The following is a 44,611-nucleotide window of genomic DNA, read 5'->3' as shown; positions in this document are numbered from 1 at the left end:
CCCTCACCGCGGAACCCCCCCCCCCCCCTACCCCTCAACCCTCCCCCCCCCCCCCCCCCCGCGCCGTTGCAGTCTCGCGGGGATGAGTGGGGATGCTGCGGGACGGTCGGCGTCGTGCTGCTGATCACCGGCGCCGTCGCGCTGCTCCGTCGCGTGCAGCGCCGCGGCGCGGCATCCTGATCGGGCCCTCGTTCGTTCGCCTCATTCTGACCCAGCCCTCACGGCTCGTTCGCCACTCTGCCGCTGCGCGTCCGGCCGTTCCGTTGCCTCACTCTGCTGCTACGCCCCCAGAACCACAGCAGACTGAGCCAAGTGAACCCCGCGCACGCACGCTCATTCGCCTCACTCCGCGCCCAGACTGCCAGGACGCCGACAGAGTGAGGCAATCGAGTTCCGGGGCCGCCCCCTGGAGCGCACGCAATTCAGCCCAGCTCTCGGTTGCCTCATTCTGCGGCCGATCGCCCGCCACAGCAGCAGAGTGAGGCAAGTGAACGTCCGCCCTCCGCGTTCACTTGCCGCAGATGGCCTTCGATGCGCTGGCTGGGGGCAGACTGAGGCGCACGAACCTCCCGGGGCGGCTCACAGGCCGACGCACCACAATGGTCCTCGTGCGCGTCATCCTCAACATCATCTGGCTGATCTTCGCGGGCTTCTGGCTCGCGGTCGGCTACGTCGTCGCCGGCATCCTGCTCTGCATCCCGATCATCACGATCCCGTGGGCGATCGCGTCGTTCCGCACCGCCAACTACGTCTTCTGGCCGTTCGGCCGCACGGTCGTGCCCAAGCCGACCGCGGGCGTCGGATCGTTCCTCGGCAACGTCCTCTGGGTGATCCTCGCGGGATGGTGGCTCGCCCTCGGACACATCCTCTCGGGCATCGCGCTGTGCATCACGATCATCGGCATCCCGATGGCGATCGCCGACTTCAAGATGGTGCCGATCTCACTCATGCCGCTCGGCAAGGAGATCGTCTCGACCCGCAACGGCGCGTTCGACCGCACCGTCTGACCGTCGTCCGGTCGGATCCGCCCGAGTCAGCGACGGACGGATGCCGCGGGCTGGCGGGACAGCGCCAGCACGAGTCCGACGGCGCACAGCGCTGCTCCGAGGCCCGCCGCGAGCCAGGCCGCTGCCCCGGGCACCTCGACATACGACGCGACACCCAGGCCCGGCGGCAGGAATCCCAGCTCGCTGTGCCACAGCGCGAGCGCCCGATCCAGCCCCACGACGGCGAGCGCGACGGCCGGCACGACCAGCCCACTGCCCGCTGAGGCGAGCACGATCCCGATCGCGCGACGCGCGCCGAACTGCACCGACGTCGCCCACACGCCCGCGACGAACACCCACAGCAGCAGCCCCAGGGCAAGCACGATGTAAGGGAACCGCAAGAGGGCAGACTCCCACAGCGTCGACCAGTAGCCACCGGGGCCGACGACCGACACCACGGCGAGCGAGAGCACGCAGCGCAGCACGACGACACCGCCGACGGCGGCCATGAGGGGGTACGGCGAGCGACCGGGACCGACGAGCAGCCGCGCGACGGCGGCGAAGACGACCCACGCGCCGATGTCGACGGCGAGATAGCTCCAGGACAGGAACGACGTCTGCACCGCCCGCGTCGCGACCAGGAGCCCGACCGGCACGACCACGAGCAGGACCCGGTCGAGAGTCAGCATCCCGAGCGTCGACTCGCGGGCACGCCACGGTCTCGTCGAGGCGAGCCAGGTCGCGCGCGCGGCCGCGGCGCCGGGGCGCCGGACGAGGCGCGTCTGCGCGGCGAGCATGCCGATCAACAGCCAGGCGAGAGCGAGCACGAGCAGCACGCGAGCCGCCCACGCCATCGCGACGTCACGGTCGGCGCGCGCGGCATCCGGCGCGAGGTCCAGGGCGGACGGGGTGAACTCGGCCGCCGATGCCGGGCTCGCGCCCAGCGCGGCTCCGGCGATCGTCCCGACGGCCACGAGCGTCAGGGCAGTGGCGACAGCGGGGATGTCCCTCCGCCTCGCCGTCACCATTCCCCGAGCCTAGTGCGGTGCGAGACCCCGTTTTCACCGGTCTCGGCGCGCCGTAGGCAGGAAGCCGGGTCACCGTGCAACGCATGTCGCATCGGCGGGTCGGTGCACGCAACATCGGTTCCTGCCTGCCGCGCGGCATCCACCGCGGAGGCGGTCTGGATCAGCTCGAACGCCGCATGGCTCGGATGCCGACCCACAGCCCCACCGCGGCGAGCACGATCGCCGCGACCCACCCCCACACGACCGTGAGCGACGCCAGATCGCCCGCGAACAGCGCCCGCTCGGCCTGCACGACCCAGTTGACCGGGTTGACCGTCGCGACGACGCGCATCCACGCCGGACCCTCATCGAGCGGAAGCAGCATGCCCGACAGGATCAGCAGCGGAAAGATCAGGGTCTGCTGCACGCCCCAGAACAGCCACTCGCGGTCCTTCGTCTTCAGGGCGAGCGCGTACGACAGCGACCCGAGCCCCACGCCGAACACGGCGAGCAGCGCGAGCCCGATGACGAGGCCGGGCACATCGATGCGGAACCCGAAGGGCCACGCGATGAGCACGATGATCAGCGCCTGCACGACGATCGGTGCGATCTCCTTGAGGGCGCGCCCCACGAGCAGGGACGAACGCGACAGTGGAGCGACGAGCGTGCGCTCGTGCGAGCCCGTCATCATCTCGTACTGCAGGTTCGACCCGACCGCCCCCGTGCCGAACAGCACGATCATGACGACGACACCGGGCACGAACCACTGCAGCGTCTCGCCGACGGGCTGACCCGACGAGCCGATGAGCAGTGGGGCGAACAGTCCGAGGAAGACGAGCGGCTGCACGAGGCTGAAGATGAGCGTGAACGGGTCGCGCAGGACCGGCTTCAGCTCGCGCGTGAGGACGTTCCACGTGTCGCGGGCGGCGTTCGCCCGCACGGCGGTGTCGGTCGTGGTCATCTCTGGGCTCCTGTCTTCTCGGTCTGTTCGTCGTCGGTGACGGGCTCGCCCTCGCCCGATTCGCGCAGTGTGCGTCCCGTGAGCGCGAGGAAGACGTCGTCGAGGGTCGGCGGCACTCCCGTCGCGCGCTCGACGCGCACTCCCGACGCGTCGAGCGCGCGCACGGCCGCGGGCAGGAGCGCATCCCCGTCGGGTGCTGTCACGGTGATGGATGCCGCGGGCCCGTGTCGCACCTCGCGGTCGGTCAGCCCCTGCACGACGGCGACCGCCCGCGCAGCATCCGTCTCCGTCGCGAACCCGAGGGTCAGCACGTCGCCGGCGAGGTTCGCCTTGAGGTGGTGCGCCGTGTCGTCGGCGATGACCCGTCCTTTGTCCATCACCATGACGCGTTCGGCGTAGCGGTCGGCCTCTTCGAGGTAGTGCGTCGTGAGGAACACGGTCGTGCCGTGCTGGGCGCGCAGATCGAGGATGTGCTGCCACAGGTTCGCCCGGCTCTGCGGGTCGAGGCCCGTCGACGGCTCGTCGAGGAAGATCAGCGGCGGCGCGTGCACGAGTCCGAGGGCGATGTCGAGGCGGCGCTTCTGGCCGCCCGACAGCTGCTGCACGGAGCGCATCGCGAACGGAGCGAGGTCGAGGGACTGGATGAGATCGTCGGCGCGCGCGCGGGATGCCGCCGCCGACATTCCGTAGAACGCGCCCTGGCTGAGCAGCTCATCGCGCACGCGCTGCGCGAAGCTGCCGCTCGTCAGCTGCCCGACGTAGCCGATGCGGGCCCGCACGTCGGCGGGGCGGCGCAGGATGTCGAAACCGACGACGCGTGCCGTGCCCGAGGTCGGTGGGATGAGGGTCGTCAGCATGCGCAGGCTCGTCGACTTGCCCGCGCCGTTGGGGCCGAGGAAGGCGACGAGCTCGCCCCGCGCGACCCGGAAGGTGAGGTCGGTGACCGCCTCGACGGTCTGCTTCTTGACGGTGAAGCGCTTGGTGAGACCCTGCGCTTCGATGATCGGTTCGTTCGTCATGCCGCGACGGTACTTCGCTACCCGGCCAGCTTCTGTCCGCAATGTCCGGCATTCTTGGAGCATGTCCGATACGACGACGCGCGCGCTCTCGCTCCTCAACATGTTGCAGACGCATCGGCACTGGCCGGGGTCCGAGCTCGCCTCCCGGCTCGGGGTGACCGAGCGCACCGTGCGCCGGGATGTCGAGCGACTGCGTGACCTCGGGTACCGCATCGAGTCGTCGCCCGGTGCATCCGGGGGGTATCGACTCGAGGCCGGCAGCGCGGTGCCGCCGCTCCTGCTCACCGACGAAGAGGCCGTCGCCATGGCGATCGGGCTGCGGGTCGCGGCATCCCAGCGTCTCGTCTCGGGGCCCGAGACGACGCTGACGGCGCTCGCGAAGCTCGAGCAGGTGCTGCCCGCTCCGCTTCGTCGACGGGTCAACGCGCTCGCCGAGACCGTGCAGCCGGCGGGCATCAACGCCGGCGCGGCGGTCTCGAGCGAGGTGCTCGGGGAGCTGGCGCTCGCGTGTCGCGACCACGAACGGGTGCGCTTCACGTACACCGCGGCGTCGGGAGAGGTGACGAGCCGGCGGGTCGATCCGCACGCGCTGGCGCCCGCCGACCGGCACTGGTACCTGCTGTGCTGGGACCTCGAGCGGGATGATTGGCGCACGTTCCGCGTCGACCGGCTCGAGTCCGTCGAGCACACTCGTGTGCTGTTCGAGCCCAAGCCCCTCACCCCCGACGAGATCGAGGAGTTCATCCTCGTCGCCCGGTCCTGGGCCCGGCAGCCCGTCGAAGCCGACGCCGTCATGGAGCTTCCACTCGACGAGATGCGCGACTACTTCGGGCAGTGGGGGCAGGGCGCCGAGGCCGAAGACGAGTCGCACACGCGGTGGCCCGTCGGCGGGGCGGACTTCCGCGAGACGATGTACGGCCTGAGCTGGATCCCCGCGGGCGTCGAGTACGCGACCGATCTCGCCGAACCGGCTCGCGGCGAACTCCGCGAAACGATCGAGCGGATGCTGCGCGCCCTGACTTCGCCGCCGCCGGCCCGTCGCGACCGGGGCTGACCACCGGCGCCCCGGGGTGTCGTCATGTGGCGACGCACGGCGACACGTATCGACACATTCCGTCGGCGGGCCGGACGGGATCGGTACCGTGGGGCATCGCGGCGATCCGGGTGGTCCCGGACACCGGCTCATACCCGGTCGTGCTGCGGGTTCGACTCCCGCCGTCGCGTCCACTTTGCAGGCCACTGACCGCGAGACTGCATCGGCAGGCCGAGACAGCGGGTGGACCCCGCAGTCTCGGCGGTCCGTTGCGGTCTCGCGGTCGTAGGCGGATGCGGCGGGGGCGGGCGAGTGAGCGCGCTGCGTTCGTTCCTCCCCAGGCCGTCAGGGAAGGGGCTTCCCACCGATCGGGAACGGGGGCTCATCTGGGAGTTTCAATGTCGGTGACCCTCGTCAGAATGGACGGCATGAGCACCCCCGCCATTCTCATGCGGCATCCGCCTTGCCGAGGTTCGCAGCAGAAACGGAGCCCCGAGCGTCGCGAACGCAGCCGCCACGATCGCCGTTCCCGCGAGGGCCCAGCCGGGGGTGGCCGCGTCCGTGATAACACCGTAGATGAGGGCGCCGATGGCAGCGCCGAAGTTGATCGCGGTGTTGATCCAGCTGCTGGCCTCGGTTTTCACTCGCGCGTCGGCCAGGTCGTCTGCGGCGAGGTAGCCGACGATGAGGATGGGGGCGAGGCAGAGCCCCGCTAGCGCGAATCCGATCAGGCCGGCCGCAACGCCGCCGACTACGCCCGTGGCGCTCGCGAAGGCGATGAGCGCCCCGACGAGGATGAGCAGCTGGGTGGCGAGCGAGCCGGGGAGGCGGCGGCTGCCGAACAGAAGCCCGCCGAGTGCGCTCGACCCGGCGAACACCGCCAGAAGAACGCCGGCGAGCGCGGGTGCGGCGGCTTCGACTGCCAGAGCCGGGGCTGCAAGTTCTATCGCGCCAAGGATCAGGCCGGGTGCGGTCATCACGAATATGACGGGGACGAACCCGCGCGTGCGCAGCGGAGTGATGGCGGCCGGCGCGGTGCGATCGGTGTGCCGCGATCCTCGCTGGGCGCGGGACAGCCCGCTGAGTACGAACAGGCCGCTCCCTACCGAGACGCACGCCGCGGACAAGATGAGCGCTGCGAGTGGACCGGACACCGCAACGAGAGCGGCGGCGACGAGCGGACCGACGGCGAAGGTCACTTCCTCGGCCACGGCGTCAAGACTGAACCCGCGCGTTCGAAGCGGCCCGGCGGGAAGCGCTGTCGACCACACGACGCGCATCGTCGCACCGAAGGGTGGCGAGGACGCTCCCGCGATGACGCACACGATCAGAAGCACCGCGAGCGGGGCAGTGGGCAGAAGTGCCAGCGCGATCAGAGACACGGCATGGACGCCGCCGAGCACTGACAGGATGCGCCGTTGCCCGAAGCGATCGATGAGTCGGGATCTCCAGGGAGTGGCGATGACGTTCGCCAGCCCGAGGGCGGCGGTGATGACGCCGGCGATCGCGAAGGATCCGGTCGCTTCCTCCAGCAGGAAGATGAGGGCCAGGCCGGACGTGGCGAGAGAGAGCCGTCCGATGATGCTCGGAATGAAGGCGGGGCGGATGCCCGGGCTTCTCAGGACGACGCGGTAGGACGGTCGGCGGGTAGACACAGGGATATCTCCGTTGTTCAGCGATCTACGCGCGCGCTGCGCGGATCTTCGTTCGAGGGCCGGCGCGCCGAGGCGCACGAAGCCCCGCCCTGGTCGGTCAGGAGCTGCGAGGGGCGGGGCGCAGGACCGTCAGTGGAACGAAATGATGAAGCTGAACATCACGGCCGAGACTACTCGATGCAGAGCCCCGCGATCTCTCGACGCCCCGCGCCGCCGGTGGCGAGGGTCGCGCGCTGTGTCCACACAGAGACCCGCCCCGGGGCGGACATCGTCGCGAGCGACCGTCGCGTCGACTTCCCCGGCCATTGACCGCGAGACTGCATCGGCGGGTCGAGACAGCGGGTGGGCCCCGCAGTCTCGGCGGCCTGTTGCGGTCTCGCGGTCGTAGGTGGATGCTGCGGGGGCGGCGGATGCGGCGGGGGTGGGCGGATGCTGCGGCCACGGGCACGGGGATCGCTTCCTCCACAGGGGGTCTCCGGACGGGTTGTGCACGGATTGTAATCGGGGTTTCATCTGGGGGTTTGGATGTCGGTGGCCCTGGTCAGAATGGAGGGTATGAGCACCCTTCCTGTCACTCTCGCCCGGTTGGGTGACGCCCTGGCCGGGGTGGTGCAGACCGTGTTCGACGAGGGCGTGTTGCGGGTCGCGAGTGATGACGAGGTGCTGGCGGTGCTCGCGGCGGCGGGGCGGTTGTTGCGGGGTGTGGAGGCGGTGCTGGTCGAGACGGTCGGGCAGGTGCGGGAACGCTCCGATGCGGTCCCGCATGCGGACCGATTGACCACCCGGTTGGGGTGCCGGTCGGAGGGTGAGCTGGTGCAGCGGGCGACACGGGTGTCTCAGCGCACCGCGGCCGATATCGTCTCCGCAGCGCGGGCGATCGAGCAGCGCACCGCACCGAGTACGGGGGAGCTGCTCCCGGCGGAGCTGCCGGGCATGCGGGAGGTGCTCGTAGCGGGTGAGGCCGGTGTCGACGGGGTCGTCGCGGTGGCCGGACCGTTGCGGGGATGTATCGCGGGGCGGCAGGCGCTCCTGGCCGCGGATGCGGAGTTGGCCGCGGCCGCTCGCGGTGAGGGGGCGGATGCCGCCCCGCCGGCGTGCGCGGAAGATCTTCGCACGTATGCCACGGTGTGGGCGGTGTTCCTGGATCAAGACGGTACCGAACCCGGCCAGGCGCGGGCGATGCGCAAACGCGGGCTGACCCTCGGGGTCAGCCGTGACGGGCTCGTCCCGGTGCGGGGGAACCTGCTCCCCGAGGTGGCCGCGCAGTTGCAGCGCGGGTTCGATGCCCTGCTGAACCCGAAAGTGAACGGGGTGCCGGTCACCGGGCCACGGTTCGACGGCCACGACGAGGATGATCGTGACGAACCGTTGCCGGGCACCGCCGATGACCGCACCCGCACGCAGAAGCAGCACGACGCGTTGGCGATCATGCTGACCGCCGCCGCCGAATCCGCCGCCCTTCCCACCCTGGGTGGTGCCGCCCCCACGCTCGTGGTGTCCGTGCGGGAAAAGGACCTCGCCACCGGGCAGGGTGCCGCGTTCCTCAGCGGCCTGAACGACCCGGTATCCCTGTCCGTCGCCCGGCACATCGCGTGTTCCGGGGCGGTGCAGCGGGTCGTGCTCGGCGACAACGACCGGATCGTGTCGATCCACACCCAGGAACGCGTGTTCAACCGCCGCCAACGCCGCGCGATCGGGCTCCGCGACGGGGGCTGCATCATCCCCGGATGCCACGTCCCCTTCGAATGGTGCGAACTGCACCATGTCGTCGAGCACGCCCAGGGCGGACCCACACACACCAGCAACGGGGTGCCCCTGTGCTGGTGGCACCACCGCACCCTCGACACCAGCGGATGGCACATCCGGATGAGACGCGGCGTCCCCGAAATCCGCGGACCCGCCTGGTGGGACCCCCACCTGAAATGGCGACCCGTCACATCCTCACCCACAACACTCCTCGACCGACTCACCTCGGACGTCTGAACCGCGTCGCAACGACGCGACGATCGGTGACGATCGGTGACGACCGCGACGATCCGGGAGGACCGGCGACGACCGATTCCTCTTCGACTGAACGCCAGCGCTCCACCGAACGCGAGTGCGCGACCGACTCACCCCGGACGCCTGAGCACGTCGCAACGTCGCAACGACCGGCGCCGGATATGACGTCGCCGTCGGCGAGCGTGAATGCCGCGTCGAGGCCTGTGCCGACGGCGCGCACCGCTCAGCAGCATCCGACCGCACGTGCGCAGGCTCGACGACCCGTCCCGCCTCACACGCCGACCCCGTCGAGGAACGTCACGAGCTCGATGAGACCGAGGTAGGCGATCGTGCCGTGTGTGGCGATCGAGATCGTGCGGTACGTGACGTCCATGCCGAGCGATTCGGCATGCGCGACGTAGCCTTCCGTGTCGGCGGGTCGCACCAGCTCGTCCTCGAGCCCCTGAACCACGAGCAGCGGCGCCGAGAACGCGGATGCTCCGACCGAGTTCTCCTCGAGCAGCGTCGCCCACGGTTCGACGGTGGTGGGATCGGCCGAGACGAAGTTGCCGACGACGGGACCGGCGATCTCGTGCAACTCGGAGATGTGACTGAGCAAGCACAGGTCGTTCATCTGCGGCTGGATCGCCAGGGCCTCCGGCGTGAGGATGTCGCCGAGTTCCGCTCCGCGGTCGGCGTAGATCTCGGCGAACGCCGAGAACGCGTACGACCCGATGGTGACGCCGGACACATCGTCGAGGTGCGTCTTCATGAGCGCCGTGAGGTCTGCGGCGGGCGCGGCAGCGGCGACGGCACGCACGGTGAGCTCCGGCGCATAGTCCGCGGCGAGTTCGGCGGCGAACAGCACGGCTTGCCCGCCCTGAGAGTGACCCCACAGCACGACGTCCGGTCCGGCCTGGGCGGCGGGGATCGCCTGCGCGGCTCGCACTGCATCCAGGACGTTATGCCCCTCGGTCACGCCGATGAGGTACGAGTCGGGACCGTCCGCGCCCATCCCCGTGTAGTCGGTCGCGACCACGGTGTATCCGCGATCCAGCAGAACCCGCATCCCCTCGATGCCGATGTACGGGTCCACCCCGAGCGAGGGAGCGCAGGACCGCGCAGACCCCGTCGTCGGATGCCCCCACGACACGACCGTCCGCCCACCGGCCGGCGCGGGACCCAGCGGCGTGACGACGACCCCCGTCGCGACGACGGGGTCGCCGTTCAGATCGGTCGAGCGGTACATCACGCGCCACGCCCGCGCATCCAGGGGCACCCCCAACAGCGGCTCGCTTCTCACGAGCGAGCCCGGGTCTCCGTCGAGCGCGTCGACCGGCTGGTGGTAGAACGCCTCGAGACCGTCTTGCTCGATCAGGTCGCCGATCAGGCGCACCTCGATCAGCGCGACGACACCGCCCATCATGGTGAGCAGAGCCGCGAAGAGGGCAGCGACCCACCGATGCCGTGGCGATGTGCGTCCGGTCGTCCCCCGCACTCTTTCCACGAGTCCCGGTCCTTTCCTGAGAACGACGGCTGGGGTTCGGTCGACGAAAGACCTGACCTGAGTCTGGACGTCATGACGCCTGTCCGGTAGGCCCCGTCAGCGGGAGTCGTTCCGGACCGTACGACCACCCGCATCCTCAGGGAAGAACGGCGCACAACGCCCGAACCTCAGGAATTCCCAAAGACTCTCGGATCCGCTTGTCCCCCTTGTGGCGGACACGTTAGCTTCTTCTCAGACGAGGAAGAAGGCACTGGGGGATCTTGGCGGATCTGCCTTTCGCCTCGTCTCATGGGGAGTCCTGGGGACTGGGGGTCACTGAACTTCCCGCCTTACGGCGGACGTCCCGGACGAGTCAGTTGGCGCTGATCGTCCGGGACGACCTGTACCGGCCCGGAGCCGTCGCGCTCCCGCTGGGGACGGGCATCGGTGCTGGGGGCACCGTGCGACGTAACCATCGCGGGCCGGTACGGGTCACGTTAGGCAGTCATCCTCCCCTGATCCAGGGGTCGACACGTCGCTCTCTGGCGTGTAGAGGGTGATCAGGCGGTCTTTCGCCGCCGCACCAGGACGATCGCGACGACCACTCCGGCGATCACGACGAGCGCCGCGATGCCCACGAGGATCCAGGGGAACCCGGAGGCATCCACCTCGGTGTCCGTCGACGTGGGCGAAGCGCTGGGTGTGCTCGACGGCGTCGTGAGGGCCTCGTCGACGGTCACGGTGGTCATCGCGAGCACCGTCTCACCGTCCGCCACCGTGATCGTGAAGATCCCGGGCTCCGTCGCGGTGAACTCGGCAACCGCACCGCCGTCGGCCACGGGCACCGGAACGATGGTGGCGGTCGTCGACTCGTGCGAGAGCATTCCGCCCGGCGTCCCGTCGAGACCGAAGGTCGCCTCGGCGAGATCGCCCAAGCCCTCGGCGGTCACGGTCGCGCTGTCTCCGACACCGATCGACTCGGGCGTCGCGGTGAGCGTGGCAGCGCCCGGACCGGACTCGATCGGCGCCGACACGACGACAGCGGTCGCAGCCAGAGTCGTGCCGCCTTCGACGACCATGATCTCGAACGTCCCCGGCTCGGTCGCGCTGAACTCGACCTGCGCGGTCCCGCCACTGGCGGCGACCTCGAGTGTCGCACCGGATGAACCGCCCGACGACAGCAGACCGCCCGGTGTCGCATCGAGCTCGAAGACCACCGAGTCGATGCCGCCGAGGTCGGTCGCGGTGATCGTCGAGGTCTGCCCGACCGTGATCGTCTCGGGGCTCGCCTCCACGTCGACGAGGATCGTCGCCGCGGCGCTGACGGGAGTGAACGCCGCAAGAACCGCGACCGCCGCGATCGTCAGGATCGATGTGACTCTTCTGAACATGGACGACTCCCCGGTGAACTGCGCGATGGCCGTCCTCCAGTCTGCCCGGGTTCCCGCTTCCTGCCCAGTCGAGCCGAGCACTGTCGCAACAGCTCGTGACTGTCAAGCCTCGTGCGCGGCCTGGCCCGCTGGTGTTCGCTGTCCCGAAGGACGCCGAACGAGGGGAGCCCCGATGGCCGCGACGTTCGGCATCGAAGAGGAGTACGTGCTGCTCGACCCGATCACTCTTCGTCCGGTGCCGCTCGGCCTCGACGCGATCCGCGATCTGGGTGCCGCGACCGACGGCGGCCTCGTCGACAAGGAGTTCTTCCCGTCGCAGGTCGAGTTCTCCACCCCGATCTGCCGCACGTCCGCGGATGCCCTCGACGCCGTCTGCGGCTTTCGGCGCCGCCTCGCCGGCTGGGCCACGGATGCCGGAGTCCTGGCGGCCGCGTCGGGCACGCCCTTCGACCTCGCCGCTGACGCCGCGCTCACTCCCGACGACCGCTACGCGCGCATCGGCGCCGACATCGGCGCGCTCGTCCAGGACCACCAGATCAACGGACTGCACGTGCACATCGGGATCGCGGACCGCGAGGATCGCGTGCGTGCGTCCAACGCCCTGCGGCCCTGGATCCCCGTCCTGCTCGCTCTCTCTGCCAACTCTCCGTTCTGGCGCGGTCGCGACACGGGCTTCGCCAGCTGGCGCGCCGTGCACAGCCGGCGCTGGACGACCTACGGCGTTCCGCCGCGCTTCCGCGACGCCGCGCACCACGACGAGACCGTCTCGGCTCTGCGGGGGATCGGCGCCACGAGCGACTCCGCCACGATCAACTGGAACGTGCGGCTGCCGACCGCCTATCCCACGCTCGAAGTGCGTGTGTGCGACGCGCAACTCGACGCGTGGTCGAGCATCGGTCTCGCCGTGCTCATCCGCGCCCTCACCGACGTCGCGACGAAGGAGCGCGTCGACGACGCCGAGCACACGCTGACCGACGCGGCTCTCTGGCACGCGTCCCGGCACGGCACGGAGGCGACACTGGTCGACCCGTCGAGCGGACGCCTCGCACCAGCGCCACAGGTCCTGCGAGGGCTCTATCGCCGCATCATCCCGCATATCCACGACCCGATCGACCGTGCGAGCGTCGCGGACCTGATCATCCAGGCCACGGCAGGCAGAACGGGCGCGGACGCGCAGCGGCGCGCGTTCGCCGCCGGCCCGGTGGCACTCGCCGAGCTCTATCGATCGCGGCTGGTCGAGCTCCCGGCATCCGCGCCACTCGTCGCGCGGACGGCGACGGCGGAGAGCTCGTTCGCCGGACTGCTGCGCAGAGGATCGGGGTTCCGCAGATTCTCACCTCAGCTGCTGGCCGGAAGCGTCGACGATCGAGATGCGCGTTCCGACACGGCGCAGATCGATCGGCTGGAGGCCATTCCGCTCGGGGAATTCGACATCGATGACGAGACGGGGCAGCGCGATTTCGTGTGGACGACGGGATCCTGGCGCGTGCTCGACGAGCAGATCGACCCTCACGAGCGTCGACGTCAGTGGGAGCTCGCCCTGCGGCGGACGCGCGAGGACGGGCGCATCACCGCACAGCTCTTCTACCTGTTGCAGTTGGGACGCCTCGCCGAGGCCGACGATCTCGTGTTCGATCAGCACCGCCGCTTCCTCGTGTTCACGAACGCCGAGACGCAGGATGCGCTGCTGGCCGCGTCGCGCGATCTCGACGGCCACCCGAGCCTGCTGCTGCTCGCCGGTGAGCTGCGGATCCGCACGATCGGGGCCAACCCGCAGACGATCCGGGATGCCGCGACCTGCCTCGACGCGTTCGTCCCTCCCCACGACATGGACGCGTTTCCCCGGTTCCGGCTCGACTGCCGGCGGGCCATGGCGGCCGCCTACGCCGGGCGACGTTCGGTCGCCATCCAGCATCTTGAGCGCGTGGCCGGGATGCTGGATGCCACGGAGGATTCGCGTGTCCGTCGGCGCGCCGACCAGGACCCCGGCGTGGCACAGCGCGTCGCAGCGGATCTCTTCCTCGCGTTCTGGGCCGCCGTGCAGACGGACCGCCACGACCTCGCGTTCGGCTTCATCGGCGTCATGCGGGAATACGGCGATCCCGCCGACACGGTGACGCAGATCGACCGGTTGACCGCGATGACCGAAGAAGACTTCGCCGGAACCCGTTCGTGCGACCCCGGCGGTGCCCGTCCTGACGGGCTCGAGTTCAGTCATGCCGCGCCGCTCGTGCTCATCGAGGAGGGCGACGATCGTGACGCGATAGAGCGGGTGCGACCGCTGGCCGCGCGGGTACGGCCTGCGCCCACGCGCTCCGCCGCGGATGCGCTCCTGCTTCTCTCCCGCGCACTGGTCACCCCCGGTCAGGTGGATCACTCATTCGTCGTGGCCACGGTGTCGCTGAGCACATCCTTCTGGGATGACGCCAGACCCAGCACGTTCATCGCGTTCGCGGCGACCGTCGCGCATCTCGGTGCGGGCCGCGCTGACGAGGCTCGCGCCCTCGTCGCCGGTGCACCGCATCCCGATTGGTTCACCCTGACCGCGGAAGCCCTCATCGAGCTGTACTGCGCCGCGCCGGAGACCGCGCTGGCGCTGCTCGAGGCCGCCACCGCCACGACGGCATTCCCGCGGCTCATCGTCACGGGGGGCGTCCTGAGCGCCGCCGCCCTCGCATGCCGGGGACTGCACGAGGCGGCCGCGGCACGGCTCGACACGCTGTGGAGTGTCCACCCCGCGCCGCGACTGTTCCGATTCGCTCTGCGCTTCCTTCCAACGGAGGTGTTCGCCGTCGTGGCGCAGGCCGCCGACGGGAAGGTCTCCGACGGCGTGGCCGCCGTGCTGGATGCCGCATCCCATGACCGGCGCCCGACGCTCGACGATGCGGTGCCGGCCTTGACGCCGGTCGAGCGGGAGATTCTCGTGCTGCTGCGGCGCGGGCTCGGCAACGCCGAGATCGCCGAGACGCGTGGGGTGTCGCACAACACGATTCGCACGCAGCTGCGCCTGCTCTATCGCAAGCTCCGGGCCGCGAACCGCTCGGAGGCGATCGCGAATGCGCAGCGCGCCCATCTCTTCGACCCGGAGCCCGCCTGACGGCCCGCTCGCCCGACCCGTCAGACCGATCGGCCCAGGACGAGGCCCACGAACGCGGCCGTGCCGGTGATCGCGAGCATCCCGACGGCGTTGAGGACAGCGCCGCGCGCGGCCCGCCGCTGCAGCAGGACGACCGTGTCGAGCATCGCCGTACTGAACGTCGTGTAGCCGCCGAGTACCCCGGCACCGAGGACGAACAGCCACGGTGCGGCGAGCACCGACGAGTCCGCGAGCCCGGTTGCCAGGCCGAGCAGCAGGGATCCGCTCGTATTGACGACGAGGATCCCCCACGGGAACCGTCCGCTCGCTCGACGCATGACGAGGCCGTCGACGACGAACCGCAGCGCCGCGCCGAGCCCGCCGCCGACCGCCACGAGCAGGAACAGTCCAGGGGTCATGCTGCAGCATCCTTCGGCGGCCGACGCGTCGGGACCAGGCGCCCCGCGAGCGCGAGACCCGCGGCGGCACAAGCCAGACCCGCAGCGACGCTGCCGAGCGCGTACGCGAGCGCCACGGACGGCTGCGTCTCCAACAGCACCACGGTGTCGGTCGCGAGCGCGCTGTACGTCGTGAAGCCGCCGATCGCACCCGTGCCCGCGAACAGGCGCACATCGCGCCGCGCGGCGGTCTCCCCTGCTCCCAGCGCCGCCACGAGGAAGCCGAGGGCGAAGGAGCCGACCAGGTTCACCAGGAGGACACCCCACGGGACGCCGCCGCCCGGAAGCGCGAGGACGATGGCCTCGCGTGCGGCCGTGCCGATGACGCCACCGGCGAAGACGAGCAGGATCAGCCGCAGCCGCGCGTTCCCGCGCCCGTGGTCAGTCACGGGGCCGTACGGTCGATGCGTTGTCGCGGAAGAACCCGACGCCGAGATCGGGATGGTCCACGAAGACGCCGTCGACACCGGCATCCCGGATCACTTTCCACTCACCCATCCAGTCGCCGAACGCGGACCGGACACGACCGGAACGGAACTGGCCGATGAGAAAGGCGTTCTCAGGGCGGCATGTCCACGTGTAGACGCGCAGGCCGCGCTCGTGCGCATCCGAGACGACGCGAGAGGGACCGGTCAGGCGTCCGAGCTTGTCGGGCACGAGGATCATGCGCTTGTCCACGCTGATGCCGTCGACGACGCCGACGAGCCCGTCGAGTCCGTCCGGAGCGGCGGTCTGCCGATAGGTCGGTGCGGCGCGGCCGTGCGCTGCGACGAGATCGGCGGGCCGGCCCGACGCCTCGAGAAGATAGATGTAGGTCGCGGGGATGCCGCGCTCGCGCAGTCCCACGAGCACGGTCGACTCGAACGACTCGATCGTGAGCGGCAGGTCGCCGCTCGCCCAGCCCGCTTCGGCGAGCTCGCTCGCGACGAGGGCCGCGACATCCCACCCGAGCGAGGCGAAGTAGGTCGCATGCTTGATCTCGAGCACCACGCCGATCTCGCGGCCCTGCTCGAGCGACCCGGCACTCACGAGGTCGAGGACGTCACGCAGCCGCAGCACGGGCTGCCCGCCGTCGAACGTCGCACTCGAGGGACGCAGGTCGGGCAGCCGCTCGCGGCACCGCAGCGTCGTGAGCTCCCCCCACGTGAAGTCCTCGGTGAACCATCCCGTGAGCTCGACGCCGTCGATCGTCTTCGACGTGCGGCGATCGGCGAACTCCGGCCGATCGGCGACGTCCGTCGTCGTCGAGATCTCGTTCTCGTGCCGCACGACCAGCACGCCGTCGCGCGACACGACGACGTCGGGTTCGACGGCGTCGACGCCCATCGCGAGAGCGAGGTCGTATGAAGAGCGCGAATGCTCGGGGCGGTATCCCGGCGCACCGCGATGGCCGATGACGAGCGGAAGACGGCGCGGCACGGCTCCAGGCTACTCGCCGCCTCTTGGCCGTCTCACAGGGTGGATCGATCGAAGCGCAGCATCCGTCCGATATCGTGGATCGACAGCACGATGTTGCAACCCATGACTTTGGAGTGTGAGAGCAATGGCCCTCAACAACCCCGCCTTCAACAATCCGGCCTTCCAGGATGAGCGGGCGGTGCGCACGTATCCCGGCGGTCGCCAGGCCGCGAACCTCTCTTCGGCCCAGCAGGCCGGCGTGAACGCCGCGACCCAGGCTCAGCTCGAGGGCATGTACGCCGCCCCCGCCGCGGGAGCCCTCGAAACCGACCGCATGTCGTATGAGGACACCATCTGGAAGACGGTCGGCCTCTTCGGCGTGCTGCTCGTCACCGCCGTGGTCGGCTGGGTCTGGACGATGGCGCCGGTGACGGCGACCAACCCGGCACCCTCGATCGCTCCGTGGCTCATCGGCGCGCTGGGCGGCTTCGTGCTCGCGATGGTCGTCATCTTCACGTCGCGCAAGAAGATCCGCCCGCCCCTCATCGTCGCCTACGCGGCCTTCCAGGGCCTGTTCGTCGGTGGGATCTCCGCATACTTCGAGATGATGTTCGAAGGCATCGTCCTGCAGGCGACCCTCGGCACCCTGTCGGTCGTCGGCGTCACGCTGGCCCTCTTCGCGAGCGGCAAGGTCCGCGCCTCCAAGCGGGCGACGAAGATCTTCATGATCGCGATGCTGGGCTACCTCGTCTTCTCGCTGCTCAACCTCGGCCTCATGGTCTTCAACGCCCCGATCGCCGGCGGAGCCTTCGGCCTGCGCAGCATGGAAGGGCCGTTCGGCATTCCGTGGGGTGTCATCATCGGCGTGTTCGTCGTGATCATGGCGGCGTACTCGCTCGTGCTCGACTTCGACTCGATCCAGCGCGGCGTGCGCAACGGCGCCCCCCGCAAGTTCGGCTGGCTCGGCGCCTTCGGCATCATGGTCACGGTCGTCTGGCTGTACGTCGAGATCCTGCGCATCATCGCGATCGTGCGCGGCAGCAACTAGACGCGGATCCATACCCGCTTCTCTGTACGGAGGGGTCGCCCATCGGGCGGCCCCTCCGTTCGTTCTCCAGCCGCCCGCGCACCTCGTTTCGAGCCCGCCCCCCTTATAGTGACGGCATGAGTGCGCCGCGGCATCCGTTCGGTCGGATGCGCGCGGCATTCGGCGTGCTGCTGTGCGCCCTCCTGGCGTCCCCCGCCGCACTCGTGCCCGATGTCGCGGTCGCGGCCCCGCAGACCGCGGCGACGTACGAAGCCGCGCCCTGCCCCGTGAACGTTCCGGCCGCACATCGCGACCGGGTGCGCTGCGGCTATCTGACCGTGCCCGAGCGCCGCAGCGCCGACGCTGATCCGGAACGGATGCTGCGCCTCGCGGTCGCGATCGTGCCGACGCCGCACGCATCGGCCGAGACGCCGCTCATCGTCTCCGGCGCGGCGCTGTCGTCGCTGTCGGACTTCGTCGACGTGCAGTGGGCCATGGGCGATGTCATCCTCGTCGAGCAGCGGGGCCAGGTGCACGCCGAGCCGACGCTCGACTGCCCCGAACTCGATCTCGAGCACTTCGTCGAGGACGGCGCGCTTCTTGCGGATGGCCCCGCCGACGAGCGACGCCTGCGCCAGCTCCAGCGGTGTCGCGATCGGCTCGTCGAGGACGGCGTCGACCTCTCCGCATATACGACCGCGGCGAGCGCCGCAGACCTCGCCGATCTGCGCACCGCTCTCGGCTACGACACGTGGGATCTCCACGGCGTCGGCGAGGGAACCCGGCTCGCCCTCACGGTGATGCGCGATCACCCCGACGGGCTGCGTGCCGTCGTGCTGGACGGCGCTCGCCCGCTCCAGGCGAATCGACTCGAAGCGCAGCCGGCGGGTGTCATCGCCGCCGTCGACGCGCTGATGACGCTGTGCGCGGCCGAGGCTGCGTGTCACGCCCGCTATCCCGACCTCGACGAGAGCCTGCGTTCGGTGCTCGAACGCGCCGCCGATACGCCGCTGCGTGTCACCGTCGACGATCCGCGGGCGGGCTCGCCGCTGCGCGTCGAACTGAGCGACGTCGACCTTCTCGCGACTCTGCTGGCCGCGCTCGCGGGCCCCGGCGCCGTGCGCACCGTGCCCTTCGTGATCGACCAGCTGCACCGGGGTTCCGACGCCGCGATCGTGCCGCTCGTCGAGCGAGGCCTCGTCCGCTTCGGAGCGGAGAGCGAGGGCCTCGCGCTCACGGTGGACTGCGCCGAGGAATGGGCGTTCCACGACGTCGGGAGGATCGCCGAGGCGCGCGCCGTCGACCCGCTGCTCGATCACCTCGCCGACGAGGCGCAGCGTGCGCGCGAGTGCGAGATGTGGGGTGTGCCCGCCGCCGGCGAGCGCGAGAACGCCGCCGTCACGAGCGGCATCCCGACCCTGCTGCTCGCGGGCGGGCTCGATCCTGAGGCGCCGGCCGCCGCGGCCGAGGCGACGGCGGCGGCACTCGCTGCCGCCCACGTCGTCGTCCTGCCGCAGCGTGGTGCGGGAGCGCTCACCGTCGCCTCCGACCGGTGCGCGGCGGCCGCCACGTCGCTGTTCCTGCAGGACCCCGCCGCGCTGCCCGACCCGACGTGCCTGCAGCGCCCCCTCGACATCGGGTTCCTCACGACAGCCGACATCCACCCCGCTCCCGCGGCGTACCGGCTGTCGAGCGACCTGCGGGATGCCCCGGCCCGACTCGCCCTCGGGATGCTGCTGCTCGTCGCGCTGCTCGCGGTCGTCGGCTACGGCGTCGCCTACGGACTCATCTGGCTCGCACGCCGGCGCGGGCGCGCGCCCGAAGGCGCCGTGCTCGCCGCGACCGTCTCCGCCGCCGCGAACGCCGCCTATGCCATCGCACTGCTCGTCCTGTTCACCCGCGTGGAGCCGCTCTCGCTCGACCTCGGCGTGCCCGCGGCGGCGTGGCCCCTCGTGATCCTGCCGTTCGTGGGCCTCGCGGCGGCCGTCGTGCTCATCGTCGTGCTCGTACGCGCCTGGCGTGCGGGCGAGGGGGCGACCGGCCATCGCCTCGCCCTGTCGTTCGCGGCCCTCGCCTCACTCGGGTTCACGGTGTGGCTCGTGGTCCGCGGCCTGCTCGTGTTCTGAGCATCGGCCGCGCTCGCACCCCCTGGCCGGAGGCGCCGGGCCTCGCTAACGTGACGAAGATGACGCCCGCAGCATCCGCCGCAGAGATCATCGAGGTCGCCGGACACGACGTGCGCATCTCGAGCCCGGACAAGATCGTCTTCCCTGACGTCGGCCTCACGAAACTCGACCTCGTCCGCTATTACCTGTCGGTCGCCGAGGGTGCGCTGCGCGGAGCCGGCGAGCGGCCCATGGTGCTCAAGCGGTTCCCGAAGGGCATCGAGCAGGAGCCCTTCTTCCAGAAGCGCGTCCCCGAGAACCGCCCCGGCTTCATCGACACCGCCGTGCTGCACTACGCCTCGGGGAGGTCGGCCGAAGAGGCTGTGATCCGCGATGCGGCGGGCCTCGCGTGGGTCGTCAATCTCGGCTGCATGGACCTCAATCCGCACCCTGTGCGGTCGGAAGACCTCGACCACCCCGACGAGCTGCGCATCGATCTCGACCCGCCGTCGTCGTACTCCGGCGAGGAGACCATGCCCGGCGTGGGATGGTCGCAGATCGTCGACACCGCGTTCGTCGCCCGAGGCGTCCTCGCCGACGTCGGTCTCACCGGCTGGCCCAAGACGAGCGGGTCGCGCGGCATGCACATCCTCGTGCGCATCGCGCCGGAGTGGGACTACGCGCACGTGCGTCTCGCCGCCGAGAGCCTCGCCCGCGAAGTCGAGCACCGCGCGCCGGGGCTCGCGACCGCGCGGTGGTGGAAGGAGGAGCGCGGCGAGAGCGTCTTCGTCGACTACAACCAGAACGCGAAGGACCGCACCGTCGCGTCGGCGTACTCGGTTCGCCCCCTGCCCGATGCGCGGGTGTCGACGCCGCTCGGGTGGGACGAAGTGCGCGACCGCCGCCCCGGCGAGTTCACGGTCCGAACGGTTCCCGAGCGCGTCGCGGAGCACGGCGACCCGCACGCCGGCATCGACGACGCCGTCGGATCCCTCGACGGGCTGCTGCGACTGGCCGAAGAGCTCGGCCCGGCCGAGAAGCCGCCGCGGCGCGGCGATGGCAGCGGCCGACGTCGCTCGACCATGCCGCTCATCGAGGTGGCCCGCACGAGGACGAAGCCCGACGCGCTGGACGCCCTCGACGAGTGGAAGCGGCGGCACCCCGGCGTCGCGGCCGCGCTGCACCCCGCGGATGTGCTCGTCGACGGCATGCGCGGTTCGAGCTCGCTGTGGTACCGCGTGCGGATCAATCTGCAGCACGTGCCCGAGGACGATCGCCCCGGCCAGGAGCAGCTCATCGCCGACTACGACCCGTGGGCGGGCCGGTCTCGCTGACCCGCTGTCGACAACTCCGGAGAAGCCGACATGCTACGCAACGAAACCGAGCATGGCGGCCCGGGGTCGACGCCTCCGGGGTTCCCCCAGAGGGCAGATCTCCGGATTACTCGACGCCTCCGCGACGAGAAGGCACGGAGAGCACATCGCGAACGGCCTGCGCAAGGGCTGTCATCGCGTGCTCGGGATCGACGGCGCGGGCGGACTGCGCGCCCTCGACAGCGAGGCGATGGTGAAGCTCGGGGTCGGCGAGGACCCGCACGATCGCGTCGGCGAGCGCGTCGATGTCGCCGTCGGGAACGAGCAGGCCCCCACCTCGCCCGAGCAGCTCGCGCGGACCGTACGGCGCATCGTACGAGACGACCGGGCATCCGTCGGCGAGCGCTTCGACGATCGAGAGGCCCTGGCCCTCGTATGCCGATGTCGACAGGTACGCCGATGCGGCGCGCAGCGCACGCCCCGGGTCGTCGGTGGGCCCGCGCAGCACGACGTGCGCGACGAGCCCGAGCTCGTCGATGAGCGCCTGCAGCCGCTCGCGCTCCGGGCCGTCGCCGTAAACGTCGAGATGGCCGTCCGGCACGCGCTCGACGACGCGGGCGAATGCCCGCACGGCGTGGTCGACGCGCTTTCCGGCGGCCAGCCGGTTGAGCATGATGACCCGGCCGGGCACGCGCTCGCTGCCCGGGCGAACAGATGCCGCGGCCGGCACGCCGTGCGGGACGACGACGTGGACCCCCGAACCACCGAAGCGCTCGGCCACGTCCGCACGCTGCGCGTGCGTCGGCCACAGCACGGCGTCGAACCGCTCGGCGAGGGTGAACCACCGTTGCCACAGGGCGTTGACCGGAGCGTCCGGCGTGTACGGAGGCTCGAGGTGCACGGTGTGGATCGTGTGCAGCAGGCGCACGTCCGGGTCATCCCACCCTGCGAGCAGCTCGCCGAGCTGCCGCGACTCGCAGATGACGACGACCGCGCGCGCGGGGCTGGCGGCGCGCAGGTTCGCGACCACGTGCGCGAGCCACGCGCGGTACAGGGCCCCGAAGCCGTCCAGCACGCCGACCTCGCCACCACTCGCGTCGTGCACGACGACCGGCGCCGTGCTGATGTGCCAGTCGGGGTCGCTCGAGATCACCGGAAGACTCACGACGGCGCGACCGTCGCCGTCGGTCACCGTCCGATACTCCAGCGCGGGATCGCGGGCACCCGCGCGGACGGCCTCCCTCAGCCAGCTCGCCGCTCCTCCGCCGGGCTCCGCGGCCTCGTCGAAGAGGTTGCGCATGCGCTCCGCAGCGACGATGAGATCGCGTCCATCGAAAGCCGCCCGATGCCGGGCGTGATCGCGCGCCGAACCGGGGTCGACCGTCAGCAGGAGCGGCCCGCGTCCCTCGTGCACTCCCGCTGCCGCCATCTGGCGCGCGCGGGCGAGGGTCGCGAGGGTGTAGCCGCCGTCCATGTCCGGGATGAGCCGGCTCGAGAGGATGACGTATTCGGCATCGGGGAACTCGGTCACACCCTCATCCTCCCGCAGCACCGCGTCGGAATCATCGCCCGTCGAGTGTCGCGGTGGCCGGCAACCGGGTGATCCGGACCCGTCGGCCGTGGTCAATGGGCTGGTGGAACGGCTGAGTAATATGTTACACATTGCTTGGCGCCAACCGTGTATCCCCTCCCCTGTGGCGCCCACGCTTCAATGAAGAGGAAGGTACGCAATGACGCAGCACCCGCCCGCACCGCGGCGCAAGGGTCGTCAATGGTCGATCGTGGCAGTGTCCGGATTGCTCATCGCAGGCCTCGCGGTCACCGACACGGCGGTCATGGCCGCCGAGCGGCCGGCCGACGACGCCTTCGCCGTCGAGCCGATCGACGCCCAGGACTGGCAGAACCAGTACGACATGACGTGGGATGACTGGAAGGACATCCCCGACACCAACTGGAACGATCCCGACGTCCCGCCGTCGCAGGGCGGTCTGAGCGTCGCGCTCATCGCGGTCGACTTCCCCGACCAGCCGTTCGTCATCACTCAGCCCAAGGGCTCGGATCTGTTCGGCAACCCCCAGATCGATCCGATCCCGCGTGATGACGTGCCCGCGTTCTACCGCGACCAGTACATGATCCCGAGTGAGACCAACGCGGGCCGCACGATCCACGAGTACTGGATGGAGCAGAGCCGCGGTACGTACGGCATCGACTTCATGGACGCCTACGGGCCCTATGAGATGCCGCGCAACCTCTTCGAGTACGGCCTCAACGAGTGGGGCCAGGGCACGGCGTGCCCCGAGGGCGAGACCTGCGACGGCCGCATGGACAACGACGTCGTGACCGCCTGGCAGGCGGGCATGGCAGCCGAAGCCGGCGTCACGCCGGCGCAGTGGTGCGCCGCGAAGACCGCCGAGCTCGGCGGCAACGCGCGCAACTGCGGGTACGACGTGATCCTGCGCACCTACGCCGGCTACGACGAGACCTCGATCTGGCAGGAGTTCGGCCAGATGATGTTCCCGACGAAGGAATCGATCCCCGACGAGTGGGGCCCGCCCGCGGAATTCAACAAGGACGGCAAGCTCGACAACTGGGCACCGACCCGTTACGTCGAGTGGACCTCATGGCGCGCGGCCGCCCAGCAGTGGGGCCTGTCCTCGATCCGCCAGGCGGAGAGCTCGGGCACGATCACGCACGAGATCGGGCACTTCTTCTTCCAGGTCGGCGATAACAACAACAACCCGTTCTCGCACCTGCAGAACCCGCCCACACCGCTTCACCGTGTCGGCTCGGCACCGTGGGACATGATGGACCGCGGCTCGTTCAACGGCCCCGGCGGACACCACATGCGATGGGTCGTCCCGGCGAACCAGGGCGGCTGGAGCCCCTCGGGTCTCATGGTCCGCAACAAGCGCCACATGGGCCTGCTCCCCGAGGAGAACCTGGTGCGCGTCCAGCGCGACTCGCTGGACGACACCGGCCTGATCCTCGACACCGTGACCGCCCGCGCGGTCGATCCCGGCGCCGACGGCACCTCGGGAATCTGGGTGGAATGGCCCCACGCCGACGACAAGACCCCGGCATGCGACGTGAACACTGACGCGCTGTGCGACGGCGGCTCGTGGGACAACTACACGCTCGAGGTCATCGACCGGATGGGCTTCGACTCGTTCAACCCCGACAACGGCGTGCTGCTGGCCAAGAACAAGTGGGGCAACGCGCAGGATCCTGAGGGCGGCGGCCACCTCGGCTACCGCAACGGCGAGGACTCCCTCTGCGGCTACAACTGCCTCAACTGGGTCATCGACGCCAACCCGCAGGACATCGAGATGGTCGACTACTACCAGCCGACCGAGCCGGGCAAGTGGGCCACCGGCGGCGAGCCGGTCATGGCGACCATCGCCGATCACCGCCAGCTCAACGACGCCCTGTTCAAGGCGGGCGAGAACTCCGGATCGCAGAAGGAATGGGTCGACGAGGCCAACGGGCTGCACTTCTACGTCGTCGACACCCAGCGCGACGCGGACGGAGTCCTCAGCTACACCCTCGCCGTGCGCTCCCTCGCCGGTGCCGGACCCCACGCCCGAGGAGTGAGCACGACCGACGTCGCCCCGAAGCTGTTCGAGCAGCACAAGGCCGCCACGTGCACCTTCCCGGTGACCAACACCGGCAGCACGGCGGCGATCGACACGGCGCTGCACCCCAGCGACGTCTCGACGAAGGTCGACGGCGACGTCTACCGCCTGTCCGCGACAGTGAACGGTGAAGGATGGAACGCCGAACTGGCCAACACCCTCGCCGCCGCCCGCACGGGACAGTCCACCTCGGTGCCCGTCTACGTCTACCCCACTGGTGACGCAGCCGACTCCACCGTCGTGACACTGACCGCGACGAGCGAGTCCGACCCGTCCAGGACCGCCACCGCCGAATGCACCGTCGACACGGCCCTGCTCGAGAGCGACCCCGAGGTCGCCCTCGACGCGCAGGTCACCGCACGCTGCCTCGCCGGCAAGGTCTACACCTCGGTCACCGTCCGCAACGAGGACACCGTCCCCGCCGACATCGCCATCACCAGCGACCACGGCGGCAAGACGTTCACCTCGGTGCAGCCCGGTGCATCCGCATCCGTGTCGATCAACACCCGCACAGCGACACTCGCCGCGGGCGACGTCGACATCAGCGGCACCGCCGACGGACGAGCAGACCACCGCTCGACCGCCACCCACCCCGCACACACCTGCGGATAAAGCAGCGCACGTGGTGGCCCGTGATCGCATCGGTCACGGGCCACCACCCGTCCGCGCCACACCAGGAGCACCCGTGAGCAGAGTTCCCCTCGCCTTCGCCGCGACGCTGGTCGTCGCGGCGGTGGCACTGTCGGGATGCACCACCCCGGCGGATTCCGTCGAGACGGCCCGCCTCGTTCTCAGAGACGGCGAGAAGCGGGTCGCCGGCGAGCCGTGCAACGGCTCGGGACCGTACCGGGACATCCACGCGACGGCCTCGTTCGTCGTCCGCGACGCCGACGGCGACGTGCTCGCCGAAGGCGCCCTTCCCCAGGGCGTCGCCACCAAGATGATCGACATCGACTTCGATGGGATCGCCGAGCCGACAGCGTGCACGTTCACGCTCGATGCCGCCATCCCCGACGGCCTCGGCACGGTCTACCTCGATGCCGGCGAGCGAACGGAGGTCGTCATGATGCCGAACCAGGATGACGACGTGTGGGAGGCTATCCTCCCGTGAGACGTCTCTTCGCCCCCCTGATCCTCGTCGGCGCGCTCACCCTGAGCGCCTGCTCGCCGGCTCCCCCGCCGGGATCGACCCTGCCGGGTCCGGTTCCCGAAGGCGTCGAGTACCACCCGATCGATACGGATGCGTTCCCTCAGGCTCCCGACGCGCAGTTCGAGCTGCTCGACGGGACGGTCCTCTCCCTGTCGGATCTGTGGAGCGATCGTCCCGTGCTGCTGGCCTTCACCGAGAGCTGGTGCGAACTCTGCATCGACGCGCAGGCCGAGCTCAACTCGGTCGTGGAGAAGTACGGCGACGCCGTGACCGTCATCTCGGTCGCCGAGCGCAGCGATGTCGAGCAGATGACGACGTTCGCGCGAGACAACGACGTCGCTCACCTCATCGCGCGGGACCCGTCCAGCGCCGCGTGGAAGTCCTACGCCGTCGCCGAGCCGCCGTTCCTCGTCGTGATCGGCGCCGAAGGCACCCTGCTGCGCGGCTGGCGGGGCGTTGTGGAAGACCTCGACGGCGCGGTCGAGGAGATCCTCGTGAAGAGCGTTCCCCCGACCGGCTGACGACCGCGGAATGCGGCCGTTCGGCCTATTCGGGTTGCCCGGACCACCAGCCGAGGGTGTGGTGGATGTGCCGTCGCATGAGCTGGCGCGCACCCTTCGCGTCGCCCGCCTCGAGCAGCGTCAGCAATTCGAAGTGCTCGGCCGCCGACTCGTCGAGTTGGCGTGACTCCAACAGCGTGGACAGACCGACCAGGCGTGTACGCGACCGCAGTTCGGCGATCGTTTCGACGAGCAGGTCGTTTCCGAGGATGGCCGTCAGCTCCAGGTGGAATGCACGGTCGGCTTCGAGATACGCGCGCAGGTCTCCCGCGGCGGCGCCGGCGACGATCCCCTCGGCGAGCTGGACGAACTCGGGCTTGCGCTCGGCGGGGAAACGACGCGCAAGCTCCTCCATGGCGGGAGGCTCGAGCAGCTGGCGCACCTCGACGATCTGACGCAGCCCGTCCTGGCTGACCTCGGTCACGCGAAAGCCCTTGTTCTTGATGGCTTCGACGAACCCGCGGCGCTCCAGTTCGAGCATCGCTTCACGGACGGGAGTAGCCGAGACGTCGAACTGCGCGGCGAGGGTGGGCACGGACACGAGCGTCCCCTCGGCGAGCTCGCCCGACACGATGACCGAGGCGAGCGCGCGTTCGACGGATTCCCGGATGCTGCGCGGTGTCTCCAGTGGCGTGATCACGAACTCGGGTGCCGGCATCGGTCTCCTCATATGCTGCAGACGGCAAGCCACATGACCGTCGGTGGCGTCAAGTTTCGCACGTCGCGCGTGAGCGGAACGAGAATCCGTGGAGGCGCAGGCTATCGGTGGCCACGTCCCGCGACGCGCTCACTCCCACTCGATGGTGCCCGGGGGCTTGGAGGTGACGTCGAGGACGACGCGGTTGACGTCGCGCACCTCGTTCGTGATCCGGTTCGAGATACGGGAGAGCACGTCGTAGGGCAGACGCGTCCAGTCCGCCGTCATGGCGTCTTCGGACGAGACCGGGCGCAGGACGATGGGGTGGCCGTACGTCCGACCGTCGCCTTGGACGCCGACGGAGCGCACGTCGGCGAGGAGGACGACGGGGCACTGCCAGATCTCGCCGTCGAGCCCCGCGTTCGTGAGCTCTTCGCGGGCGATCGCGTCGGCCTCACGCAGGATCTCGAGCCGGTCGGCGGTGACTTCGCCGACGATGCGGATCCCGAGCCCCGGACCGGGGAACGGCTGGCGACCGACGATCGCTTCGGGCAGTCCGAGTTCGCGGCCGATCGCGCGCACTTCGTCTTTGAACAGCGTGCGCAGCGGCTCGACGAGCTCGAACTGCAGGTCTTCCGGCAGACCGCCGACGTTGTGATGGCTCTTGATGTTCGCCGTGCCGCTGCCGCCACCGGACTCGACGACGTCGGGATAGAGGGTGCCCTGCACGAGGAAGCGCATGGGCTCGCCTTCGGCGGCGGCTTCGGCGATGAGATCGGCCTGCACCTTCTCGAACGAACGGATGAACTCACGGCCGATGATCTTCCGCTTCTGCTCGGGATCGCTCACACCGGCGAGCGCCGACAGGAACTGCTCGCGCGCGTCGACGGTGACCAGGCGCACGCCCGTCGATGCGACGTAGTCGTTCTCGACCTGTTCGCGCTCGCCCTTGCGCAGCAGCCCGTGGTCGACGAAGACCGCGACGAGCTGGTCGCCCACGGCCTCGTGCACGAGCGCCGTCGAGACGGCGGAGTCCACGCCGCCGGACAGCGCCGACAGCACGCGGCCCGCGCCCACCTGCGCGCGAATCCGCTCGACCTGCTCGGCGATGACGTTGCCGCTGTTCCAGTCGGCGGGCAGTCCCGCCGCTCGGTGCAGGAAGTTCTCGATGACCCGCTGCCCGTGGTCGGAGTGCTTGACCTCGGGGTGCCACTGCACGCCGTAGAGGCGCTTTTCGTCGTTGCCGAACGCGGCGACGGGGGTCACGGCCGTCGAGGCGAGCACGTCGAAGCCCTCGGGCGCGCGCGAGACCTGGTCGCCGTGGCTCATCCAGACGTTCTGCTGCGCGGGCTGGTCGGCCAGCAGCACCCCGCCGTCGTTCGCGATCGCAGCATCCGTCGCACCGTACTCGCGCAGGCCCGTGTTCGCGACCTCGCCGCCGAGGGCCTTGGCCATGACCTGGAAGCCGTAGCAGATGCCGAGCGTCGGCACGCCGAGCTGGAACACGTCGGTGTCCAGCGCGGGGGCGCCGTCGGCGTACACCGACGACGGTCCACCCGAGAGGATGATGCCCACGGGGTTCTTCGCGGCGATCTCGGCGGCGGTCGCGGTGTGCGGCACGATCTCGCTGTAGACGCCCGCTTCGCGCACGCGGCGGGCGATCAGCTGCGCGTACTGCGCCCCGAAGTCGACGACCAGAACGGGTCGCTGCGAGGTCTCGGTCTGCTCGGTCAACGTGAGCCTTCCGTTGCGGGGGTGGTGAGGGGGGATGACTCGGCGGCTTCACGCGCCGCGAGGTACTGGCGCACTTCGCGGGACACGCGTGCCTCCATGAAGAACGACAGCAGGGGCACGACGCCGCCGAGCGCGAGGACGATGAAGCGCAGGAAGGGCCAGCGCATGAGGCTCCAGATGCGGAAGCACGAGAAGAGGTACACGACGTAGAACCAGCCGTGCACGACGAGGATCGCGAGCGAGACGTTGAAGCCGTCGCCGACCGAGGTCATCTCGCAGTCATTCGTCATCGGCAGGAACAGCGACCACCACTCGCAGCCGGGGCCGACGATGACGGGCGCGAGCCACAGGAAGCCACCGGATCCGCCCACGAACAGCTCGAGGTGCAGCGGCGTGTACTTGAGGATCATCTCGGCCAGCAGCAGCAACAGGCCGATGCCGGTGATGACCGAGCAGATCTCGTAGAACTTCAGGGCTCCGCGGATCGCCGGGAAACTGGCGAGTTTGGGGGGGCGGGGCATGGCGTCCAGTTTACCCGGGCTGCGCAGGGCTTCTTTCCCCCTCGGATGCCGCATCCTCGAGGTCTTCGAGCTCCTTCTGCCACGCGTCCTTCGCGAGGCGATACCAGAGGTAGAACGCGAAGCCGGCGAAGATTGCCCACTCGGCGGCGTAGAAGATGTTCAGCCAGTTGACCGGCGAGCGCTCGGTCGGCGGCGGCGAATCGATGTCGACCAGACCCGCGGGGGCATCGGGTGAAGCGATGTACGCGCGGTAGACGTCGAGCCCCTCGGTGTCGTGCCAGCGGCTCAGCAGCGCCGGCGTGGCCATGCGGGTCATCGTGAACGGGTCGGCTTGGCTGCGCGACGAGGCGGGCCCCTCGTCGGAGATGAGACGCCCCTGGACGCTCACCGTCGCGCCGGCGGCGGCATCGGCGTCGAGTTGTGCGGCCACCGTCTGCGCCTGCTCGAGGGTGGGCGCCCAGCCCACGGCGACAGCGATCGAGGTCGGCTCGAGGATGCCGGCGATGCGCAGCTGGCCGGTCACCCAGAAACCTTCTTCGCCGCCGTTGAAGCGCGATGCGACGATCAGGAAGTTCCCGGGGACCCACGCGCCCTCGACCTCGACGCGCTGTCCGACGAGCGGCTCGGGCACGTACTCCCCCGGTCCGGCGACGTCGGCGAGCGGTCGCTGCACTTCGGTCGCACCCGGCGGCGGCGGATCGGTGTCGATCGCGTTGGAGAGCTGCCACTGACCGAGCCAGGCGAAGACGCCGGCCACGACGAGGCACAGCAGCAGCATGCCGATCCACTGCGGCCGCAGCATGACCTCACGCAGCGTCGGAGGAAAGACCTCCGGAATGTCCGACTCCAGCCCCGCCCCGGTCCCTGAGCCCACACCGGTCCCTGAGCTCGCCGAAGGGTCGGTCCCTGAGCTCGCCGAAGGGTCGGTCCCTGAGCTCGCCGAAGGGTCGCTCCCTGAGCTCGCCGAAGGGTCGCTCCCCGCCGGACTCATCATCCGCCCGTGTAGGGCGCGACGACGACCTCGACGCGCTGGAACTCCTTCAAGTCGGAGTACCCCGTCGTGGCCATCGACTTGCGCAGCGCGCCGATGAGGTTGGCGGTGCCGTCGGCGACGGGAGCGGGCCCGTAGAGGACCTCTTCGAGGCTCGCGACCTGGTCGACCCGCACGCGGCGACCGCGCGGGAGCTTCGAGTGGTGCGCCTCGGGGCCCCAGTGGTAGCCGCGCCCCGGTGCATCCGTCGCGCGCGCGAGCGCGACACCGAGCATGACGGCGTCGGCGCCCATCGCGAGCGCCTTGACGATGTCGCCCGACGTGCCGACCCCACCGTCGGCGATGACGTGCACGTAGCGCCCGCCCGACTCGTCGAGGTAGTCGCGGCGAGCGCCGGCCACATCAGCCACGGCCGTCGCCATGGGCGCGTGCAGTCCGAGCGTCGCGCGCGTCGTCGAGGCCGCTCCGCCGCCGAAGCCGACGAGCACACCCGCGGCGCCCGTGCGCATGAGGTGCAGGGCAGCGGTGTAGGTGGCCGCACCGCCGACGATGACGGGCACGTCGAGGTCGTAGATGAACTTCTTCAGGTTGAGCGGTTCGTCGACGCTCGAGACGTGTTCGGCAGAGACGGTCGTGCCGCGGATGACGAAGAGGTCGACGCCGGCCGCGACGACGGTCTCATAGAGATCCTGCGTGCGCTGCGGCGTGAGGGAGCCGGCCACGGTGACGCCGGCCTCGCGGATCTCGGCGAGGCGATCGCGCACCAGCTCGGGCTTGATGGGCTCGTCGTAGAGCTCTTGCATGCGCCGCGTCGCGGCGGCCTTCTCGAGCCCCGCGATCTCGGCGAGCAGCGGCTCCGGGTCGTCGTAGCGCGTCCACAGGCCCTCGAGGTCGAGCACGCCGAGTCCGCCGAGCTGACCGAGCATGATCGCCGTCTGCGGACTGACGACCGAATCCATCGGCGCCCCCAGCACGGGGATGTCGAAGCTGAAGGCGTCGATCGTCCACGCCGTCGAGACGTCTTCGGGGTTGCGCGTGCGACGCGAAGGGACGACCGCGATGTCGTCGAACGAATACGCGCGGCGCGCGCGCTTGGCCCGACCGAGTTCGATGTCCATGCTCACGCCCCCAGCCTACCCGCCGGGATCGACACTGCCGCGGGCGTTCAGGCTGCCGAGTAGCGGCCCGAGCTCTCGGCCCGCGCGCGCGCCTTCGCGGCCTCTTCTTCGCGGTTCTTCGGCGGCGCCGACGTCACGAGCTCGTCGAGCAGGTGCTGCGTCGCATGCTCGATCGCGTGCACGGCCCGATCGAAGGCGTCCTGATTGGCCCGCGACGGCTTCGTCGTCCCGGCGATCTTGCGCACGTACTGGAGCGCCGCTGCGTGCACTTCGTCTTCGCTCGCGGCCGGCTCGAAATTGTGGAGAGTGTGGATGCTGCGGCACATGCCGCCGACGATACGCCGGGGCGCGGCATCCGTCACCCCCTCATCTGCCGCGCAGCACCCTGGTCAGGGGAGCATCCAGCAGGAACAGCAGGAAGGCGATCGAGCCGATGAGAGGAGAGGCGACGACGACCGCTGCGCCGAGCACGAGGGCGCTCAGCGCACCGCGGCCGTAGGCGCGGGCCTCGCCGTCTGTCAGGTCGGGCAGCATGACATCGCGGTGACGCACCGCCCAGACCCACTGGAGCCAGCCGAACAGGATCGCGAGGAAGAACGTCACCGGCATCGCGATGCGCGCCGGGAGATAGCCCGAGTACTCGGTCGTGAGGTTGGTCGCGAACGGCACGAGCACGATGAACAGCAGTCGCGCGTTGTTGAGCCAGACGAGCATCCCGTCGACACGCGCGATGTGCTCGAACTGCCGCACGTGCGTCATCCACAGCAGGCAGAGCAGCACGAAGCTGAGGGCGAAGTTGAGGAACAGCTCGCCCATGCCGCCCAGCGCCGCCCACATCTCGGCGTCGGAGCCGACGGTCCCCAGGGAGTGCGTCGTGAGATCCAGCACGAGCAGGGTTGCCGCGATCGCGAAGACGCCGTCGGTGAACGCCTCGAGACGCGTCGTGGACTGCGTGGCCGCCGGGTGCCGCCGCTGCCGGATCATGCGCTCAGGGTAGCGCCACGCACCCGCGCGCGTCAGCGCTCACGTCATGCGTCTGCGTGTGAGACCACGGCGGGGGCGTCCTGCGTCTGCGTGCCCGGCGCGAGCGCCGTCCTGCGTCTGCCCCCGGCGCGAACGCCGTCCGGCGCGTCTATCCCGAGACCCCGGCGCGACCGCCGTTGCCCCGAGACCCGGCGCGAACGCCGTCCTGCGCGTCTATCCCGAGACCCCGGCGCGACCGCCGTTGCCCCGAGACCCGGCGCGAACGCCGTCCTCCGTCTGCCCCCGGCGCGGGGGCGTCCTGCCTCTGCCCCCGGCGCGGGGGCGTCCTGCCTCTGCCCCCGGCGCGAGCGCTCTTGCCCCGAGACCCGGGCCCGAGGTTCGGAGTCTCGCGCCGACTTCGGACCGCTGCGCACCCGGCATCCGAGGTCGGCGCTCATCTCCGAAGTCGGCGCTGATCTCCGAAGTCCGCAGGGCGGAGTGTCACGCCGCGAGGTGAAGACCAGCCGCGACAGCGCGCCGGATCGTTCGCTCGACGAGCCGCCGATCGTGGACCACCTGTGCGTAGCTGAATCGAAGCACGGTGTACCCGCGCAGGCGCAGTTCCGCATCGTGGGCGATGTCGCTGGTGCGTTGGGCCGACGATGAGTGGTGAGCGTAGCCGTCGACCTGCACCACCAGGCGATCACCGACAAGCAGGTCGACCCGATGCCCAGCGATCAAGATCTGCTGACGCACCTCAAGGCCCCAACTGCGCAAGGACATGGCGAGGAGGGTCTCGAGACCGGAATCGGACAGCCCGGTCACGCTCTGGGCGCATTCGGATGCCGCGCGCGACGGCCATCGAATCTGTCGAAGCCCTTCGGCCGACAACCCTTCGACTCGGATCGCCGATTCCCACAGCACGAGCGCCTGGTCGCGGGGCAAGCAGGTCGCGATGTGCGCGAGTGCGTCTTCGGGTGACTCGCACAGACTTCGGGATGCCACGGGGGCAATGGACTTCGTCCAGTGGAGGACCCCGTTCCACTTCTTGCCGAGGCGCACCGGTCCGGCTTTCGGAGCCAATCGCAGGTGCACCCGCTCGTCGATGCCTACTGGGAGCCACCACTTCTGCCTGCGCGCGAAGGATACGCACGCGAGGCGGCCGCCGGCGCGTGCCGCCGTGAGAAGGTCGGGCGGCGCGGAACTCAGAGCCAGCCACGCCCGGCGGATCACGGTGACGCCGTCGCTCCGCATCTCGGCACGCAACGCCGCGACCGAATACCCGGCGCGCAGTATGTCTTCGCGGTGGACGATCCCGCCCTGCTGAGCGATCCAGTCAGTGAGCTGCATCGCGTCAGCGTCGCAGCATCCCGATCATGCGCGCAGAGGCGCGCGCCCATCTGTGTGCAACCGGTGCGGCTCGCAACTTGGGGAGGGTCCGCACGCCAACCTCGGCATGCGCGCGAATCTCGGAGATGCGCGCGAACCTCGGAGATGCGCGCCAACCTAGGAGATGCGCACGAACCTCGGACCCCTGTGGGTAAAAGCTCCGAAGTACGCGCCGCCCTCCGCGCTTCGCGGTACCCAACGCCGTCTGGGGAGGGTCAGGCGGCACGCCAACCTCGGAGATGCGCGCCAACCTAGGAGATGCGCACGAACCTCGGACCCCTGTGCGTAAAGGCTCCGAAGTACGCGCCGCCCTCCGAGCCTCGCGCGGCGCGGCGTCCGTCGCGAGACGGACGCCGCCGAGTCACTTCTTGTAGTTTGGCGCCTCGACGACGATCTGCACGTCGTGCGGGTGGGACTCCTTGAGTCCCGCCGCCGTGATCCGGACGAACTTGCCCTTGGACTTGAGCTCATCGATCGTGCGTGCGCCGACGTAGAACATCGACTGACGCAGGCCCCCGATGAGCTGGTACGCGACGGCCGACACCGGTCCGCGGTAGGCGACCTGTCCCTCGATGCCCTCGGGGATGAGCTTGTCGTCGCTGGGAACGTCGGCCTGGAAGTAGCGGTCCTTCGAGTACGAGGTCTTCTTGCCGCGCGTCTGCAGCGCTCCGAGCGAACCCATGCCGCGATAGAGCTTGAACTGCTTGCCGCCCTGGAAGACGATCTCGCCGGGCGACTCGTCGGTGCCCGCGAGGAGCGAGCCGAGCATGACCGTGTCGGCGCCGGCGACGAGGGCTTTCGCGATGTCGCCGGAGTACTGCAGTCCGCCGTCGGCGATGACCGGCACGCCCGATTCGCGCGCCGCGAGGAACGCCTCGTAGATGGCGGTCACCTGCGGCACGCCGACGCCCGCGACGACGCGTGTCGTGCAGATCGACCCCGGCCCGACGCCCACCTTCACCGCGTCCACGCCCGCGTCGATGAGCGCCTGCGCGCCCTCGCGCGTCGCGACGTTGCCGCCGATGACGTCGACGTGATCGAAGGATGCGTCCGCCTTGAGCCGCTTGACGATGTCGATGACGCCGGCCGACTGGCCGTTGGCGGTGTCGACGACGAGCACGTCGACACCCGCGTCACGCAGCGCCTCGGCGCGCTGCCACGCGTCGCCGAAGAAGCCGATCGCCGCTCCGACGCGCAGTCGCCCGTGCTCGTCCTTCGTGGCGAGCGGGTACTTCTCGCTCTTGTCGAAGTCCTTGATCGTGATGAGACCCGCGAGCTTGCCGTCGTCGTCGATGAGCGGCAGCTTCTCGACGCGGTGATGCGCGAACAGTGCGATGACGTCGTTCGCACCGATGCCGACCTTGCCCGTCACGAGCCCTTCACGGGTCATGACGTCCTTCACGAGCGTCGTCTGACGTTCGAAGCCCGAGACGAACCGCATGTCGCGGTTGGTGATGATGCCGAGCAGGCGCCCTTCGTCATCGATGACGGGCAGCCCCGAGATGCGGTACTGCGCGCACAGCGCGTCGACCTCTTCGATCGTCGCGTCGGCGGTCGTCGTGATCGGGTCGGTGATCATGCCGGATTCGCTGCGCTTGACCCGGTCGACCATCGAGGCCTGCTCGTCGATGGACATGTTGCGATGGATGATGCCGAGCCCGCCCTCGCGCGCGATCGCGATCGCCATCCGGGACTCGGTCACGGTGTCCATGGCACTGGACAGCAGCGGTGTCGCGACGGTGATCCGGCGGGTCACCCGCGAAGACGTGTCGGCTTCGCTGGGGATGACGTCGGTGTGACCGGGCAGCAGCAGGACGTCGTCGTAGGTCAGTCCGACGAAGCCGAAGGGGTCGTTGTGCTCCATGGGGTCTCCTGCGCGGTGCAGGTCCTGCACGGCGCGTGTTGCTCGGGGGTGAACGGCGACGGCCGGTGCACACGCGGAACCTGCCGTACCGAGTCTAAGTCTCGGGCTCGCGGGTTTGTTCCGCGCAGTGCGGCACTTGAGCAACCCTTCCGTGTTCCGATTCGATCACGTCCAAAAATGCGTTGTGTACGAATCGCCGACGACGCAATAAGGTCGAACCGTCGTTCATCACGGCCGATTGCGACCCGAGCCTTCGGTGTCCGTGGTGCCGTACGGGAGGTTCTGTGGGTTCTACGACTGTGGCCGCGACAAGATCGCGGCGATGGCTATTGGCAGTTATCGCGGCGACGTTCGCCGCCATGCTGCTCGTTTTCAACACGCCGCAAGGCGCCTGGGCTGATACGGGTGATCCACCCGAGGAGCAAGAGGTAACCGACTACTACTTCGGTGGAATCATCACGTTCGAAGGCGAACCGGTTCCCGATGTGACCATGACGATCGAAGGAAACGGGTTCGACGCCGAAACCGTGACCGACGCCGAAGGCAAGTGGCGTCTCTACGTTCCAGAGAAGGAATCGTACGTTCTCACGGTCGACGAGTCCTCGCTGCCCGACGGTGTCATCGTCGACCCGGCGCAGCTGGGCGAGGGCATCGCTCTGAAGGACGGATCTTCGGGTTCGTTCGACGTGGAATTCGGACTCACGGGGTCGAAGATCATCAACCTCTTCCTCGGTGAGGGTGAGCGGGTCACGACATCCTTCCTGGATCAGTTCGTCGAGCGCGTCATCAACGGACTGAACTTCGGTCTGCTGCTCGCACTCGCGGCGATCGGTGTGTCGCTCATCTTCGGAACGACAGGGCTGACGAACTTCGCGCACGCCGAACTGGTCACCTTCGGTGCCGTCATCGCGGTCGCGCTGGGCGTCGGATTCCAGATCCCGATGTGGCTGACGATCCCCATCACGATCATCGTGGGCGGGTTGTTCGGCTACGCCTTGGATGCGGGGCTGTGGAAACCGCTGCGCCGAAAAGGGATCGGGCTCGTACCGCTGATGATCGTCAGCATCGGCCTGTCGCTCGCGGTGCGCTACGTCTACCAGTTCTTCATGGGCGGGTCGACGTCGCAGCTGCCGGGCGCAGGATCGGCGAAGATCCAGATCCTCGGCCCGATCGCGCTGTCGCCCGTCGCCATGATGTCGATGGGGATCAGCATCGTCGTGCTCGTGCTGGTGGCCTTCTGGCTGCTGCGCACCCGCGTCGGCAAGGCCACGCGCGCCATTTCGGACAACCCCGGCCTGGCCGCGGCATCCGGAATCAACGTCGACCGCGTCATCCGGATCGTCTGGATCCTGTCGGCGGCCCTCGCGGCCCTCGGCGGAATCCTCTGGGGCTACTTCCGCCCCGGCGTGCGGTGGGACATGGGCGTGCACATCCTGCTGCTCATCTTCGCCGCCGTGACACTCGGCGGGCTGGGAACGGCGTTCGGCGCGCTCATCGGTGCGATCATCGTCGGTCTGCTCGTGGAGGTCTCGACCCTCTGGCTGCCGTCCGACCTGAAGTATGTGGGTGCGCTCGTCGTGCTCATCTTGATTCTGCTGGTCAGGCCACAGGGCATCCTGGGCCGTAAAGAGAGACTCGGATAGGAGGCGACCATGGACTGGGGAGGAATTCTCAATAACACCGCGGGTTGGCTGTTCAGCCCGACGACGATCGCCTACGCACTCGCTGCGACGGGCCTCGCTGTTCACTTCGGCTATGCCGGCCTGCTGAACTTCGGTATGGCGGGCTTCATGGCGATCGGCGCGTACAGCTACGCGATCTCGATCCTGACGTTCGGACTCCCGTGGTGGGTCGGCATCCTGATCGGAATGGTGGCGGCGACCGTGTTCGCCTTCATCCTGGGTATCCCGACGCTGCGACTGCGAGCCGACTATCTCGCCATCGTGACGATCGCGGCAGCCGAGATCGTACGACTACTGTTCACGACGACGGCGTTCGACGCGGTCACCAACTCGGCCGACGGCCTCGGCGGATACCACGCGGGCTTCCGCGCGGCGAACCCGTTCCCGCCCGGGACGTACGGCTTCGGGCCGTGGACCTACACGGCTGACGCCCTGTGGGTGCGCGTGTTCGGCGTCATCCTGCTGGCGATCGCGGTCTTCATCGTGTGGGCCGTCATGCGCAGCCCGTGGGGACGCGTCCTCAAGGGCATCCGTGAAGACGAAGACGCCGTGCGCTCGCTCGGCAAGAACGTCTTCGCCTACAAGATGCAGGCACTCGTGCTCGGTGGCATCTTCGGTGCTCTCGGCGGCGTGGTCTTCGCGCTTCCGTCGGCGGTCGTTCCTGCCACCTACACGACGAGCCTGACGTTCTTCATCTGGACGATCCTGCTGCTCGGCGGCGCAGCGACGGTCTTCGGACCGGCTCTGGGCGCCGTCATCTTCTGGGTGATCATGGCGTTCCTCGATGGGGTCCTTCCGGCGCTCGCGTCGATCGGGATCCTGCCGATCTCGCCGATCCAGGCCGGCACACTGCGCTTCGTCCTCGTGGGCATCGCGCTGATGCTGCTCGTCATATTCCGCCCGCAGGGCATCCTCGGCAACAAGAGGGAGCTGACCTTTGTCAAATAACATCACTCCCGAGGGCGGTGTCGCCCCCACCACGGGCAACATCCGTCGCCCCAAGGCGACCGGGCTCGCGAAGGGCGAGGCCGTTCCCGGCGTCGCCAAGACCGACCCGATCCTCGTCATCGACAACGTGACCCGCCGCTTCGGCGGCCTCACGGCCGTCGACGTGCAGCACCTGGAGGTTCCGCGCAACGCCATCACGGCGCTCATCGGCCCCAACGGTGCCGGCAAGACGACGCTGTTCAACCTGCTGTGCGGGTTCGACAAGCCCAACTCGGGCTCGTGGAGCTTCGACGGGACTCAGCTGGCCGGTGTGCCGTCCTTCAAGGTCGCGCGCATGGGTCAGGTGCGAACCTTCCAGCTCACCAAGGCGCTCTCGCTGCTGACGGTGCTCGAGAACATGAAGCTCGGCGCCTCGAAGCAGAAGGGCGAGCGTTTCTTCACGAGCATGATCCCGGCGATCTGGCGCAAGCAGGAAACCGAGATCGAAGAGAAGGCGCGCGGTCTGCTCAAGCGCTTCAAGCTCGACGCGAAGTCCTCGGACTACGCGGCGTCGCTGTCAGGCGGTCAGCGCAAGCTGCTCGAAATGGCACGGGCACTCATGAACGACCCGACGCTCGTCATGCTCGACGAGCCGATGGCCGGTGTGAACCCCGCGCTGACCGAGTCGCTGCTCGAGCACATCCTCGATCTGAAGGAGCTCGGGATGACCGTGCTCTTCGTCGAGCACGACATGCACATGGTGCGGCACATCGCCGACTGGGTCGTCGTCATGGCCGAAGGCCGTGTCGTGGCCGAGGGGCCGCCGGACACCGTGATGCAGGATCAGGCGGTCATCGACGCGTACCTCGGCGCCCACCAGGATGTCGACCTCGGCATCGTGACCGGACGCATCGAAGGTGAGCTGAACACCTCCGCGATCGAGATGCTCGAGGACATCGAGCAGGCCGAGGCCGAGTCGATCGCCGAAGCCGAGGAGGAGAACAAGTGACCAAGGTGACGACGGCCGGAGCCCCCGCGGGCGAGGCCGCCAAGAGCGACCGCATCGTCGTGGAGGTCAAGGATCTCGACGCGGGCTACCTCCCCGGCATCAACATCATCAACGGTGCCAACCTGATCGCCCGCAAGGGTGAGCTGATCGGCATCATCGGACCCAACGGCGCCGGAAAGTCGACGCTGCTGAAGTCGATCTTCGGCATGGTCAAGGTTCGGGCCGGCGAGATCATGGTCAACGGCGAGAGCATCGTCGGGCTCAACTCCGACAAGCTCGTGTCGCGCGGTGTGGGCTTCGTGCCGCAGACGAACAACGTGTTCCCCTCGCTGTCCATCGAGGAGAACCTGCAGATGGGGCTCTACCAGAACCCCAAGGCGTATGCCGAGCGGCTTGAGTTCGTGACCGGGATCTTCGCAGAGCTGGGCAAGCGCCTCAAGCAGCGCGCGGGCTCGCTCTCGGGCGGTGAGCGCCAGATGGTGGCGATGTCGCGCGCACTCATGATGGACCCCGCCGTGCTGCTGCTCGACGAGCCGTCGGCCGGTCTGTCGCCCGTGCGCCAGGATGACGCGTTCATCCGCGTCTCGGACATCAACAAGGCGGGTGTCACGACGATCATGGTCGAGCAGAACGCCCGTCGGTGCCTGCAGATCTGCGACCGCGGCTACGTCCTGGACCAGGGCCGCGACGCGTATCACGGCACGGGCCGCGAGCTGCTGAACGACCCGAAGGTCATCGGCCTGTACCTGGGTTCGCTCGGGCAGGACTGATTCCTCAGTAAACAGAGAAGGGTGGATGCTGCGGCATCCGCCCTTCTCTGTTTCTGTGTGCGCCCACATCGTCCGGTCCTCGTCCGGGCCGCGTCCCGTCGTTCGGTGCGGGGCCTCCCCCGGAACGGCCCCCGGTGAGCGCAGAGGGCGGCCCGCGGCCGGCGTAGCCCCGCAGCCCGCCGCACGCCCCGCAGCCCCGGCGTCCCGCATCCGAGGCACCGACGCCGCTCTCCACGCACCGGATATCCCGTCGCCTGCCCCCCGCGCTGCGCACCCGCCGAGTGCGCCCGGTGAGCACGGGACACCGCGCACCCGAGGCCCGCACAACACCAGAAGGGCCCCGGTTCCGTGAGGAACCGGGGCCCTGAGTGGCTGAAGAGCTCAGCGCATCAATCAGTTGATGCGGGTGTGCTCGTTGCCCTCCTGGTACTCGAAGACACCGATCGACGCCTCGGTCGGGTCGCCGGCCTCGTCGAACGCGACGCCACCGGAGTAGCCGTCGTAGTCGGCGACGCCACCCGCGAGGATGATGTCGGCGCAAGCGGCGAAGGTGTCGCACTTCTCGCCGTCGCCAGAGCCGCCCGAGACTTCCTGCAGCTTCGCAGCGATCTCACCGGCGTCCGTCGAGTTCGCGGCGAGAGCAGCGAGCGCGAGGAGCACGACGGCGTCGTAGGACTCACCGGCGTAGTTGAAGTCGACGAGCTCTTCGCCCGACTGCTCCTGCCACTGCGCGATGAGGCGGTCCTGGAAGTCGTCCGACAGCACCGGGCCGGGCTGCGTGCCCTTGGAGCCGGTGATGTCCACGGGCATGTCCGCACCCCACTGCGAGGTGTTGCCGTCGACGAAGTAGAACTTCGAGCCGTCGAAGCCGCTGTTGACGAACGACGGAGCGATCGTCGCGGTCTCCTCGAAGCCGATGACCGAGATGGCCTCCGGGTTCTGCGCGAGGATCGACGAGACCTGTGCCGAGAAGTTCGTGTCGCCGGCGTTGTAGGACTCGGATGCCACGACCTGGCCACCCGTCGCCTCGAACGTCTCGGTCAGCGCGGCCTCGAGGCCCGTGCCGTACGCGTCGTTGAGGTAGATGATGCCGAGCGTCGATGCGCCATCTTCGGCGATCAGGTTGCCCAGCACCTCACCCTGCAGCAGGTCGCTGGGGGCGGTGCGGAAGTACAGGCCGTTGTCGTCCCACGTCGTGAAGTCCGGCGACGTGTTGGCGGGCGAGAACGTGATGACGCCGGCGCCGACTGCCTGGTCGAGGAAGAGCTTCGTGACGCCCGATGCCGCAGCACCGATGAGCGCCTGGACGCCATTGCCCAGGAGGCGCGGGACGGTGGTCTCGTAAGCCTTGTTGTCGGGGTCGCCCGAGTCGCCGTACTCGACATCGACAGTGATGCCCTTGGCTGCGTCGTTGATCTCCTTGACGGCGAGGCCGACGCCGGCCTCTTCCGGCGGGCCGAGGAACGCGAGTGCACCGGTCTGGGGCAGCACGGTTCCGATGCTGAGCGTGAGGTCACGCTCTTCCGACGTGGGGGGTGCTTCGGTGCCTTCGCCACCCGTTCCTCCGCCGGCACAGCCGGCGAGAACGAGTGCACTGGCACCGGCGAGCGCGATCCCGCCGAGAATGGCGGACTTGCGCGAGCGGGTGAAGACGCTCATGTTTCTCCTTGTTGTGGGTGACACGGGCTCGGCTCGGGTGCCGTCCCAGTGCTCATAACCTAACGGCGCGAGCGGCTTCGCAATGTTGCCATTCGTTAACGATCTATAACGGAGACGATTTCGGATGCCGCAACCCCCGGAATTCCGCGGGTTTCGCCCCGCGTGGCGGGGGCGCTGCGCGGGTCAGCGCACGCGCTGGCGCCGCGAACGACGCACGTGTAGGACCGAATCCGCCATGAGCACGGCCAGCGCGACCCACACGAGTCCGAACCCGATCCAGCGTTCGACGGGCATGGGCTCGCCGAGGATCCACGCCCCCGAGATGAACTGCAGGAAGGGGGTGACGAACTGCAGCAGGCCGATCACCGTGAGAGAGGTGCGGCGCGTGCCGGCGGCGAAGAGCAGCAGCGGCACAGCGGTGACGATCCCCGCGAGGCTCAGCAGCACGGTGTGCCAGGCGCCGTTCGCGCCGTAGGTGAGGCCGGTCGTCATCGCGACCACGATCAGGATGACCGTTGCGATCGGCATGAGCCAGAGGGTTTCGAGCGTCAGTCCGCTGACGGCGTCGACCGACGGGCCGACCTTCTTCTTGACCAGGCCGTACAGGCTGAAGGATGCCGCGAGCGTCAGCGCGATCCACGGCACGGAGCCGTACGCCACGACGATGACGATGACCGCTGCCGCCGCGATGCCGATCGCGACCCACTGCGTGACGCGCAGCTTCTCTCGCAGCACGAGCACACCGAGCAGGACGGTGGCGATCGGGTTGATGAAGTAGCCGAGGCTCGTCTCGATGACGTGGCCCGACAGGGCGCCGATGATGAAGACCTGCCAGTTGACGTAGATGAACACGGCAGCCAGCGCCGTGAGCCCGAGCACCTTGGGCTGCCGGAAGAGCCGCGCGAGCCGCCCCCACGTGCGCGTCACCGACAGCAGCAGCACGCAGAAGACCAGCGACAGCACGATGCGCCAGGCGACGATCTCCCAGGGCCCGGTCGGAACGAGCAGGACGAAGTACAGCGGCAGGAAGCCCCACCACAGGTACGCCGCGAAGCCGTAGATCCCGCCGAGCAGGCGTTCCCGCTCGGCCGCGCTGCGTCCGACGGGAATCGGCACGCCGCCCGTCACGACGGCGGCTTCGCCGAGGTCGCCACCCGTCGTGTCAGCGGGCTCGGCGGCGGGCACGTCTCGGGTCACCAGTCCACCCTAGGGCCGGACGAACACCGCGACGGTCGGGGCGTGAGCGACGTGTGCAGCCGTGCCCCGCCGCACCCCGAACATGACGAAGGACTCGGATGCCGCAGCATCCGAGTCCTTCGTATCGCCTGTGTGAGGCGGGGTTCTCAGCGAACGACGACCGCGAGGACGTCGCGTGCCGACAGGACGAGCAGCTCGTCCGCGCCGAACTTGACCTCGGTGCCGCCGTACTTGCTGTAGATCACACGGTCGCCGACAGCGACGTCGAGCGGAATACGGTTGCCGTTGTCGTCGATACGACCGGGGCCGACCGCCACGACCTCGCCCTCCTGGGGCTTCTCCTTGGCGGTGTCAGGGATGACCAGACCGCTGGACGTGGTCTGCTCGGCCTCGACCTGCTTGATGACGATGCGGTCCTCGAGCGGCTTGATGGAAACCGACACGGTCTACCTCTTCTTTCCTTGAGACTGAAGACTCGTTAGCACCCGCACAGTGAGAGTGCTAACGCAAGTCTAGGCAAAGCGCTGGCACTCGCGCAACGTGAGTGCCAGCTCGGTGTCTCAGCCTAGGCTGGCGGAGTGGACACGGCCGAGCTCACCGCGCTGCTCACCCCCGAGGGGATGCGCCTGCTCGACGAGCTTCCCACCACGCATTCGACCGAGGACGTCGCCCGCACCGTCACGCGTCTGCGCCGTGCCGGGTACTCCCCCGACCTCGTCTCGGCGGTCGTGTCGCAGGCGCGTCTGCGCGACCGGGCGCGCGCCAAGTTCGGCGATCTCGCCGAGCGCATGCTGTTCACGCGCGCGGGCCTCGAGCAGGCGACGCGCCTGCCCGTCGCGGTGCGCCACGCCGCGCGCTTTCGCGATGCGGGCCTGACGAGCGTCGCCGACCTCGGCTGCGGAATCGGCGGCGACGCGCTCGGTCTCGCGGGCCTGGGGCTGCAGGTCTCGGCCGTCGACGCCGACGAGATCACCGCCGCGATCGCGGCATACAACCTCGCACCGTTCGGCGACGACGTCACGGTCGCGCACGGCACGGCCGAGGCGTTCGATCTCAGGGCGACGGATGCCGCGTGGCTCGACCCCGCGCGCCGCACGGCGGGCCGCACCGAGACGACCCGCACGCGCCCCGCCGACTGGTCGCCGTCCCTGGACTGGGTGTTCGCTCTGGCCGAGCGCATGCCCGTCGGAGTCAAGCTCGGACCGGGGCTCGACCGCGACCTGATCCCGGAGGCGGTCGAGGCGCAGTGGGTCAGCGCCGACGGCTCGACGATCGAGCTCGTGCTGTGGTCGGGCGCGCTCGCGCGTCCTGGCATCCGGCGTGCGGCGCTGGTGATGCGCGGGGAATCCGTGCACGAGCTCACCGCCGACGCCGATGCGGCCGACGAGCCCGCGCGGCCGCTCGGCGCCTGGCTGCACGAGCCCGACGGCGCCGTCATCCGGGCGCGGCTGATCGGCGACGTCGCCCGGTCGCTCGAGGCCGGCATGGTCGATGAGCACATCGCCTATCTCACGTCGGACTCCGCGCTCACCTCGCCGTTCGTCGCGACCTTCCGCGTGCGCGAAGTCCTTCCCGCCGATCCGAAGAAGCTCGGCGCTGCGCTGCGCGAGCGCGGCATCGGGCGTCTGGAGATCAAGAAGCGCGGCGTCGACGTCGATCCCGCCGCGCTGCGCCGGTCGCTCAAGCTGCGCGGCGACGCCGAGGCGACGCTGTTCCTCACGCGCATCGGCTCCAAGCGCGTCGCCGTCCTCGCCGACCGGGTCTGACGCCGACCGCGCTCCTTTACCGCGAGACTGCAACGGGCGGCCGAGACTGCGGGGTTCACCCGCACCCTCGTCCCCCTTCGTCGTCCCCATGTCTTCCTTGGCGACACCACACAACGATGACGCAGCAGCACCAACGCAGCGCTCAAC

At 69.4% G+C, this 44,611-nt stretch carries 37 protein-coding genes and 1 tRNA gene; 16 read left to right on the top strand and 22 right to left on the bottom strand.

Translation table 11 applies throughout. The features are described 5' to 3' along the window. Positions 1-608: 608 nt before the first annotated feature. A complete protein-coding gene (locus ACWICD_RS01075) occupies positions 609-1,007 on the top strand; it encodes a YccF domain-containing protein (RefSeq protein WP_376131412.1) in 399 nt (132 codons plus the stop codon). 26 nt (positions 1,008-1,033) lie between these two features. On the opposite strand, the gene ACWICD_RS01070 is transcribed toward ACWICD_RS01075, so the two are convergent. The 3 genes from ACWICD_RS01070 to ACWICD_RS01060 all read right to left on the bottom strand — a co-directional run bounded on the left by ACWICD_RS01070 (position 1,034) and on the right by ACWICD_RS01060 (position 3,973). Next, positions 1,034-2,014: a hypothetical protein gene (locus tag ACWICD_RS01070; protein WP_376131415.1), complete on the bottom strand. Its 981-nt coding sequence runs from the start codon at positions 2,012-2,014 to the stop codon at positions 1,034-1,036. A 160-nt stretch (positions 2,015-2,174) separates the two neighbouring features. Beyond that, positions 2,175-2,954, bottom strand: coding sequence for an ABC transporter permease (locus ACWICD_RS01065; protein ID WP_376131418.1), 780 nt, complete (start codon positions 2,952-2,954; stop codon positions 2,175-2,177). After that, positions 2,951-3,973 (bottom strand): ATP-binding cassette domain-containing protein, encoded by a 1,023-nt coding sequence (locus tag ACWICD_RS01060; RefSeq protein WP_376131421.1) that lies wholly within the window; start codon positions 3,971-3,973, stop codon positions 2,951-2,953. Before ACWICD_RS01060 ends, ACWICD_RS01065 begins: the two co-directional genes overlap by 4 nt. Positions 3,974-4,034: 61 nt before the next feature. Between ACWICD_RS01060 and ACWICD_RS01055 the strand changes: the two genes are divergently transcribed. Beyond that, positions 4,035-5,027, top strand: coding sequence for a helix-turn-helix transcriptional regulator (locus ACWICD_RS01055; RefSeq protein ID WP_454139023.1), 993 nt, complete (start codon positions 4,035-4,037; stop codon positions 5,025-5,027). Positions 5,028-5,124: 97 nt separating this feature from the next. Further along, positions 5,125-5,200, top strand: a tRNA-Met gene (locus tag ACWICD_RS01050). 201 nt (positions 5,201-5,401) lie between these two features. On the opposite strand, the gene ACWICD_RS01045 is transcribed toward ACWICD_RS01050, so the two are convergent. Beyond that, on the bottom strand, positions 5,402-6,661 hold the full coding sequence (locus ACWICD_RS01045; protein WP_454139022.1) for an MFS transporter: 1,260 nt from the start codon (positions 6,659-6,661) through the stop codon (positions 5,402-5,404). A 525-nt stretch (positions 6,662-7,186) separates the two neighbouring features. Between ACWICD_RS01045 and ACWICD_RS01040 the strand changes: the two genes are divergently transcribed. Then, on the top strand, positions 7,187-8,644 hold the full coding sequence (locus ACWICD_RS01040) for a DUF222 domain-containing protein (RefSeq protein ID WP_454139021.1): 1,458 nt from the start codon (positions 7,187-7,189) through the stop codon (positions 8,642-8,644). 289 nt (positions 8,645-8,933) lie between these two features. On the opposite strand, the gene ACWICD_RS01035 is transcribed toward ACWICD_RS01040, so the two are convergent. Then, positions 8,934-10,148: an alpha/beta hydrolase gene (locus ACWICD_RS01035; RefSeq protein ID WP_454139020.1), complete on the bottom strand. Its 1,215-nt coding sequence runs from the start codon at positions 10,146-10,148 to the stop codon at positions 8,934-8,936. 539 nt (positions 10,149-10,687) lie between these two features. Continuing rightward, entirely contained in the window at positions 10,688-11,518 is an 831-nt protein-coding gene (locus tag ACWICD_RS01030; protein ID WP_454139019.1) for a hypothetical protein, read from the bottom strand. A 172-nt stretch (positions 11,519-11,690) separates the two neighbouring features. On the opposite strand from ACWICD_RS01030, the gene ACWICD_RS01025 reads away from it, so the two are divergent. After that, the gene (locus tag ACWICD_RS01025; RefSeq protein ID WP_454139018.1) at positions 11,691-14,615 is read left to right on the top strand and encodes a YbdK family carboxylate-amine ligase; all 2,925 of its coding nucleotides are present in this window, start codon (positions 11,691-11,693) and stop codon (positions 14,613-14,615) included. Positions 14,616-14,635: 20 nt separating this feature from the next. Here the strand turns inward: ACWICD_RS01025 and ACWICD_RS01020 are convergent, their stop codons facing one another. Genes ACWICD_RS01020 through ACWICD_RS01010 form a run of 3 tightly spaced genes read right to left on the bottom strand, consistent with a single transcriptional unit; the run spans position 14,636 to position 16,471 of the window. After that, positions 14,636-15,013: a fluoride efflux transporter FluC gene (locus ACWICD_RS01020; RefSeq protein ID WP_376129242.1), complete on the bottom strand. Its 378-nt coding sequence runs from the start codon at positions 15,011-15,013 to the stop codon at positions 14,636-14,638. Further along, a complete protein-coding gene (locus ACWICD_RS01015; RefSeq protein ID WP_454139017.1) occupies positions 15,010-15,441 on the bottom strand; it encodes a fluoride efflux transporter FluC in 432 nt (143 codons plus the stop codon). Before ACWICD_RS01015 ends, ACWICD_RS01020 begins: the two co-directional genes overlap by 4 nt. Beyond that, positions 15,434-16,471, bottom strand: coding sequence for a glycerophosphodiester phosphodiesterase family protein (locus ACWICD_RS01010; RefSeq protein ID WP_454139016.1), 1,038 nt, complete (start codon positions 16,469-16,471; stop codon positions 15,434-15,436). Before ACWICD_RS01010 ends, ACWICD_RS01015 begins: the two co-directional genes overlap by 8 nt. Before the next feature lie 124 nt (positions 16,472-16,595). On the opposite strand from ACWICD_RS01010, the gene ACWICD_RS01005 reads away from it, so the two are divergent. The 3 genes from ACWICD_RS01005 (at position 16,596) to ACWICD_RS00995 (ending at position 20,916) form a co-directional block, all read left to right on the top strand. Next, positions 16,596-17,498 (top strand): Bax inhibitor-1/YccA family protein, encoded by a 903-nt coding sequence (locus ACWICD_RS01005; RefSeq protein ID WP_376129247.1) that lies wholly within the window; start codon positions 16,596-16,598, stop codon positions 17,496-17,498. Between the two features lie 116 nt (positions 17,499-17,614). Next, a complete protein-coding gene (locus ACWICD_RS01000; protein WP_376129249.1) occupies positions 17,615-19,603 on the top strand; it encodes an alpha/beta hydrolase in 1,989 nt (662 codons plus the stop codon). A 59-nt stretch (positions 19,604-19,662) separates the two neighbouring features. Continuing rightward, on the top strand, positions 19,663-20,916 hold the full coding sequence (locus ACWICD_RS00995) for a DNA polymerase domain-containing protein (protein WP_454139229.1): 1,254 nt from the start codon (positions 19,663-19,665) through the stop codon (positions 20,914-20,916). Between the two features lie 106 nt (positions 20,917-21,022). Here ACWICD_RS00995 and ACWICD_RS00990 read toward each other — a convergent pair whose 3' ends face one another. Beyond that, the gene (locus ACWICD_RS00990) at positions 21,023-22,426 is read right to left on the bottom strand and encodes a glycosyltransferase (RefSeq protein WP_454139015.1); all 1,404 of its coding nucleotides are present in this window, start codon (positions 22,424-22,426) and stop codon (positions 21,023-21,025) included. A gap of 199 nt (positions 22,427-22,625) precedes the next feature. Between ACWICD_RS00990 and ACWICD_RS00985 the strand changes: the two genes are divergently transcribed. The 3 genes from ACWICD_RS00985 to ACWICD_RS00975 all read left to right on the top strand — a co-directional run bounded on the left by ACWICD_RS00985 (position 22,626) and on the right by ACWICD_RS00975 (position 26,198). After that, positions 22,626-25,139, top strand: a complete 2,514-nt coding sequence (locus tag ACWICD_RS00985) for a hypothetical protein (RefSeq protein WP_454139014.1) — start codon at positions 22,626-22,628, stop codon at positions 25,137-25,139. 73 nt (positions 25,140-25,212) lie between these two features. Further along, positions 25,213-25,638 (top strand): hypothetical protein, encoded by a 426-nt coding sequence (locus tag ACWICD_RS00980; protein WP_454139013.1) that lies wholly within the window; start codon positions 25,213-25,215, stop codon positions 25,636-25,638. Beyond that, on the top strand, positions 25,635-26,198 hold the full coding sequence (locus ACWICD_RS00975) for a TlpA family protein disulfide reductase (protein WP_376129256.1): 564 nt from the start codon (positions 25,635-25,637) through the stop codon (positions 26,196-26,198). Before ACWICD_RS00980 ends, ACWICD_RS00975 begins: the two co-directional genes overlap by 4 nt. 25 nt (positions 26,199-26,223) lie before the next feature. Here ACWICD_RS00975 and ACWICD_RS00970 read toward each other — a convergent pair whose 3' ends face one another. From ACWICD_RS00970 to guaB, 9 genes are all read right to left on the bottom strand, one after another. After that, on the bottom strand, positions 26,224-26,895 hold the full coding sequence (locus tag ACWICD_RS00970; protein WP_376129258.1) for a GntR family transcriptional regulator: 672 nt from the start codon (positions 26,893-26,895) through the stop codon (positions 26,224-26,226). Between the two features lie 129 nt (positions 26,896-27,024). Further along, positions 27,025-28,608, bottom strand: coding sequence for a glutamine-hydrolyzing GMP synthase (gene guaA / locus ACWICD_RS00965; protein ID WP_376129260.1), 1,584 nt, complete (start codon positions 28,606-28,608; stop codon positions 27,025-27,027). Then, the gene (locus ACWICD_RS00960) at positions 28,605-29,129 is read right to left on the bottom strand and encodes a DUF3817 domain-containing protein (protein ID WP_376129262.1); all 525 of its coding nucleotides are present in this window, start codon (positions 29,127-29,129) and stop codon (positions 28,605-28,607) included. The genes guaA and ACWICD_RS00960 overlap by 4 nt, the downstream gene beginning before the upstream one ends. 10 nt (positions 29,130-29,139) lie before the next feature. Next, the gene (locus ACWICD_RS00955) at positions 29,140-29,931 is read right to left on the bottom strand and encodes an SURF1 family protein (protein WP_454139228.1); all 792 of its coding nucleotides are present in this window, start codon (positions 29,929-29,931) and stop codon (positions 29,140-29,142) included. A gap of 188 nt (positions 29,932-30,119) precedes the next feature. Continuing rightward, positions 30,120-31,238: a GuaB3 family IMP dehydrogenase-related protein gene (locus tag ACWICD_RS00950; protein ID WP_376129285.1), complete on the bottom strand. Its 1,119-nt coding sequence runs from the start codon at positions 31,236-31,238 to the stop codon at positions 30,120-30,122. Between the two features lie 47 nt (positions 31,239-31,285). Then, positions 31,286-31,564 carry a DUF2277 domain-containing protein gene (locus tag ACWICD_RS00945; protein ID WP_376129266.1) on the bottom strand — a complete coding sequence of 93 codons (279 nt, stop codon included), beginning with the start codon at positions 31,562-31,564 and terminating at the stop codon, positions 31,286-31,288. A 40-nt stretch (positions 31,565-31,604) separates the two neighbouring features. Continuing rightward, on the bottom strand, positions 31,605-32,222 hold the full coding sequence (locus ACWICD_RS00940) for a TMEM175 family protein (RefSeq protein WP_454139012.1): 618 nt from the start codon (positions 32,220-32,222) through the stop codon (positions 31,605-31,607). Positions 32,223-32,702: 480 nt separating this feature from the next. Next, entirely contained in the window at positions 32,703-33,551 is an 849-nt protein-coding gene (locus tag ACWICD_RS00935) for an endonuclease domain-containing protein (RefSeq protein WP_376129269.1), read from the bottom strand. Positions 33,552-33,951: 400 nt separating this feature from the next. Then, positions 33,952-35,454 carry an IMP dehydrogenase gene (guaB, locus tag ACWICD_RS00930; RefSeq protein ID WP_454139011.1) on the bottom strand — a complete coding sequence of 501 codons (1,503 nt, stop codon included), beginning with the start codon at positions 35,452-35,454 and terminating at the stop codon, positions 33,952-33,954. A 359-nt stretch (positions 35,455-35,813) separates the two neighbouring features. Here guaB and ACWICD_RS00925 point away from each other — a divergent pair, with 359 nt between their 5' ends. From ACWICD_RS00925 to ACWICD_RS00910, 4 genes are read left to right on the top strand one after another with little or no spacing between them, the layout of a single operon-like run. Further along, positions 35,814-37,097, top strand: a complete 1,284-nt coding sequence (locus tag ACWICD_RS00925) for a branched-chain amino acid ABC transporter permease (protein ID WP_376129272.1) — start codon at positions 35,814-35,816, stop codon at positions 37,095-37,097. Between the two features lie 9 nt (positions 37,098-37,106). Further along, positions 37,107-38,084, top strand: a complete 978-nt coding sequence (locus tag ACWICD_RS00920; RefSeq protein WP_376129274.1) for a branched-chain amino acid ABC transporter permease — start codon at positions 37,107-37,109, stop codon at positions 38,082-38,084. Beyond that, positions 38,074-39,072: an ABC transporter ATP-binding protein gene (locus tag ACWICD_RS00915; protein ID WP_454139010.1), complete on the top strand. Its 999-nt coding sequence runs from the start codon at positions 38,074-38,076 to the stop codon at positions 39,070-39,072. Before ACWICD_RS00920 ends, ACWICD_RS00915 begins: the two co-directional genes overlap by 11 nt. Positions 39,073-39,077: 5 nt before the next feature. Continuing rightward, positions 39,078-39,842 carry an ABC transporter ATP-binding protein gene (locus tag ACWICD_RS00910; RefSeq protein WP_376129287.1) on the top strand — a complete coding sequence of 255 codons (765 nt, stop codon included), beginning with the start codon at positions 39,078-39,080 and terminating at the stop codon, positions 39,840-39,842. A gap of 393 nt (positions 39,843-40,235) precedes the next feature. Here the strand turns inward: ACWICD_RS00910 and ACWICD_RS00905 are convergent, their stop codons facing one another. The 3 genes from ACWICD_RS00905 to groES all read right to left on the bottom strand — a co-directional run bounded on the left by ACWICD_RS00905 (position 40,236) and on the right by groES (position 43,141). Next, the gene (locus ACWICD_RS00905) at positions 40,236-41,501 is read right to left on the bottom strand and encodes an ABC transporter substrate-binding protein (RefSeq protein ID WP_376129278.1); all 1,266 of its coding nucleotides are present in this window, start codon (positions 41,499-41,501) and stop codon (positions 40,236-40,238) included. Between the two features lie 183 nt (positions 41,502-41,684). Beyond that, the gene (gene rarD, locus ACWICD_RS00900) at positions 41,685-42,629 is read right to left on the bottom strand and encodes an EamA family transporter RarD (RefSeq protein WP_376129289.1); all 945 of its coding nucleotides are present in this window, start codon (positions 42,627-42,629) and stop codon (positions 41,685-41,687) included. Positions 42,630-42,844: 215 nt separating this feature from the next. Beyond that, on the bottom strand, positions 42,845-43,141 hold the full coding sequence (gene groES / locus ACWICD_RS00895) for a co-chaperone GroES (protein WP_376129280.1): 297 nt from the start codon (positions 43,139-43,141) through the stop codon (positions 42,845-42,847). A 135-nt stretch (positions 43,142-43,276) separates the two neighbouring features. Between groES and ACWICD_RS00890 the strand changes: the two genes are divergently transcribed. Then, positions 43,277-44,464, top strand: coding sequence for a THUMP-like domain-containing protein (locus ACWICD_RS00890; protein ID WP_454139009.1), 1,188 nt, complete (start codon positions 43,277-43,279; stop codon positions 44,462-44,464). Positions 44,465-44,611: the final 147 nt, after the last annotated feature.

The sequence above is a fragment of the Microbacterium sp. NPDC055357 genome (assembly GCF_053644835.1).
This window is presented reverse-complemented; position numbering and strand designations above follow the sequence as displayed.

Coding starts and splice junctions, on each gene's coding strand:
- guaB (WP_454139011.1), bottom strand. CDS start 35,454: ATGGAGCACAACGACCCCTTCGGCTTCGTCGGACTGACCTACGACGAC.
- ACWICD_RS00955 (WP_454139228.1), bottom strand. CDS start 29,931: ATGCTGCGGCCGCAGTGGATCGGCATGCTGCTGCTGTGCCTCGTCGTG.
- ACWICD_RS00995 (WP_454139229.1), top strand. CDS start 19,663: ATGACGCCCGCAGCATCCGCCGCAGAGATCATCGAGGTCGCCGGACAC.
- ACWICD_RS00905 (WP_376129278.1), bottom strand. CDS start 41,501: ATGAGCGTCTTCACCCGCTCGCGCAAGTCCGCCATTCTCGGCGGGATC.
- ACWICD_RS01060 (WP_376131421.1), bottom strand. CDS start 3,973: ATGACGAACGAACCGATCATCGAAGCGCAGGGTCTCACCAAGCGCTTC.
- ACWICD_RS01030 (WP_454139019.1), bottom strand. CDS start 11,518: ATGTTCAGAAGAGTCACATCGATCCTGACGATCGCGGCGGTCGCGGTT.
- ACWICD_RS00940 (WP_454139012.1), bottom strand. CDS start 32,222: ATGATCCGGCAGCGGCGGCACCCGGCGGCCACGCAGTCCACGACGCGT.
- ACWICD_RS00950 (WP_376129285.1), bottom strand. CDS start 31,238: ATGGACATCGAACTCGGTCGGGCCAAGCGCGCGCGCCGCGCGTATTCG.
- ACWICD_RS00970 (WP_376129258.1), bottom strand. CDS start 26,895: ATGCCGGCACCCGAGTTCGTGATCACGCCACTGGAGACACCGCGCAGC.
- ACWICD_RS01020 (WP_376129242.1), bottom strand. CDS start 15,013: ATGACCCCTGGACTGTTCCTGCTCGTGGCGGTCGGCGGCGGGCTCGGC.
- ACWICD_RS00925 (WP_376129272.1), top strand. CDS start 35,814: ATGCTGCTCGTTTTCAACACGCCGCAAGGCGCCTGGGCTGATACGGGT.
- ACWICD_RS01040 (WP_454139021.1), top strand. CDS start 7,187: ATGTCGGTGGCCCTGGTCAGAATGGAGGGTATGAGCACCCTTCCTGTC.
- ACWICD_RS01070 (WP_376131415.1), bottom strand. CDS start 2,014: ATGGTGACGGCGAGGCGGAGGGACATCCCCGCTGTCGCCACTGCCCTG.
- ACWICD_RS01065 (WP_376131418.1), bottom strand. CDS start 2,954: ATGACCACGACCGACACCGCCGTGCGGGCGAACGCCGCCCGCGACACG.
- ACWICD_RS00985 (WP_454139014.1), top strand. CDS start 22,626: ATGACGCAGCACCCGCCCGCACCGCGGCGCAAGGGTCGTCAATGGTCG.
- ACWICD_RS01055 (WP_454139023.1), top strand. CDS start 4,035: ATGTCCGATACGACGACGCGCGCGCTCTCGCTCCTCAACATGTTGCAG.
- ACWICD_RS01005 (WP_376129247.1), top strand. CDS start 16,596: ATGGCCCTCAACAACCCCGCCTTCAACAATCCGGCCTTCCAGGATGAG.
- ACWICD_RS00935 (WP_376129269.1), bottom strand. CDS start 33,551: ATGCAGCTCACTGACTGGATCGCTCAGCAGGGCGGGATCGTCCACCGC.
- ACWICD_RS00960 (WP_376129262.1), bottom strand. CDS start 29,129: ATGCCCCGCCCCCCCAAACTCGCCAGTTTCCCGGCGATCCGCGGAGCC.
- ACWICD_RS00945 (WP_376129266.1), bottom strand. CDS start 31,564: ATGTGCCGCAGCATCCACACTCTCCACAATTTCGAGCCGGCCGCGAGC.
- ACWICD_RS00920 (WP_376129274.1), top strand. CDS start 37,107: ATGGACTGGGGAGGAATTCTCAATAACACCGCGGGTTGGCTGTTCAGC.
- ACWICD_RS01025 (WP_454139018.1), top strand. CDS start 11,691: ATGGCCGCGACGTTCGGCATCGAAGAGGAGTACGTGCTGCTCGACCCG.
- ACWICD_RS01000 (WP_376129249.1), top strand. CDS start 17,615: ATGAGTGCGCCGCGGCATCCGTTCGGTCGGATGCGCGCGGCATTCGGC.